Origin of the sequence: Fibrobacter sp. UWB10 (assembly GCF_900182935.1) — a bacterium.
Taxonomy (GTDB): Bacteria; Fibrobacterota; Fibrobacteria; order Fibrobacterales; family Fibrobacteraceae; genus Fibrobacter; species Fibrobacter succinogenes_O.
The window spans coordinates 807,402-865,072 of the sequence record NZ_FXUE01000001.1; the positions used below are offsets into that span (position 1 = coordinate 807,402).

45 protein-coding genes (1 of these 45 only partly in view) are annotated in these 57,671 nt (G+C 48.3%); 15 read left to right on the top strand and 30 right to left on the bottom strand.

Features of this window, described 5'->3' with window-relative positions; translation table 11 throughout:
• The 3 genes from QOL41_RS03360 to QOL41_RS03370 form a co-directional block, all read right to left on the bottom strand.
• Window positions 1–2,753: the 5' portion of a UvrD-helicase domain-containing protein gene (locus QOL41_RS03360; protein WP_283428646.1), read on the bottom strand. Its footprint begins 676 nt before the window's first position; only the first 2,753 of its 3,429 coding nucleotides appear in the window; the start codon lies at window positions 2,751–2,753; its stop codon lies beyond the left edge, outside the window.
• Window positions 2,743–6,132, bottom strand: coding sequence for an exodeoxyribonuclease V subunit gamma (locus tag QOL41_RS03365; protein ID WP_283428647.1), 3,390 nt, complete (start codon window positions 6,130–6,132; stop codon window positions 2,743–2,745). Before QOL41_RS03365 ends, QOL41_RS03360 begins: the two co-directional genes overlap by 11 nt.
• A gap of 80 nt (window positions 6,133–6,212) precedes the next feature.
• Complete coding sequence (locus QOL41_RS03370) at window positions 6,213–7,223, bottom strand: ORF6N domain-containing protein (RefSeq protein WP_283428648.1); 1,011 nt, start codon at window positions 7,221–7,223, stop codon at window positions 6,213–6,215.
• Window positions 7,224–7,687: 464 nt separating this feature from the next.
• Here QOL41_RS03370 and QOL41_RS03375 point away from each other — a divergent pair, with 464 nt between their 5' ends.
• The 3 genes from QOL41_RS03375 to QOL41_RS03385 are packed head-to-tail and all read left to right on the top strand — an operon-like array spanning window position 7,688 to window position 13,273.
• Window positions 7,688–10,453: a DEAD/DEAH box helicase family protein gene (locus tag QOL41_RS03375; protein ID WP_283428649.1), complete on the top strand. Its 2,766-nt coding sequence runs from the start codon at window positions 7,688–7,690 to the stop codon at window positions 10,451–10,453.
• A gap of 1 nt (window position 10,454) precedes the next feature.
• On the top strand, window positions 10,455–11,873 hold the full coding sequence (locus QOL41_RS03380; RefSeq protein ID WP_283428650.1) for a type I restriction-modification system subunit M: 1,419 nt from the start codon (window positions 10,455–10,457) through the stop codon (window positions 11,871–11,873).
• A complete protein-coding gene (locus QOL41_RS03385) occupies window positions 11,870–13,273 on the top strand; it encodes a restriction endonuclease subunit S (RefSeq protein WP_283428651.1) in 1,404 nt (467 codons plus the stop codon). The genes QOL41_RS03380 and QOL41_RS03385 overlap by 4 nt, the downstream gene beginning before the upstream one ends.
• A gap of 111 nt (window positions 13,274–13,384) precedes the next feature.
• Here QOL41_RS03385 and QOL41_RS03390 read toward each other — a convergent pair whose 3' ends face one another.
• From QOL41_RS03390 to QOL41_RS03435, 10 genes are all read right to left on the bottom strand, one after another.
• Entirely contained in the window at window positions 13,385–14,722 is a 1,338-nt protein-coding gene (locus tag QOL41_RS03390) for an ATP-binding protein (protein ID WP_283428652.1), read from the bottom strand.
• Window positions 14,723–15,052: 330 nt separating this feature from the next.
• The gene (locus tag QOL41_RS03395) at window positions 15,053–15,217 is read right to left on the bottom strand and encodes a hypothetical protein (RefSeq protein ID WP_173387921.1); all 165 of its coding nucleotides are present in this window, start codon (window positions 15,215–15,217) and stop codon (window positions 15,053–15,055) included.
• Window positions 15,218–15,229: 12 nt separating this feature from the next.
• The gene (locus QOL41_RS03400) at window positions 15,230–16,015 is read right to left on the bottom strand and encodes a hypothetical protein (protein WP_283428653.1); all 786 of its coding nucleotides are present in this window, start codon (window positions 16,013–16,015) and stop codon (window positions 15,230–15,232) included.
• 66 nt (window positions 16,016–16,081) lie between these two features.
• On the bottom strand, window positions 16,082–17,257 hold the full coding sequence (locus tag QOL41_RS03405; RefSeq protein WP_283428654.1) for a deoxyguanosinetriphosphate triphosphohydrolase family protein: 1,176 nt from the start codon (window positions 17,255–17,257) through the stop codon (window positions 16,082–16,084).
• 63 nt (window positions 17,258–17,320) lie between these two features.
• Window positions 17,321–18,475, bottom strand: coding sequence for a tetratricopeptide repeat protein (locus QOL41_RS03410; protein ID WP_283428655.1), 1,155 nt, complete (start codon window positions 18,473–18,475; stop codon window positions 17,321–17,323).
• An 81-nt stretch (window positions 18,476–18,556) separates the two neighbouring features.
• Window positions 18,557–19,180, bottom strand: coding sequence for an energy transducer TonB (locus QOL41_RS03415; RefSeq protein WP_283428656.1), 624 nt, complete (start codon window positions 19,178–19,180; stop codon window positions 18,557–18,559).
• An 89-nt stretch (window positions 19,181–19,269) separates the two neighbouring features.
• Entirely contained in the window at window positions 19,270–19,674 is a 405-nt protein-coding gene (locus QOL41_RS03420) for an ExbD/TolR family protein (protein ID WP_072798016.1), read from the bottom strand.
• A gap of 2 nt (window positions 19,675–19,676) precedes the next feature.
• Window positions 19,677–20,360 (bottom strand): MotA/TolQ/ExbB proton channel family protein, encoded by a 684-nt coding sequence (locus QOL41_RS03425; protein ID WP_163437544.1) that lies wholly within the window; start codon window positions 20,358–20,360, stop codon window positions 19,677–19,679.
• Window positions 20,361–20,366: 6 nt separating this feature from the next.
• Window positions 20,367–21,950, bottom strand: a complete 1,584-nt coding sequence (locus tag QOL41_RS03430; protein WP_283428657.1) for a MotA/TolQ/ExbB proton channel family protein — start codon at window positions 21,948–21,950, stop codon at window positions 20,367–20,369.
• Window positions 21,947–22,783 carry a DUF3450 family protein gene (locus QOL41_RS03435; RefSeq protein WP_283428658.1) on the bottom strand — a complete coding sequence of 279 codons (837 nt, stop codon included), beginning with the start codon at window positions 22,781–22,783 and terminating at the stop codon, window positions 21,947–21,949. Before QOL41_RS03435 ends, QOL41_RS03430 begins: the two co-directional genes overlap by 4 nt.
• A gap of 117 nt (window positions 22,784–22,900) precedes the next feature.
• On the opposite strand from QOL41_RS03435, the gene QOL41_RS03440 reads away from it, so the two are divergent.
• Complete coding sequence (locus QOL41_RS03440; RefSeq protein ID WP_283428659.1) at window positions 22,901–24,034, top strand: S66 peptidase family protein; 1,134 nt, start codon at window positions 22,901–22,903, stop codon at window positions 24,032–24,034.
• Window positions 24,035–24,055: 21 nt separating this feature from the next.
• Here QOL41_RS03440 and QOL41_RS03445 read toward each other — a convergent pair whose 3' ends face one another.
• From QOL41_RS03445 to QOL41_RS03475, 7 genes are all read right to left on the bottom strand, one after another.
• Window positions 24,056–25,702 carry a hypothetical protein gene (locus QOL41_RS03445; protein ID WP_283428660.1) on the bottom strand — a complete coding sequence of 549 codons (1,647 nt, stop codon included), beginning with the start codon at window positions 25,700–25,702 and terminating at the stop codon, window positions 24,056–24,058.
• 124 nt (window positions 25,703–25,826) lie between these two features.
• A complete protein-coding gene (locus tag QOL41_RS03450; protein WP_283428661.1) occupies window positions 25,827–27,236 on the bottom strand; it encodes a sodium-dependent transporter in 1,410 nt (469 codons plus the stop codon).
• A gap of 55 nt (window positions 27,237–27,291) precedes the next feature.
• On the bottom strand, window positions 27,292–29,802 hold the full coding sequence (locus QOL41_RS03455) for a TonB-dependent receptor plug domain-containing protein (RefSeq protein WP_283428662.1): 2,511 nt from the start codon (window positions 29,800–29,802) through the stop codon (window positions 27,292–27,294).
• Between the two features lie 90 nt (window positions 29,803–29,892).
• The gene (locus QOL41_RS03460; RefSeq protein ID WP_283428663.1) at window positions 29,893–32,304 is read right to left on the bottom strand and encodes a caspase family protein; all 2,412 of its coding nucleotides are present in this window, start codon (window positions 32,302–32,304) and stop codon (window positions 29,893–29,895) included.
• Window positions 32,305–32,314: 10 nt separating this feature from the next.
• Window positions 32,315–33,091: a hypothetical protein gene (locus QOL41_RS03465; protein ID WP_283428664.1), complete on the bottom strand. Its 777-nt coding sequence runs from the start codon at window positions 33,089–33,091 to the stop codon at window positions 32,315–32,317.
• Complete coding sequence (locus tag QOL41_RS03470; protein ID WP_283428665.1) at window positions 33,088–33,564, bottom strand: RNA polymerase sigma factor; 477 nt, start codon at window positions 33,562–33,564, stop codon at window positions 33,088–33,090. Before QOL41_RS03470 ends, QOL41_RS03465 begins: the two co-directional genes overlap by 4 nt.
• 194 nt (window positions 33,565–33,758) lie before the next feature.
• Complete coding sequence (locus QOL41_RS03475; protein ID WP_283428666.1) at window positions 33,759–34,661, bottom strand: FKBP-type peptidyl-prolyl cis-trans isomerase; 903 nt, start codon at window positions 34,659–34,661, stop codon at window positions 33,759–33,761.
• A gap of 297 nt (window positions 34,662–34,958) precedes the next feature.
• On the opposite strand from QOL41_RS03475, the gene QOL41_RS03480 reads away from it, so the two are divergent.
• Window positions 34,959–35,180, top strand: a complete 222-nt coding sequence (locus QOL41_RS03480; RefSeq protein ID WP_173654870.1) for a hypothetical protein — start codon at window positions 34,959–34,961, stop codon at window positions 35,178–35,180.
• 154 nt (window positions 35,181–35,334) lie between these two features.
• Complete coding sequence (gene folD, locus QOL41_RS03485) at window positions 35,335–36,174, top strand: bifunctional methylenetetrahydrofolate dehydrogenase/methenyltetrahydrofolate cyclohydrolase FolD (protein ID WP_283428667.1); 840 nt, start codon at window positions 35,335–35,337, stop codon at window positions 36,172–36,174.
• An 8-nt stretch (window positions 36,175–36,182) separates the two neighbouring features.
• Here the strand turns inward: folD and QOL41_RS03490 are convergent, their stop codons facing one another.
• From QOL41_RS03490 to metE, 4 genes are all read right to left on the bottom strand, one after another.
• A complete protein-coding gene (locus tag QOL41_RS03490) occupies window positions 36,183–36,506 on the bottom strand; it encodes a hypothetical protein (protein ID WP_283428668.1) in 324 nt (107 codons plus the stop codon).
• A 56-nt stretch (window positions 36,507–36,562) separates the two neighbouring features.
• A complete protein-coding gene (locus QOL41_RS03495) occupies window positions 36,563–37,546 on the bottom strand; it encodes an SIR2 family protein (RefSeq protein ID WP_283428669.1) in 984 nt (327 codons plus the stop codon).
• Between the two features lie 105 nt (window positions 37,547–37,651).
• Window positions 37,652–39,328: a family 8 glycosyl hydrolase gene (locus QOL41_RS03500; RefSeq protein WP_283428670.1), complete on the bottom strand. Its 1,677-nt coding sequence runs from the start codon at window positions 39,326–39,328 to the stop codon at window positions 37,652–37,654.
• Between the two features lie 172 nt (window positions 39,329–39,500).
• Window positions 39,501–41,765 carry a 5-methyltetrahydropteroyltriglutamate--homocysteine S-methyltransferase gene (gene metE, locus QOL41_RS03505; protein WP_283428671.1) on the bottom strand — a complete coding sequence of 755 codons (2,265 nt, stop codon included), beginning with the start codon at window positions 41,763–41,765 and terminating at the stop codon, window positions 39,501–39,503.
• 156 nt (window positions 41,766–41,921) lie between these two features.
• Between metE and QOL41_RS03510 the strand changes: the two genes are divergently transcribed.
• The gene (locus tag QOL41_RS03510) at window positions 41,922–42,827 is read left to right on the top strand and encodes a LysR family transcriptional regulator (RefSeq protein ID WP_088626798.1); all 906 of its coding nucleotides are present in this window, start codon (window positions 41,922–41,924) and stop codon (window positions 42,825–42,827) included.
• 1 nt (window position 42,828) lies between these two features.
• Here QOL41_RS03510 and mnmA read toward each other — a convergent pair whose 3' ends face one another.
• From mnmA to QOL41_RS03540, 6 genes are all read right to left on the bottom strand, one after another.
• Entirely contained in the window at window positions 42,829–43,917 is a 1,089-nt protein-coding gene (gene mnmA / locus QOL41_RS03515; RefSeq protein ID WP_283428672.1) for a tRNA 2-thiouridine(34) synthase MnmA, read from the bottom strand.
• A 70-nt stretch (window positions 43,918–43,987) separates the two neighbouring features.
• A complete protein-coding gene (locus QOL41_RS03520) occupies window positions 43,988–45,241 on the bottom strand; it encodes a hypothetical protein (RefSeq protein ID WP_283428673.1) in 1,254 nt (417 codons plus the stop codon).
• A 111-nt stretch (window positions 45,242–45,352) separates the two neighbouring features.
• Complete coding sequence (locus QOL41_RS03525; protein ID WP_283428674.1) at window positions 45,353–45,898, bottom strand: RBBP9/YdeN family alpha/beta hydrolase; 546 nt, start codon at window positions 45,896–45,898, stop codon at window positions 45,353–45,355.
• A 74-nt stretch (window positions 45,899–45,972) separates the two neighbouring features.
• On the bottom strand, window positions 45,973–46,815 hold the full coding sequence (locus tag QOL41_RS03530) for a class I SAM-dependent methyltransferase (protein WP_283428675.1): 843 nt from the start codon (window positions 46,813–46,815) through the stop codon (window positions 45,973–45,975).
• Between the two features lie 154 nt (window positions 46,816–46,969).
• Entirely contained in the window at window positions 46,970–47,380 is a 411-nt protein-coding gene (locus QOL41_RS03535; protein ID WP_072801406.1) for a NifB/NifX family molybdenum-iron cluster-binding protein, read from the bottom strand.
• Complete coding sequence (locus QOL41_RS03540; RefSeq protein WP_073056572.1) at window positions 47,373–48,245, bottom strand: radical SAM protein; 873 nt, start codon at window positions 48,243–48,245, stop codon at window positions 47,373–47,375. The genes QOL41_RS03535 and QOL41_RS03540 overlap by 8 nt, the downstream gene beginning before the upstream one ends.
• 449 nt (window positions 48,246–48,694) lie before the next feature.
• On the opposite strand from QOL41_RS03540, the gene nifH reads away from it, so the two are divergent.
• The 8 genes from nifH (at window position 48,695) to QOL41_RS03580 (ending at window position 57,387) form a co-directional block, all read left to right on the top strand.
• A complete protein-coding gene (gene nifH, locus QOL41_RS03545; RefSeq protein WP_072977618.1) occupies window positions 48,695–49,540 on the top strand; it encodes a nitrogenase iron protein in 846 nt (281 codons plus the stop codon).
• An 11-nt stretch (window positions 49,541–49,551) separates the two neighbouring features.
• Entirely contained in the window at window positions 49,552–51,156 is a 1,605-nt protein-coding gene (locus QOL41_RS03550) for a nitrogenase component 1 (RefSeq protein ID WP_072801409.1), read from the top strand.
• Between the two features lie 17 nt (window positions 51,157–51,173).
• On the top strand, window positions 51,174–52,520 hold the full coding sequence (locus QOL41_RS03555) for a nitrogenase component 1 (RefSeq protein WP_283428676.1): 1,347 nt from the start codon (window positions 51,174–51,176) through the stop codon (window positions 52,518–52,520).
• A gap of 382 nt (window positions 52,521–52,902) precedes the next feature.
• Complete coding sequence (locus QOL41_RS03560) at window positions 52,903–54,114, top strand: DcaP family trimeric outer membrane transporter (RefSeq protein ID WP_283428677.1); 1,212 nt, start codon at window positions 52,903–52,905, stop codon at window positions 54,112–54,114.
• A 17-nt stretch (window positions 54,115–54,131) separates the two neighbouring features.
• The gene (locus tag QOL41_RS03565) at window positions 54,132–55,172 is read left to right on the top strand and encodes an ABC transporter substrate-binding protein (RefSeq protein WP_283428678.1); all 1,041 of its coding nucleotides are present in this window, start codon (window positions 54,132–54,134) and stop codon (window positions 55,170–55,172) included.
• 7 nt (window positions 55,173–55,179) lie between these two features.
• Window positions 55,180–55,995, top strand: coding sequence for an ABC transporter ATP-binding protein (locus tag QOL41_RS03570; protein WP_073056567.1), 816 nt, complete (start codon window positions 55,180–55,182; stop codon window positions 55,993–55,995).
• Window positions 55,992–56,756 (top strand): ABC transporter permease, encoded by a 765-nt coding sequence (locus QOL41_RS03575; protein ID WP_283428679.1) that lies wholly within the window; start codon window positions 55,992–55,994, stop codon window positions 56,754–56,756. Before QOL41_RS03570 ends, QOL41_RS03575 begins: the two co-directional genes overlap by 4 nt.
• Window positions 56,757–56,814: 58 nt before the next feature.
• Window positions 56,815–57,387, top strand: a complete 573-nt coding sequence (locus tag QOL41_RS03580) for an HD domain-containing protein (protein ID WP_283428680.1) — start codon at window positions 56,815–56,817, stop codon at window positions 57,385–57,387.
• Window positions 57,388–57,671 lie beyond the last annotated feature (284 nt).

Consider the following 57,671-nt stretch of genomic DNA (forward strand, 5'->3'; position numbering starts at 1 on the left):
AGTTCTGCGCCGCGGGGGTAATTGTCCGCTACCGGTTGCGGAGCGCTCTCTTGTTTTGCGGGCGTATTGTCTACTTCATCTTTTTGCAGACGGCCTTCGTCCGTTTCTTGTTCCTGCGTTCCGTGGGCAATTTGCGAATACGAAGTGGAATGCGGGAACTTGCGCCAGACTTCGAAAGACTTGAGAATCTGCGCCGTAGATTCTACGCTCACCGCCGAGACTGCATTGCCATTTTCTTGCATCGTTTCGAGAATCGATTGCATGGTCTTTTTGCGGTCGGCAAAATGCTTGTCCTGAATATAATCGAAGAACGCCTTATTCTCTTTTTTAGCGCAAAAGCCCGCAAGAATATCGACATACCAATCCATGGCCTTGCAACGGGCACGCATTTTCCCGTTCTTGTCCATCTTTTCTTTCGGGAACCACGGCAAAATCATGAGGTACGACGCTCTGGTGAACGCGACATAGAAAAGCCTGCGCCACTCTTCTTCGGTTTCATGCTGGCAAATATCTTTTCCGTCTTGTTCAAAAGTCATTTCGCGGGAAAGGTCGCCCGACTGACTGTTATAAACATATGGTCCCGAAGACCCCACATGTCCGCGCTCGCTAGCCACCGAAATCACCACCGGGAATTCAAGGCCCTTGGACGCATGAATCGTCATGGTCTGCACCACGTCAAGGTCCGTACCCTTTGCGACAATATTCGAATTTTCGAGAGCGTCTTCACTACCGACTGCAAGGCCGTCTAAATGGCGAATCAATTCTTCGAGCGAGGCGTTGGCGGTATACAGGTATTCAATGGAGTAGTCGCCCACTTGGCGAATCTTGTTCAAGCTCTGAAGTTGCTCCGGGTCATTGAGGCTTACGATATTGTAGGCATCTCGATAAATCGATTCTTGCAATTCTGCCCAGCGACGCTGTTCAGCCAAGGCATGCCACTGCGTAAAAATGGAAATAAACTGCGCGCCGTCTTCGTCCGGTTTGAAGGCATTGATATAATCCATATCCTTGCCAAAGAAATCGGTCATGAGCGCCGCATAAAGCAAGCTTCTGTTTCGGTCGGAATAGTCGTCTGCATCGATCGCCCTGAAAAGGGCAGTCCACTCTGCACATTCGCGACTCCGGAACAAATTGTTGTCCATGTAACGCAGGAACGGGATACCGGCCTTTTTCATTCCGTATTCGATATTTTCCAGTTCTGCACGGGTTCTCGCTAGAACCGCAAAATCCGAGAACTTGACATTACGCAAGGCTCCCGTATTCTTATCGGGAATCTGAAGGTTAGTCTTATTGCCTTTAAACGTACACAGGTCTACAATATTATTGACAACCGTTTCGGCGTAATCCTTCGGTTCCGTATCGGGTTCGCTAATCCAAAACGGTTTAACTACTTTGTCCTTATAAGTCGCATCATTCTTTTCTTTTTCAGGACTTAGGGAAGGTTCAAAATCAAAACCAAATGGTGGGAAAAGCGCATTGCACGCTTCAATCATTGATCTAGAAGAGCGCCAGTTTGTCGAAAGAACCTTTCCATTCGCAATCTGCGAAACAGCATTTTCGTAGACCTTGACGTTTGCACCTTGGAAACTATAAATCGATTGCTTCGGGTCGCCCACCACCAAAATATGGTGCATTCCGTCATCCGCATCAAAGAACACGCGCTTGAAAATTTCCCACTGCAACAAGTTCGTATCTTGGAACTCATCGATAATCGCGAAAAGGTACTTTTGACGCAAGGACTGCACCAACTGCGAATCGTCTGTGATAACTGCCTTGTAGACATTTCGAATCATGTCATTAAAGGACTGAATCTTACTCACATTCTTGTGGAGCTGCCAAGCGTCAAAAAGCTTGGGAATGTATTCGTAAAGGCATCGATGCAGTAACAGTTGCTGGACTCCGCCCGATTTTTCATCCAGCAAAGCCTTCAGATCTTTGATAACACCAAGTGCAGAATCCAATTCTTCGCCGTTTCCCGACACCTTGAATCGGAATGAAACGCCGTTATACAAGGCGGAGCCTTTTTCCCATGATGACACCGCCTTAAGCAAATCGCCTGCCGTCTTGGATTTAGAAATAGGTTCATCCTGATGGATTTTGAGAATATCACAAGCAGCATCAATGCATAAAATTTTCCGAAGGTCTTTAAATGAGACCGCCTCAGCCAAGGCGCCTGCTTCGTCGAGGTCAAAGCCTTCTGCACCGAGATGGAATCCCGCATCGCCCGAGAGCGATATTGTTTCAGGAATATAGCCTGCAATGGCCGCCTTCAAAAGTTCCGTAAAGGTATCGACATCACCGTTGTACTTCACAAATGTCCGGAAGAGTTCATCATGAGCCCAGACATCGCGAATCATTTTTTGAATTCGTTCTTCAACCGCACTGTCGTCAATCAATTCCTGCTTAAGCGGGACATCGGTTTCATAAGCGAATTCCTGCGTAACCTTTTGGCAAAATGAATGAATCGTGCCAATAGGCGCCCCCTGCACATCATGCAAAGCCTGCTGCAGATAAATATTTCCGCTATCCTTCTTGAATTCTTCTTCAATCTTTTTGCGGATGCGATCTTTGAGTTCACCCGCAGCCTTTTCGGTGTAGGTCACAATCAGAATCTGGTTCAGGTTCATTCCCTGAGCCACAAGCTTACCCACGACCTGTTGAATCGTGTAGGTTTTGCCCGTACCTGCCGAAGCCGCGATAAAAAGATTTTCGCTTCCGTCAAACTTTTCTATGTCGAAAACTTCATTGCTCATCTTCTTCGCTCCAGATAGGATCCAGCAAGCGGATCTGTTCCGACACGGCATCATTCCAATCGTTCAAGAAATTATCGCGGGAGAAACCGGAAAATTTTTCGGGGTCAAAAAGATTCTTGCCGTCAAAATAAGACCAGGCGCCAAATTTGCCAGCCAGTTTTGTGCGGTAGCTGACAAAAGTCTGAACGTCGCGTTCGTCGTACATTTTTGCCGGAACACATTTGCGGTAGTTTTCGACAAAGCAGCGGTGATATATCTGTTTCAAGCGGAGAACAGCATCAGTCCAGCTAATGACAAACTCTTTTTTGACCTCCTCGTTCTTGCTCGAGAAAATTCTCAGTTCAAAGGGAGTCACACAATCAGGGTCTTGTTTAGCAGCGGCTATCAACAACGCATCCAAGAAAAGTTTGGTAAAATCGGTATTGGAAACACTGCCGGACTTTACGCTGAACAACCGGTGTGTTCCATCAACCATAACTTGATGCCAGTCCAGTTTAGAGCGCAGCGTCCAACTATGGGAACCTTCCGACAAAGAAACTTCCACTTTTTCTTGATAAGCTATAGATTTGCCCTTGAAACTATCGGAAATCAAGTTGAAAATCACCGATGATTCTGCATTGATATCATCGAGAGCGACCTCGCCGAACACTCCACGCGGAATTTTCTTCTTTAGAATCCATTCCTGCTCTGTCGTAGAATCCTTGATTTTTTCGCTATCTAAAATGGATTGCACAAAATCCTTGAGCAAGATAGACTTGTCGAGATTATTGAGCGATACCGGTTCGTAGAGTTCCTTTTCGGGGTCGTTTTCGACCGAGGGCAGCGTCACCTTTCGAGAAAGCTGGAACTGGAACGGATCATCAAAGAAACGCTTGAAATCTCGCACACTCACTGTATCAGGCAAGGCAATTTGCAACTCTTGCGGTTGAGCAACCTGATTTTCTGTCGGGCTTACAAAGACTCGGTTCAGCTTGTTACGAATCGAACGGAGCGTGAAAAGTTCGTCATCGGAGCGGGTTTCGTCCAGCGGAATCTTGCGTTCCTTAAAAGCAGCACTATTCGGGCAGGCGCTTTCGCCAATAAAGAATTGCAAGTCCCTAATCACCGAAGACGGGAAAAGTTCTTCATCTTTTTTCAGGTTCCTGTTGACATAGCTGATGTGGAAGCCTTCGGCAGCGCTCATCAGCTGGCACAAGAAGGTATAGCAATTCTTGTCAACCGGAGTATCGTCACCCGGCCAGCGAGTCGTTTGCGTGCGCAAATCCATCGTATTCGCTTTCTTTTGCCCAGGGAACACGCCCGCATTCGCCCCGATAAAGAAGATATGCCTTGCGGGAACAACCCTGTTGACCGCGAACCGCATAAATGTAAGGCCACTGCTAAAAAGCCGCGTATTGCCCGTACGAGAATCTTCGCAGGCACTCGAAAGCATCTGCCCGACAATTTTCCATGAAATGAGCGGAGCGCCCGCATCGAACTGGAATTCCATCAGGTCAATCGCATTTTGAACCTTCTGCCAAATTTTCTTTTCGACCGCAAAGCGGTCTTCTTTGGCATTCAGGCCCACCCAATGCGCCAAATGCGTTTTCAGTAACGCAAGCGAATTGGCCTGAACCTTTTCAATGCCCTCTGCCGCAAAACGAATCCAGCGATTGAGTTCATCGATGCAGTTGATAAACTTCAGCGTGAGATTACCATCAGACGATTCAATATCTTCGTAAGGCAAGTAACGCTCATGGGCCGAGGCAAACGGAGCATCGGTCACCTGCGAAAACAGCATCTGATTTATGCAGCGGCTCCAATCGTCTTCGCCGGCGTGGCGGTAAACGTTCATGTTCACCACCCACTTTTCCCAGGCGGCGACATCGCTGTCGGTAATTTGCAATGTAGACTGCACTACCGGATTCTTGACAAGGTCAAAAAACGCCGGTCTCGAAATAGAGCGCTGTTGATGGATATCCAGAAGGTTCGCAATCGCCTTGCCGACCAGGGAATCTTTTTCAGGGTAATCCGTAATCGCATACGGAATGTAGAACTCACTATCGCGCGGGGCCGCATTGAACACCTGTTCAATTGGAGTCCTGTAAGAATCGAGATCCGGAGCGATGACTACCATCTCGTCGAGGCGCACACCCTGTTTCAAAAGTAGGCATACCTGCGTATGCAAGTTTTCAACTTCGCGCAAAGAAGACGGGGCCGCCGCAAGCGTCAACGAGGCATCCGTTTCGCTCAATTTGAGCTCGCCCACCTCGGATTCATAAATGCGATTCAAACGGTGCGAAACAAGATACTGCACCTGATGCAAAAGCGAATCCGGCGTGAATTCGTAGCCAACAAAATCAAACGTGTAATCCGACGCCAGGCACCACAGACGAATATTTTCTCGGCCGGTACGCCCCCAGTTCTTGAGCAACATGTTTTCGTTTTCGGCAAGTCCTTCTTCCGTCAAGGAATCCTTGGGCGCCGGGAGCGCAATTCGAGAAGGTTCGTTCTTCTTGTTCCAACGGGTAACCGGTTTACTTCCGACATCTTCCCAGAATTCCATACACGGATTCTGGATAAAGGCAAAAATATCGTGCTCCGCGGCGAACTGCTGCAAAATAACACGGTAAAACTGGCCCATACCCGAAAGGCCGAAAATAAACACGGGCTTTGTCCACTGCGAAGTATCAACACGTTGCGAGAACAAGTAAGGAATCGTCAAGAAAGCCGTATTGCTGCCGGTACGCTTGCAAGTCGCCTCGAAAACCTGCGTCAACAGCGATTTACCCTCTGTGTTATGGAACAGGCGGGAATATATTTCGCGTTGCCATTTTTCTTTAGGCAAGGGTCGATTTTCTTCCGAGAAAAAGTCACGCAAGGCACCCTGTTTCCAATAGGCGAGCAAGCCCTCGTGATGCTTGTTCTGCAAAGGCGAAATGAATCCGCCCGGACGGCTGGTTTCGTATTCTAGGAAAAGCCCTGCCAAAGTGCGCGCAAAATCAAACAGTTTCGATTCGTCGATTTCGCCGGAAAATTTTTCACCGTTTTTTTTATAAAGATAATTCCGGATTTCTTTAGGAATAGACGTTCCTTTGCCGGAATACGCCTCGTTCAAATAGGCAATCAGCACATTGCACAGAATGTCTGCCGTCAACTTCTGCTTAGAAGTATCCCCTTGAGTCAAGTACTTGAACAGGAATTTATCAAGAGTGACTATATCTAAATTGGCAAGAACACCGCGCTTGGCAATATAACGCAACCTGAACCATTGCTCAATTTTGGGGTCCGGAAAAACGACAATGGGCGAATCAAAAGGATCCGTCCAATGCTTGCCGAGAGCGTCGATCATCTCGTCGGCAAGGTTTTCCAGATTCAATGCAAATTTCAGGTGCAGCATAGCGATAATATAGTCAAATAATCTGTCACTTGAGTGACAATTTCGCGACTTTGTTTATCCATGATATAGAGCAATCAACCTCACCCCAACATATCAATCAGTGTATGGTAAATCTCAGTACATTCAACCTGCATAATGGTGGTAATTTTGTTGCCCGCATCTTTGGAAGAAGCTCCACAATGGAACAATTTTTCATTTTTTGACCCATAATCCAAGAATATATAACGGTCGTGGAATTTTCCGTGTGTTTCTTTCATTTTGAGCGAAACATCAGGTCTAGACCTCAAAAAATCTTTCTGCATCTGTTCCGTCAGGGTTTCAAAACTGCAATTATCACTATAGATTTTCACGGAAACGCCCTTGGCGATTTCACGCAACAGGTCCAGCGTCTTGACGCCCACATAATCATCAATAATCATGATGGACTTTTTCGCCCTACCATAAATTTGTGCGTACGCGATATCAGCTTCTAGCTTGTGACCATTCAGGATCAAGAAATGCTTGTAAGTCGACGGATCGATGAAATTATCCATAACTTTCTGGAGATCCGCGTTCATCTTGCTGAATTCGCCCCGCATCTCGTGAACTTCACCAGAAAGTACTTTGACCTCCGTCGATACGGAGGCAATATCCCTTGTGTTCTGGGCCGTAGCCAAAGAAAGACCAACCAGCTCGTTAGAACCAAGAAGATTTCTATTTGACGCAAGGAAATGCCGCATTTCGACAAATGCTTTCATTATATCAATACTGACCCTTATAGCTTTTTCGCTATGCAATACGGCAGAAAGCATGGCAACACCTTGCTCAGAAAAAGCGAAAGGGAGCTTCCGTAAGCCCTTCTTGTCGGAATTGGAAGTCGCAAATTGCGACTTCCAATTGTCAAACTCATCCTTTTCCAGCTGAAAACAAAATTCTTCAGGGAAACGATCAATGTTGCGCTTCACCTGTTCATTAATACGCTTGGTCTCCACCCCATAAAGAAGGGCCAAGTCACGATCAAGTAATACTTGTTTTCCGCGAATGACACAAATCATCTTTTCTACGCCCGACTCCACTAACGGATTCAAGGCAACAGGCTCAATATTTTTCATCTTCAACTCCTTGAACGCTACAGGCATAAAAGCGTCCCGAACACATCGTCAAGCGTAAAACTACACACTTGAGCACCATAAAATATAAATCTACGAAATACAAGTGTCAAGAGGTTCCTAAAAATTTTTTTTCTCCTTGAATAATCTATATTGCAGTTGACATAGCCCCGTACCGAATGGTTCGGAGCGACCGGAATTTTTGAGATTCGTCTCTTATTCTCTCTACTGAAACTACCACTTTCATATTACGCGAGAATAAGACGAACACTCACGTCCCATCTGGGGCGTGGGTCGTTTGTGCTTATTGCGTAACAAGGGTGTGGTAGCCCGCAGTAGAGGTAAGCACGCAAAGCGACTCCACGCCTTTTTTGTTTCAGAAATTTTCGTGGACAATCCCTTAGGCAAGCAGAATGGAGAATGATTCTCGCAAATTCTCCGCATATGAAAAAAAGGATGTTCCGCCTATGCTACCCGAAGAACTAGCACGAGAAAAAATTGACAAACAGCTTATCAGTGCTGGTTGGGACATCGTGTCACGAAATGAGTACACCCCTAAATCAACATCAGCCGTAAAAGAGGCTCTAATGCAGGGGAATACCGAAAGCGATTATCTGCTTTTTATTGATGACAAAGCTATCGCCGTAGTTGAAGCAAAACGTGAAGAAAATCCGCTAGGATCTGAAGTTGAAAAGCAGGCTGAAGAATACGCAAGAAGCCCGCAAAGCTGGTATGGATTATGGTATCAGGATTTGATTCCGCTTGTATATATGGCAAACGGGAAGAAAATTTATTTCAAGAACCTGCTTACAGACCCAGATGGTGATTATGTAGAACTTTCAGAGATGCACTCTCCGAAAAAAATGTTATCGCTCATCAATAAGACATCTGATTATGGAGCACTCCCGCATCTTAAAAAGGACGGCTTGCGAGAGTGTCAATACAAAGCTGAAATTGGATTTGAAAAATCGTTAAAAGAAGGGCAAAAGAAGAATCTTGCCATTCTTGCAACAGGTAGCGGAAAAACCTATTTAGCCTGCTTAGCAAGTTATCGGCTTTTGAACTATACGCCAGTAAAGAGAATACTCTTTCTAGTAGATAGAAATAATCTTGCAAGACAGACCGAGGCAGAATTCTGCCAGTTTGACCGTACCGAAGACCAGACGGAAATGAGTGCCTTATATGAAATAAAACGCTTGAAAAAAGAGAACGATATAAAAGCAGATATCGTTATTTCTACCATTCAAAAACTCTTTGCGGTACTTACAGGTCAGTCACTTTCAGATGAAAGCGAAGATGTCGAAGATGAAAAAACGTCTATAGAAGAAGAAAAGAAAACAAAGGATGTCGTTTCACTTGGCAACGATCTAAAGCTTCCTCCGAATCACTTTCAGTTCATTATCGTTGACGAGTGCCATAGATCCATCTACGGCAAATGGAAAGCGGTTTTAGACTATTTTTCAGATGCAAAAATTCTTGGTCTTACAGCAACGCCAACACCGGAAGCGATAGCGTTTTTCAACAGCAACATCATTGAAAAATATACATATGACGATTCTGTTGTTGATGGAGTAAACGTACCATCACGTGTATATCGCATTACTACGGATGTGACAGAACACGGAGGCACAATAAATCCCGGTTCGAAAATTGGCGAATACAATCGCATGTCTCGCGAGTCTACATCTTACGTTGCAGATCAAAGAGTTGACTATGACAATATGCAACTTGATAGGTCTGTTGTAAACAAGGACCAAATTAGGAAAGTGCTAACAGCATACAAAAATGCGATTTACGAAGATTTGTATCCAGAGCGTGAAAAGAATTGGGCCTATATTCCCAAAACATTGATTTTCGCCAAAGACGACAATCATGCATCTGAAATTGTCGAAGCTGTGAAAGACGTTTTTGAAAAGGAATTTAAAAACAATAAGGTTCCAGAACATTTCGTTCAAAAAATCACGTATTCCTCAGAAGATTCAAACGGGCTGATTAGAGATTTGAGAACTGAAAAAGATTTCAGAATTGCTGTTACGGTGACGTTAGTCGCAACCGGTACTGATGTAAGACCCTTGGAAATCGTGTTATTCATGAAAGATGTCCGTTCAGATGTTCTCTATACGCAGATGAAAGGCCGAGGATGTCGTACTATCTGCGAAGATAAACTTCGCGAAGTAACTCCGAACGCGATTACAAAGGAGTGTTATTACATCATTGATGCGGTTGGCGTAACTGAACATGAGAAAATAATTCCGCACCCCGTCATTGATTCGAAGCCAGGAAAGAAAATTTTGTCTTTAGAGCTCCTGTTAGAGCACCTAGCGCATAATGAAGTAAGCGACGAGAATCTTTGGCTTTTAAGAGATTACTGTTCAACCATCAACAAACGATATGAAGACAATCCATTATTTGGCAGACACTTGGATTACTTCATTACAGCCTATGGTTTTGCTCCACGAACAATCGCCGAGAATATTCAGGCGGCTACAGACCAGAAGATACTAATGGAATATCCGTATATAGACTCTTCATGCGACAATAATGTACGTATGGCCACGATTTCAGAACTAATTAACAACGTTGCGGCTAGAAAGAAATTACTCGAAATGCAACGGGGATACATCCTAAGCACAGAAGAGGATCCTGATGAGATTATTTATGCAGGATTTTCTAAGGAATCGGCAAAAAAATTCATTGAAAACTTTGAAAAATATTTGAACGAAAATAAAGACAGCATAGAAGCTTTGAGAATTATTTACAATTCCGAGAATTCCGTCATTACGCACTCTATGCTGAGTGAACTTAGAGATAGGTTGCTGTCTGAAAATAGGCAATATGGGGTATTTCCAATATGGAAAAATTACAAGTTGTTGGACTCTGAAGGGAATGTCGACCAATTGGATGTAAAGACAAATGTCAACGCATTGACCAACCTGATTCAGATTGTCCGATATGCTTATAAAAAGAACCAAAAACTCACAAGCCTTATCAATGGATATGCGAAGCGTTTTGCTCTGTATTGCGGGCAACAGCAACGAGTGTTGACGGAAGATCAAATTAAGATTATGAAACAGATTGCAGATTTCGTCATCAATGACGGAGCTCTTTCTGTAAATGAACTAAACGAAATAGACACAGACCTTTGGAGAAAGGGCGTAACGAGTTTCGGAGGCAAAACGCTTGCAGAAGAAATGCAAGTTTTATCAAGATTTTTATTAAAGGTGGTAGCATAATATGGCTAATCAGAAATCGGAAGGTGCATTACTAAATAAAGTATGGAAAATCGCAAATGTCCTTTCTTCTGCGGGAGTGGGTTTTACAGACTACATCACGCAGCTAACATATATTCTCTTCTTGAAAATGGATGATGAGAAAGAAGAACTAGGTTTAGGAAGTTCTATTCCTGATGGCTGCAAATGGGCTAACCTTGTAACATATAATGGGACTGATTTAGTTGATAAATATGAGGACATTCTAGACGAACTGTCTAAAGATGAAGGCCTTATCGGTACAATTTTTACTAAAGCGACAAATAAGATTGACAAGCCTGTTATGCTGAAAAAAGTCATCGACATGGTATCAGAAGAAAACTGGTATATGATGGAAGGTGACTTCAAGGGTGCTATCTATGAAGGCATTCTAGAAAAGAACGGACAGGATAAGAAGAGTGGTGCCGGCCAGTATTTCACGCCAAGAGCACTTATCTCTGCAATTGTAGATGTAATCAATCCTAAAATTACGGAAACTGTGGCTGATCCGTGCTGTGGGACAGGCGGATTCTTACTTGCGGCTTATGAACACATGCGTAAGCAAAGTAAGAATGTTGAGAAGCAGAAGTTCTTAAAAAATAACGCTTTATACGGAGCTGACAATACTTCCTTGGTTGTAACACTTGCATCAATGAATCTGTATTTACATGATATCGGCATTAATAAGAGTCCTATTGCTTACAAGGACTCTTTGATTGAAACTACCGATGATATGTATCAAGTCGTTATGACAAATCCGCCTTTCGGAACTCGTCCGCAAGGGAGCATTGAGGTTTCCGCAAATAGGCCCGATTTTATAAAGACATCCGACAATCAAGTGAATTTTCTTCAGCACATCATGTCTATTGTTAAAACCGGTGGACGTGTCGGTGTTGTTTTACCTGATAGTGTTTTGACGGATGGAGACGCCACAAAGAAAGTAAGAGACAAGCTAATGAAAGAATACAACCTTCATACGATTTTGCGGCTTCCCACAGGAATCTTTTATGCCGGTGGTGTCAAGACTAACGTACTATTCTTTGATAAAGGCAAACCAACGAAAGATATATGGGTATATGACTACCGAACCGGCGTAAAGCATACGATGGTGACAAAACCGATGACAAGAGAACATTTACAGGATTTCGTGGACTGTTATTGTTCCGGTCATAAACAGGATCGTCGTGAAACTTATAATGCAGAAACCAACCCAGCCGGGAGATGGCGAAAGTTTTCCGAGGCAGAAATAAAAGCACGAGAAGACCTTAACCTCAAATGGATTGACGCTACAGAAGACGATGACCGATCCGTCAAAGAAATTATTGATGAGATGCAGAGCGAGTCTGACGGAATTGCGGCAGCAGTTTCTCAATTGAAGAAATTGCTGGGAGGGCTTGAAATTTGATAGATTTAAAAACGATAAAAGATAGAATTCTGACATTTGCTTATCAAGGGAAGCTGGCGGAACCAAACAAGTTACCAAACGATAACATCGAATCAATACATGAGTCCATAAAAGGATATATACCAGTTTCTGAAGAAGAGTACCTTATAGATATTCCGAATGAGTGGAAATGGACTCGGTTGGGGTATGTGACAAGTAATCATGGTCAGATTACTCCGAGTGATACCTTCTCATATATTGATGTTGGTACGTTGGACAATGTGAATCACCTCTTGTCATCCCGTGAGAATATTGTGGATGCAAAAGACGCTCCATCCAGAGCAAAGAAAATCGTTGAAACAGGCGATGTTATATATTCTACCGTGCGTCCATATCTTCATAATATCTGTATTATTGATAAAGATTTTTCTTTTACGCCGATAGCAAGCACTGCCTTTTGCGTCATGCACGCAAACGAAGAAGTGTTGGATAACAAATACCTTTTCTATTGGTTGCTTACTAAGGAGTTTGATAAGTATTCTAATGGAGACCCATCAAAGGGGGCATTATACCCAGCAATCGGAGAAAAGGATCTATTGAGAGGGGTTATACCGCTACCTGCTGTTAGTGAACAAAAGGCTATAGTTGAAAAGATTGAGGCCGTCTTTGAGATTCTTGATAAAATTAATGCTTTACAGAATCAGTATGCATCTAATCAGGAAGCCCTAAGGAGCAAGTTGATTGATGCCGCCATTCAGGGAAAATTGACGGAACAACAGCCAGACGACGGAGCTGCAAAAGATTTAATCCAATTAATAAATAAAGAGCGCGAAATTCAAGAAGCCAATGGAAAAATTAAGCATGTTGAATCGCAATCTTCGATTGATGATGACGAGATTCCTTTTGAAATTCCTACCAATTGGGAATGGGTGAGATTTGGCGACGTGTCGTATATAGTCAGAGGTGGATCTCCAAGACCCATAAAGCAGTATATTACAAGTGATAAAAATGGCATCAATTGGATAAAAATAGGTGATGTTGAAAAAGGCGGCAAATACATATTTGAAACAAAAGAAAAAATTATTCCTGAAGGTGAAAAAAAGAGCAGAAGAGTTTATCCAGGAGATTTTTTGCTCACAAATTCCATGAGCTTTGGCAGGCCTTATATATCAAAGATTGAGGGCTGTATTCACGATGGATGGTTACTGATACACGATTTGAAAGGGTTTGATCAAGATTATTTGTATTATTTACTCTCATCAAGATTCCTATATAATCAATTCACCCAAAAAGCGTCAGGATCAACAGTCGACAACTTAAATATTGACAAAGTCAGTTCTGCGATAATTCCTTTGCCTCCTTTAGCCGAACAAAAAAGGATTGCAAAAAAGATCGAAGAACTATTGCAATATTGCAAATGAAACTAGAAGCAAGCCCAAGCGTTGCGGGCGCGGCGATTGAGCGCCCGCTAGAAGGGGTAGCGAGCAACGTAGTGCGAGCGAGGGGAAGGCTTTCCCCTGCCAATTTATAAATCATTCCAAAAACATTGCCATGTAGTACGGCAGTGTAACCATCTTGCCAGCAACACCTATGTTGTTTTCGGAAAGCTTATAGCAAACCTTGGCTGCGTAGTTATCGTTATTCAAAACGGTCTTTGCCGACTTGGAGCGTCCCGTTGTCGCCTTGACTTCAATAATGGCGAGTTCGCCGCCGACATTTTCTACAAAGTCAATTTCTAGCCCAGTATCTTTGCGGAAGTAGAATAGTTTGCGACCTTGTTTAGAGAAACAATCTGCGATGATGTTCTCGTAGATGGCGCCTTTATAGAATCCCAGATCGCCGCTTAGAATCTTGGCCGCGGTGCCGCGTTCCAGCATGGCGACAAACAGGCCGGAATCCTGCACATAAATCTTAAACGTATTCTCGATCTTGTAGCCTTCAAGGGGTTCTGCGATGTTGGTCAGGTTGTGGCAAATGTTGATTATGCCGCAGTCGTAGAGCCATTGGATTGCGGTTTGGTAATTTTCGGAACGACCTTTCTTTTCTAGTTGCGAATAGACAAACTTGTTGTTTTCCTTCGCAAGTTGGGCGGGAATTGAATCAAAAACGCGATTGATGCGGCCAAGAAGCGTGCGGTCGATTTCCTCGTTTTCGTTCTCGTCAAGGTGCTTGCCAAAATCGTCCTTGTATTCTTCAAGAATGTCTTGCTGTTCCTGCCAAACGACGTTCATGTCGTTCGTCTCGACAAATCGAGAAACGACATAAGGGAGCCCGCCTACACAAAGGTATTCCTTGAAGTAGCGGAGCATGGCGTTGTGCGTCGCCTCGCTTACGGGTTCCTTTTTCGCGAAACATTCCTTCAGGTAACTGATGACATTTTCGTCGATTCCCTTCGCCCACAGGAATTCCTCGAAATCCATGGGTTTCATATAAATTATTCTTTCAAAACCGGTTGGGACGCCTTTTCCCTTTTTACGGTTATACCCCTTAATACCAAGCAGGGATCCAGTACAGATGACATCGTAGCGACCGTCTTCCATAAAGGGCTTGATGCTGGCGCGGGCGTTTGCACATTCCTGAATTTCATCGAAGATGATGACGGTCTTGTTCTCGACAAAATGCACATTAGGAAAAAGCGCGGAAAGGTCTATGGTAATCCGACTCACGTTCAGGTCGCTGTCAAAGACTCGCTTTGCGTTTTCGTTTTCCTTAAAGTTGATATAGACGACGTTCTCGTAGTGGCTACGGGCGAATTCCAAAACGCTGGACGTTTTGCCAATTTGGCGCATACCCTTGACTACCAGGGCCTTCTTTTTCCCCCCTGAAGCCTTCCAATTTTCGAATTCTTTAAGGATTTTTCTCTTGAACATATCCCAAAACTACACTTTTCCAACCGAATCGTCAACACTTTAATGCACTTTTTCAACCGAATTAGTGCGTAAAAGGCGCGCTTTTTCCACCGAAAAAAATGTAAAATTGCCGATTTTATGCAAATTTCGTCAATTTTAGTCAAATCTTCGGCTCCATCATAAAATCAATGACGTTCATGGTTAAGACGGTGTTAGGAATTATTTTTGCATATTTTGCACTTTTTCGTTCGTACAGCAACCTCTTTTGCTGATATACGAGAGTTTTCTGAATCCATTTCTATTACTTTATGCTCGTTTATACCGACATTTGCACCGACATTTTCTCCGACATTACAGCCCCTCAGCCTCTCTGGCCCACTGATCATCCAAATCGGGATGTTCCTTGCGGAATCGCCTTAAGGCCTTATGGATTTCCCAATTCAGGTTCAAGCCCTCGGCTTGGCACTTGGGCTTCAACTCGTTGTAGAGTTCCTTTACTTTTTCTTCGAGTGTCATAGTTTGCTCCTTTTAGTTGGTGCTGGATTCCTCGAATTCCTTCAGTCGCAATTCGTTGATCATCGTTTCGAGATTGCAGGGCGTGCCGTCGCCATGGAATTCGTCACCTGGCTTGGGATCTTTGTATTTCCCTTCGGCCACCTTCTTTTCGTGTTCCGTTTCGGCGAGAGTCCATTTGGCAATAAAATTCCTCGCGACGGCCTCAACATCTTCGGAAAGATTTTTCTGCAAGTACCAGTAATAATTGCCAAAGCTGCGGTTGCCGACACGAGTTTCTTGCTTGCATTCGGGGCAAAATGCAGTCGCATGGGAACTGCCCGAGAGCGGTGAACCGGTAAAGCTGCGGATAAGGGCTGTGCAGCCGCATTTGCAGTCTACGCGGAACTGGTCGGTCTCCCAAACGCGCAGGAGTGTCGCGAGCCTGAGATTGACTCTGACGATACAGCCTGCGATGTTAAACGCCCTTGAAGTGAGCAGGGGGCCTACGTAGAGTCCGCCGCCCTTGATAGCGTAATGAACATCAATATTTGCGTAACGCGGTGTCGCAAGAATTTCGTCCCGGTGACGCATGATGAGGTCCAAGTTGTCAAACAGAAGCTTTTTCTTACGTTCAAAACTCTTTTCCTGGAGCTTACGCAATTCCTCTTGCTCCCAGGCTTCTTGTTCCATTTCGTCGCTAATCAGTTTCAGGCCTGCCGCCTGTCGCTTGAAAAAATCCTGGGCCGATTCGTGCCTATTATCCGGCTGCTTAGGGATAATGGGAAACGGCTTGGTATCGTCAATTCTGATGGTTGCCATAGGCGCCTCCTTTCTAGAGTCACCTATAAATATAGACTTAATTTAATGTCATAAAACGACAAAAAACTAAACTTTTTCAGCAAAGCTAATCCCGAATGACTTGGGGATTACGATTTCCTTGTAGGCGTTCATCAGGTAGTCATCGGTCATGCCGGAGACATAGTCGGCGACAACGCGCGGCTTTGGGGTCATCCCTTTATATTCGGCGCTCATGGAATTGAACCAATGATTGATGCCGGTGACTTTTTTGTCGGAGCTGAGTTCTTCGAGGCATTCGGCCAGAACGGCCCGGAACATCGTCTTGATCTTTTCATCTTGCGTGGACTTTTTCGGGTTCAGATAGATGTTCTTGTAGTTCCAATCTTTTAGGCGGTTCAACGCATCAAAAACTGACGGCGAAAAACTGAGCGTTTCCTTGTCGATGCTATTATTGACAAGGTCCTTAATCAGCGTGTCGACGATTTCGCCATTTTTGTTGCCAAGAACTTCTGTGACTTCGCGGGGCAGGCTTTCGCGTTCCACCAGTTTCAAGATGATAGCATCTTCGATGTCGCGGCCAACGTATGCAATCACGTCCGAAATGCGCATAACGCAGCCTTCAAGCGTCATCGGGACCATGTCTTTCGATTTAAAAGTTCCCTTGAGGCTTTCGCGGTATTCCGTCAGCAATTTTTCGGGAGTCTTGTTGCGGTCGCAGCCGTAACTGTTCTGCAGGATTTCGCCGTTGTGGCAGATGATTCCGTCAAGCACTTGTGCGGTAAGGTTCAGGCCTTTTCCGTAGGCTTCGAGGTCATGAAAAAGTCTGAAACTTTGAACGTTATGTTCAAAAATGCCCGCGCCTTGTTCTTGCAGAAATGCCGAAATAATACGTTCGCCATCGTGGCCAAAAGGCGTGTGGCCAACATCGTGCCCTAACGAAATCGCTTCGATCAGGTCTTCGTTCAAATTCAAGAAACGCCCGATGGTTCTTGCGATTTTCGCCACCAGCTGCACGTGAAGCACACGGTGCGTAATATGGTCATTTTCGACTAGGTAAAAAACTTGCGTCTTGTCGATGTAGCGGCTATAACAATAGGAATGGATAATCTTGTCCGAATCGTGAAAAAAGTTCGGGCGGAGATCTGCAGGAGCCTCGTGAAAACGAATCGCTTGGGCAGACTTGCAAGCGTAAGGCGCAAGCAAACTTTCCTTTTCGTTCAAGCGAGATTCAATGTGATTCTTTACAGCGGTATTCCATTCCATAGGGCAACTCCAGTTAAGGAGAATATAACAAACTTTCTCCCAGCCCTTAAGGAATTAGAATTTTTAGTGTCCTTTCTCAAATTCCAGAATATCAGCCTGCAAGGTGACATCGTCTGGGAAGTAGCTCTGGGCAGCACGCAACAGGCGCAAGGCTTCGTCGTCGCGCTTTTGAGCATGGGCGTCGTAGGCCATGTTCTTGAAGCCGAAAACGGCTTCGGTGTTGCCCTGCTTTGCGGCAAGCTCGTAGGCGGATTCGGCGCGGTCGAGGAACTTAGCGTCGTAAGCTAGGTTCCCGAGGAAGATGGCTGCATCGCTAAAATCGGGTTTGATTTGCGTGAGGTTGTTGAGCACATCCATCGCGACAAAGGGCTTATTGTCTTCGGCGAGAACATCTGCGAGTTTGTACATGGTCGCCGGATCATCAGGGCGTACCCCCAGCGCTTCGCGGTAGGCGGCGGCGCTTTCTTCGTACTGTTTGTTCAGGCGGTAAACATCACCTAGGTAAACCAGGAAGTCGATTTCTTCGGGGTGGGCGGCATAGCCTTCGCGAATCACGGTCACAGCGCGTTCGAAATCGTTGAGCGAGATGTTCGCTTCGGAAAGCTGGTATACGATGCTAATGTCTTCTTTGTCGAGCTGGTATGCCTTTTCGATGGCACGCAGGGCGCCGACCGCGTCGCCGGTTTTACTGTAGGCTTCGCCTAAGTAAAGCCAACCGGAAACATTTTCCGGTTCCAGTTTCAACGCGCGGTGATACGCCGCCACGCATTCCGGATACTGCTTGAGTCGAAAATACACGCTCGCCATGTTGAAGAGCGCGGGCGAAAAAGCCCCATTCGAAAAGTCAATCGCCTTGCGGTAAGTGGCGGCGGCTTCGGGCAAGTTTTCCAGCTGGTAATAGCTATTCGCGATGTTGAAACTGGTGGCGACGGGGTCGGCGCCGCGAGATTCAGCCTTGCGGTAAAGCGTAATAGCCTGCTTGAATTTTCCGTCGCGATAAAGGGCGTTCGCGCGTTCCATCAAATCATAAGAAGACTGCGCAGCAAAACAAGAGGCAACGAGAAAAAGCAAAACAGACGAGATATACGATACTTGGCGCTTCAGCGCCTTAGTAGAGTTATCCTCTATGATGAGACGAAAGACGAGAGACGAGAGAGATGCAATACAAGAATCTCCCATCAAACTATTGTACTTACTTATCATTCCTTTCATCATCATTTTTAAACTCTTTGCGCAAAACGCCATTATAATTCTTTCGTCTCTAGTCTGTAGGACCGTAGGTCCGTTCTCTCGTCTAAATCAGTCCCTAAACTTCACTTCGAACGGTTGTTCCATACCACAGAAGGCCACAGGCTTGCCCGCTTTTTCGGCAGGAGTAAACGTCATGCGACCAAGAGCCTCACGACCCGCCTGCGCAAGGCCAGAACCGGCAGGAGATTCTTCAAGCACTTTGATATCGTAAGCCTTGCCGCTTACATCCACGCAAAAACTCAAGCGGAGCGTCGCATCAATTTCGTTATCACGAATCTTGGGCGGCACCTGGAAATTCGCCATGCTGCGGCTTTCGGGCTTCTTATCCACATCGCCCTTTTCCGTCGAGAGCGCACCGCCGCGGAAATCGGCCACCAGGTCGCGGCTTACGGCAGCGCCGCCGTTACCCGAAGCAGCACCCAAGTTCATTGCAAAACGCGGGCCAGCCTTGGGCGAGCGAGAATTCGACTTCATGCGATTCGGCTTGCGAGCGGGCTTTTTCTTTTCAACCTTTTTCTCGACTTCGTCAACCTTCTTGATTGCGATTTCGGTCTTGTTGTATTTCTTTTCGTGAAATACTTTGCCCGTCAGGAACAAGTTCGCCATCGTCACCGAGAACACGAGAAGCATACTCGCGAGAATCGCCGCAAGCAAAATGCTAAAACGCTTCACTATTTTTTTCAAATATCTAAACATACTATCAAAAAAATTCTTACCTAGATCCTTCGACGCGCTCCGCTTGCTCAGGATGACACTACGTGTCACTCCGCCTGAGCCGCAATCGAAACCTTTTTCACTCCGGCCAAGTTGCACATGTCAATCACCTGTACCAACACGCCCGTTTCAGCGCCCTTGTCGGCAATCACCACCGCTTCACGATCCGGCGCCTTTGCAAGCGACTGCTTCAAGATATCCTGCAAACTCGCCAAGTCCACCTGACGTTCGTTCATGTGAATCGTGCCTTCGCGCGTAATGGCAATCAGCAAGTTCTCTTTTTCGAGCTGGCTTGCAGACTGTGCCTGCGGCTTAGTCACATCCACACCCGTTTCACGCGTAAACGAAGACGTCACCACAAAGAAAATGAGCAAGATGAACACGATATCCATCAGCGGGCCCATTTCGATGCCCATGTCTTTCTGCTTTCTTCTCGGCAAATTGAATTCCATAACTAGCCTTCAGCCTTTTCCACAAAATAGTTTTCAATCACAGTCGCGCCGAGTTCCATCTTCTGGCGCAAAATTTCAACACGTTCATCCAGGCGCTGTTTCAAAAGCGTGAGCGGGAATGCCACAAGCAAGCCACTCTGCGTCGAGATCAACGCTTCGGAAATGCCATCAGCCATGAGCACCGGGTTCTGGTTTCCGTAAAGCGTAATCACTTCAAAGGTCGAGACCATGCCCGTCACGGTTCCAAGCAAACCCAGGAGCGGTGCGGCCGAGGCCATCACAGACACAATGTGGTTTCCTTGCTCCATGTAGCGCACCGTCTTGGCAAGGCGCACTTGCATGTAGTCGCGGAACCCTTCAGGATTGTTCTGCGCCACATTGATCGCTTCGCTCAGTTCGCGGCCCAAAAGTCCACCACGCTTGCGGAGCCTGCGCAACGCCTTTTCGACGCTCGGGGGTTCAGCATTCTTTTCGTATTCTTCGTTACCACCGTTCAAATCAAGACGCATGCGCTTGATGACCCTGTGAATGTCGGCGCGGAAGAAGTCACTCCCGATGCGGAACCAGCTCGAAAACAGGAAGTAGAATCCGATAACGCCTGCCAAGAGGATCGGGAGCATGACCACGCCGCCCGCCTGGTAAGTGTTCTGCAGAGACTCCAGGAATATGTAATGGGTGTTAGACATGCCCGCTTACGCTTCCTTCCCGAAAATTCTGTTCAACAGCGAGGTACTCTGCACATACATTTCACTCGTGACCTTTTCTATCTTTTCGCTCAAAAGGCCGTGCAAAATCATCACCGGAATGGCAATCACAAGGCCCGTTTCCGTCGTCACCAAGGCTTCGGAAATACCGCCAGCCAAAACGCGTGCGTCGTTCGTGCCGACTTCGGTAATCACGGTAAAGAGCGTAATGATACCGGTCACCGTACCGAGCAAGCCAAGCAGCGGAGCAATCGTACCCATGGCAGCCAACAGGCCCATGCGGCGTTCCAATTTCGGCTGTTCACGGAGCATCGCTTCTTGCAGCGAGCGTTCCGCATCTTCGCGCTTATCGCGGGCACGGTTCAGCACTGCAAACAGCACCAGCGAAAGACTCGTTTCCTTTTTCAGGCAAAGGTTTGCGGCGTCTTCGTAACGGGATTCCTTGACAAGCGCATTCAGCTTTTTCAGGAAGCGACGGCCCAAATGTCCGCGGAAAGTCAGCACCAAGAAGCGTTCCAAGCAAAGGAGTAAGGCAAAAATTGCCACCAGCATGAGCGGATACATCACGATACCGCCCTTCTTGAAGAACTCCTTGAACTGTTCAGTCATCGTGAGTTCCTTGGTATCGGTAATCGCATTCTTGATTGCCTTATTCTGGAGCACATCCAGCGGAATCACGACAGTCGGAGCAGCGCTTTCGCCTGCGGAACCCGCCTGCACCACGGCCTGCTTTACGTTACCAGCCATTTCAGGCGGGAGCGTAGCATTCCATTCAAACACCTTACCCTGCAAGGCGCCAGAGCGGAGCAATGCCTGCACATCGCCGTTGTCCTGCGCCACTTCGCCGAGGAACACGGTGCCCAAGCGCAAACGATTCACGTTCACATCGGGGCGACTCCCCACCTGTGAAGTTTCGCGGCCGTAAGACTGCGTGTACGTCAGTTCATGACGGATCAGCAAATCATCCATGTAGCTCTGCACCGCACCAATCGTATTCGGCGTTGCCTTTTCGGCTTCGTTAGAAGCTTGTTTCAGGCGAATCAAGCGACCATTCATGCCCACCGGGTAATCACCCATGGCATCGCCAAGCGTCTTGTCGATCGAAAGTTTCACCTGCGTATTCAATGCATCGTAGGCCGATTCTTCGGACTGAGCCTTTTCTTCAGCTTCTTCGGTCAAGCTCTTGCTTGCCGCGACTTCTTCACTCACGCGGCCAAGATCTGTCGAAAGCTTGGAATAGCGGGCATCCAGTTCGCGCGAGGCGGCCTGGTGTTCTTCGGTCAGCTGGGATTCGGCATAACGCTTGCGCCAGTGTTCGGCTTCAAGCTTTTCAAGCGAATCGGCCTTCTGCAGGCGAATGCGAGTCAAAGCCTCTACTTCGCGCTGCAAGTTGCGAACTTCTTCAGTCTGCAGGGAATCCTTGATTCGAGCCTGGTCTTCGGCAGAGGCCTTGCTTTCGCCCGAACCCGACCACGGCCACGCAAAAGCAGAAGAGGCACACAGCAACAGGGCGACAAAAAATCCCTTAAACACTCTCTCGTCTCTCGTCTCTCGTCTTTCGTCTAATCTCATTTTTCACCCCCCACCACAGAAAGGCTTACAGGCAGCTTCACGACCTGAGGCGGCTTTTTCGCCTGCTTCACGTCGAGCGCGAGCTTTACCGCAGCGCGTTCTTCCAAATTCAAATCTTCGTTCCATTCGTAAACAATCTTGCCGTCCACCATCTTGCGTACGAGCATTCCGAAAACGGTGCCGTTGTCGTCGCTGTAAACCATCCACTGGTTACCGATGCGCAGAATCGCCGCGTTAATGAGTTCGCCGTCTTTACGGGTCAGCGGGCTATTAATGATTGCCACTTCGTCACCGAACTTGGTTTCTTCGGCTACAAGCGACTTTAAGCGAGAAAAGGCTTCTTCTTCGCTGGCGTTACCGCTTTCGATATCGCGGGTGAGCGATTTGACGCGATCCAGTCTGCTTTCACGTTCCCACGGAAGCGTCTGCGCGACTTGAGCTTCTAAACGCTTGCTGATGCCGGCGAGTTCTTCGCGCAGAGCCTTACGCTTGGATGCCACATTGTCGCTCTTGTTCTTGGCGCGGGCCTGCTTGTTGCGCTCCGTCTGGAGTTCGGCAGCCACGTTCTTGATTTTGGCATTCAAGGTATCGATTTCGCTACGGCGACGTTCCGTGTCGGCCTTGTAACGGGCCTGCAACGTCTTGTAACGGGAATCGTCCGCCTTGAGCATCGAATCGGTCGAGGCAATCTGGCGGTTCAATTTCTGGATTTCGGAATTCAGCTTGTCTTTTTCAAGCTTCAAATCGCGAATTTCGGCATCGCGATCGGCAAATGCCACCCCCGAAAGGAGCATCACGACAAGCGTCAACGGTAATAATTTCAGTCGTTTCATAACTTTCCGCAATAAGTGAGACATCAAAATTTACATAAATAAAACACCCCACCTCGCGAAAAGTGTTACCGCAAAAGCAAATTTTTTTATTTTCCCCCACAAGAATTGGAGAAAATCATGGATATTAAAAAATTTGGCACATTCAGTGCTATCGCAGCCCTATGTATCTTTACCGCCTGTAGTGACGATGGCTCTAGCAGCCCTATCGATTGGCCCGGAGAATCAACTCCCCTTGCCGAATGCACAATGCCCGCATTCCTGAAAAAGGGCGACAAGGTTGCCTTAATTTCGCCTTCGTACACCACCCCCGATTCCAACATCCAAAAGACCGCCGACGTCATCAAGGAATGGGGATTCACGCCCGTTATCGGCAAGAACGTAGGCAAACTTGAAGCAGGCAAATACGCCGGCACCGCCGAAGAACGCGCCAAGGACTTTATTACCGCCCTCAAGGACACAAGCATCAAGGCAATCCTTGCCAACCGCGGCGGCTACGGCACCATCCAACTGGTGGACCTCATTGACCCGAAACTTGTGAAAAAGAACCCCAAGTGGCTTATTGGCTATAGCGACATCACCACGCTGCACGCCATGCAGACCAAGGCAGGCGTCATGAGCATTCACGGCACCATGAGTTCAAGCATTGCAAAGACCGCTGGCAAAGACGACAACAGCTCACTCCTGCGCGACTTGCTCAAGGGCGAAGTGCCGACTTACAAGGTTCCCAAGCACAAATACAACCAGAAGGGCAAAGCCGAGGGCATTCTCGTAGGCGGCAACATGACCACCTTCGTGCCGCTCATCGGCACAAGCGACATCGATATTTTCCAAAACGACGGAATCATCTTGTTCATGGAAGAAATCGGCGAAAACCTGCGCAACATCGACCGCATGTTCCATTCTATTGAACTGCACGGCGTCATGGAAAACGTGCGCGGCGTGATTCTCGGTGAATTTGTAGATTCCGGCACCGATCTCGATTATGAAAGCACCGAAGCTATGCTTTCAAGCTACCTCAAGAAATATGACATTCCTGTGATGTGCGGATTCCCTGCCGGTCACGACGACGTAAACTTACCGCTCGTCATGGGTGCTAAAGTCGAGATGAACGTAACCGACAAAGGCGCTACACTCGCCTTCGATATCGATGGCAAAACCAAAGATATCGATACAGACAAACTCACAAACAAGACCACCCTTTCGAAGGCAATTCGCCTGATGCTTTCGGGTAAGATTTTCAATATCAACTAAACTGCAGACTAAAGCAGATCGTTACTGGCATTTCATATGACCATCTTTCTTTTTATCACACCAGTTATCGCAAATAACGGGGTGGTAATGGTCACATATTTCCTGAACTTCGCGCTTGATGATGCTTGACTTTTGTTCCGTAAGATAGTAGCGACTCACCAAAGCGCTCTGGCATTGTTCTGTATTAGGCCAATCACGGTCAGCGCACCAAGCCCACAGATAATCCTTGCAGTAGTTTTCTTCTGGGCTCACAATGCACAGCTGGTACAAGTTGTAGCAATCGGCAATCTTATTGTTTTCGAAGTTGCTCGCCACGCAGTAGCGTTTAAGGCCATCGGCGTAGGCATTGGACTTGTCTTCATCATGAATGGTATCGGGCAGGAACAAGGACCACTTGGTGGTATCAAGCATCATGGCGGCCTTCACGTTCGAGGCAAAACATTCTTCATTATGCCGGCTATAGACAGTATCCCGATATTCTTCGTAAGCATGCTTGTTCAGGCTCACCAAATCATTCGACAACCATGAGCTAGGCTCAATTCCCGCGCAGTAAACATCTTGATAAAGCCTGCACCCCTTGGAATCCCAGCTGTCCGAAAGGTCACCCTCGGTATTATAGCAATTATGGTGCGCAATATGTTTCATATTCACGCCGTCGCCGTTGACATGCAATACAATCGTCGACTTTGCCATTCCGCTAAACACACCCATACCATTTTCAATATTCGATTCAGGCACAATTCGCGAGTCGCTTACTGATTGCTTCACCCTGTCGATATAGTCAATGTAGGCCGCATCGGTTGAATAGAAATCTACCGAAATATCCCCAAGCGGCATCATCATGTTCATCAGATAAAGCGTATCCAGCGCATAATAGTCGGCAACCCTGCGGTTCGAGGTATAGCCTAAATTTTCAGCATTTTCCAAAGGATCGTGAATCGCAATACCACGATAACCTTGATCGTCTTCGTCGGTAAAGCCCTTAAGCATTTCATTAATCGTGGTATTCTGCGACTCGGCATTTTCCATGCCATAGTTCATCACCGATATGACGCCCTTGACAGTTCTATCGTAATCCATGGCACACTTCACGAAGTCCATGTCCATGGGGTATTCTAAGAATTCTATTTCAAACCTAGGATTTTTTTCATCGTAGGGAATCCACTTGTAGCTACCATCTTGCTGGGGCGAATTCAGGCCCTTGACGCTTACCGGGTTCGGAATGGTCGCTTCTGCCTTGTAACGAGATTTTGCCTTGTGGCCCGAGCTGTCCCATTCAAAGTAGGCTTCTAGTTTGTAGGTTTCTCCAACAACGCCCTCGTAATTATTGCCATAAAAGCAATTCGGCTTGTCACTATAAGGGCGCAAGACAACAGTCGTATCCGCTTCGTCGACATTGCTGTAATGACTATCGAAATGGCCCGACACCGTTACGTAGGCGCTGTCATAAAACGCGAAACTTTCTGCAGCCGTTTCATCAAGTTCGTAAACCTTCGAAAAGCAGACATAAGGAGTTTCACCACTGATAACGTAGCCGTAGGTATAAATTCCCGTGTACACGTCGCGCTTTTCAGGATAGTAATCCCATGGGCCGTGAAAATCACTACAGGCCGCAAGGAACATTGCAGCCAAAAGCCATGAGCAACGAATTGCAAGTTTAGTCTTCATCGGGTCCTTCAAATTTACATAATTAAAACACCCGACAAGCACAAAAGTGTCACCCGCCGCAAAAATAATCCAAAAAAAAGAACCGCACCTTTTACAGTGCGGCTCGCAAACATATCTATCCGGCTTATCCGAAAATCTTGGCGCAGAGTTCCGGCGCAAACTTGGAAAGGTATCCCTGAATCAAGAGGATTGAAACGAGAGCCGGCAAAATCCACTTGAAGTAGATTCTGAAGGCGGCATTGTACGGGATCTTGTAACCCTTACCGGCGTTCATTTCGGTGAAAAACTTTTCCTGACCCCAACCGTAGCGACTGGAGCAGAAGATGGCGATGAACATACCGCCGGCCGGGAGCATGGTGTTGCTCACGATAAAGTCTTCGAGGTCCAGAACGCAGCTGCCAGGACCGAAGGGTTCAAAGCCCGAAAGCATGTTGAAGCCAAGGGCACAGGGGAGCGAAAGCAGGAACACAATCAGGATGTTCCAATAGGCGACCTTGCGGCGCTTGAATCCCTTGAGGTCCATCCAGAACGACACCAGGTTTTCGAAAACGGCAATCAAGGTAGACATGGCAGCAAACGACATGAACAGGAAGAATGCGGCACCGAAGAATCTACCGGCAGGCATCATGGCGAACACGTTAGAAAGCGTCACGAAGATAAGGCCCGGGCCCTGACCAGGAGACTGGTTGAAGGCAAAGCAGCTGGGAATCACGATAATGCCTGCGACCAAGGCAACGACTGTATCAAGAACGCAGACGCTTGTGGCTTCTTTTGCCAGGGAATGATTTTTTCCGATGTAGCTACCGAAAATAGCCATGCTACCGATACCGAGGCTCAAGGTAAAGAAGGCGTGTGCGAAGGCGGCAAAGATAGCCTCGCCCAGGCCCTTGCCCGATTGCGTAAGACGTTCTAGTGACGGCAACAGGTAGAATTCGAGACCGGCCGTAGAACCGGGGAGCGTCACGGCGCGAACCGCGAGGATCACCATAATGACAAGCAAGCAGATCATCATGGTCTTGGTGATGCGTTCCACACCCTTCTGGAGGCCAAGCGACACGATAAAGAGACCAATGACAATGGCAACCGTCATCCAGAAAATCATGAGGCCCGGATTTGAAAGCATTTCACCGAAGCCAGCAGCAATCTGATCCGGAGTACCCATGAGGAACTTGGGGTCGGTAACCATCTTGTAGAAGTAATAGAACATCCAGCCGGTCACCACCGAGTAGAAGGCCATCAAAATGTAGTTGGCCGAAATCAGCGGAAACTTGGCCCAATGCCACTTGGTACCCGGCTTTTCCAAGTTGTCGAAAGCGCGAGCGATACCGCTCTTACCTCCACGACCCAAAGCAAGTTCTGCCATCAAGATGGGCAGACCCAAGAAGAGCAAGAAGCCGAGGTACGGGAGCACAAAGGCCGCTCCACCATACTGGCCAGCAATGTAAGGGAAACGCCACACGTTGCCCAGGCCAATGGCGCAACCGGCGGCAATGAGGATAAATCCGAGTCTTGATTTAAAGGTTTCGCGTTCCATAGTAGCTAAACTATAGAAAAATCCTATCGTCCTTGCTACTATGTTATCCTAGTTTCTAGAAATAATATTCGAAATTGAGCATAACAGGCAGGAACGGGAACTGCGTAATCTCCGTTTTTTCAGGAGGATTCTTGCTCGTATCGTAGAATGTATAGAACATGTTTTCGTGATCGGTCAAGTTGATGATCGTCCAACTAAAGTTCCACTTGCCTTCGCGACCAATATCAATCGGCTTCACATCGATACGGAAGTAATCGGATTGGCGAGCACCATTGCGGCTACCCGGCAGCACAATCGTTTGGTCGGAATACTGCTGGCGACCCATTTCCTGCGACACATAATATCCCTTATATTCGCTAATTGGCATACCCGCAGAATACTTCATAATCACAGAAGAACGGAAGAATCGTCCCGGCACTTTATGCTTGCGGCGAGCGTCGTCTCCGCCAGACCAGTTAATGCCCAAATCCATCTTGAGAGCGTAAGGCTGATGCCAACTCGGATAATACGGCTTGGTACCATCGTCCGTTTTCATGACGCTAATGCTTTGGCTCCAGTTAATACCGCCAAACCACCAGCCTTTATCTTTACGGAGCGAAAGTTCATAACCGAAGGAATAACCTTCCGCCGTTCCGAATCCGTCGGCCACCACAAAGTCGTCCGAGGTCGTTTCTTCGTTACTGTCAAGCACGGCAACAAACGTGTTCAAGTTGCTTTGCGTCTTGTAGTAAACGCCGACAGTCGCATCGTAATCGTCAAAGATTCCACGCTGGCTATATTCCGCTGCGAACAGCCAAGAAGAAGCGGGATCAATATGCTTGCCCTTGGTAGTTGTCGTTGCCGGATAATAGAATTCATTCAGAGTTTCCTGGTCCGTGTAGACAATCGAATTCAAGTATTGCAGGTAATAGCCACCGTAGAATTCCAATGTTTTTTCGTCATCAATATTGATTGTCAAAGAGGCACGCGGTTCTACGCCAAAATGTTCCGCCGCGGTCTGGTAATTAAAGCGAAGGCCGTATTGCAACAGGTAATCGGGAGAAATCTTCCAGGCATCTTGCAGATAAGCCACATGGTGGAACGGTTTCTGAATGTCGGCCACGCTAATGGTAGACATCTGTTCTTGATAACGTTCATAGTCGTATTCCAGTTCGTATCCGGCAGTCAACGTATGATTCGGAATGCCACGATAATTGACCCACTGCTTGCCCGCGAAGGTGTAAAGGAACATCTCGATAGACATGAGGTCGCTAATTTTCATAGTCTGGTAGAATTCGCTGAAAGCAAACGTTGCGTTATAATCCCAGTCGCCATTAAAGCGGTGGTAGAATCCAAGCGGAACGGCAATGTTTCCCCAGTCCATATAAAGCGGGTCAAAACTTAAGCGGTCTTTACCGACATAGAAACTCAACTTCATGCGAGTGTCATCGGTAAAGTTGTACATGAAGGTTCCCTGCAAGTCGGTAAATTCGTAATCCAAATCCAGGTCAAGAACACCGAGCATGTTCATCAAGTCGAGCATGTAGCCAATGTAGGTCGTACGGCCTGCCACCACCCAGCGAGCGGGGCCCTTGTGGCCTTCGGTATGCAACTGCGCGGCAAAGGTACTGATTTTTGCACTCCACTTACTGAACCATTCTTCAACCGTATCTTGGCCACCGGCGCGGCCATCCATCTTGAGCACGGAACTCAAGCGGTTACCATACTGCGCCGGGAATCCACTCTTGTAGAACTGCACATCGTCAATGCCTTCGACCAAGAACGTACTGAAAAGCCCGAAGAAATGCACCGGCGAATAAACGACGGCGTTGTCGAACAAGAACAGGTTCTGGTCGGCGGCGCCACCGCGCACGTAAATCTTGGAGCTAAAATCGGAACTTGCCACCACACCCGGAAGCGCCTGGATGCTCTTGATTACGTCGGCTTCGGCAAGACTCGGCATGCGCTTGATAGATTTTGCAGACACCACAGATTCGCCGGGTTTGCGCTTGGGGCGACGGCGCAGTTGCACCACGACTTTCTTGAGTTCGGTAACCTTGGCGTTGTCGCCGCTAGCGAGGAGCGCATCGACATCGATGTCTTGCTTTGCAGAATCTTGCGCCAGCGTATCGGGGCGTTGCGGGGCGTCAGCCTCGCTAGAAGGGGTAGCGGATGCCGTGTCAGCGGCAGAAGCGAGGGGAAGGCTTGCCCCTTCCACTGTAGAATCGGGTTCAGCGAAAGCTTCGCCGAGAGTCTGCGAGAAACTGCGTTCGGCACCAATGTACTTGAGTTCGTAGCATTTTTCTTTTTCGGCGCCCGCGGTGTCGGAATTGGTGACGCACACGTTCCAGAGGGTGTCTTCGGGAAGCACGATGCTAAAAGGCGTGCCCACGGTCGTCTGCAAAGCTTCGCCCGATTCCAAAATTTCGACATTGAGTTTTTCACCCGCGGCAAAAGAAGAATCCTGAACGATTCCGTTAAAGGTGATCCCCTGGGGTGCAAGCGAATCGGGCACAGGTTCTTGTGCCACAGCGGCTACACACAGCATAGCCAGCAACAAAGCAAAAATTTGAATATAACGTTTCAAAAAAAATCTCGCGTTCAAATTAAAAATAGCAAATAGGAATCCCTATTTGCTATTGTAACACTATAAGGAGCAAAAAGTGTCACTTGTTTTTTAGAATTTTCCGACGGTAATGGCGGCATAGAATCCAGGCCACCAACGACCCCTGTGCTTTTTACTGCCGAAATCGTCGTGGTATTCAGCCAGCGGCTGCAGCCACAGTTTGTCAGCATAGCCGATGGTTGCCCAGTTGAGAGTCCCGCCAACCGAAAGGCCAAGGAAGGGAACAATCTGGCTCGTGTAGCCCAAGCGCAGACGATGGTGGAAGTTTGATTCACCCTCATCTGTGAATTCAACATCCCATTCATCACAGTCCCCATCGTACTTCACTTTCGAAGTTTGTGCCGTCAAGAACATGTATTCCAATTCAAAGTGGCTTCCGTATTTACCGAACTGGGTTCCAATACCTATACCCGATTCATATATATCGCTAAATTCCTTGAAGTCCGAATCTTTTTCAATCAAGCGTGCACCTTCGATTGCCGTGAACAGGTAAGGTGTACCCATGTGGAACGAAAGACCGAATGCGCCCATTTCATTCATAGAAGCGGTCACGCTCCACACGCCATTACCGACAATGTTGATCAAACCGATCGGAGATTTTTCGCAGTAACCGCAAAAGTTCACCACACCAACCTGACGTCCCTTCGCTTTTCCGGTAATGTTCAGAACACCCACCTGAGCGTCATCAACCTTGCCAGCGATATTCAAGACAGAGGCCTGCACATCAGATTCTCCGGCAATGTTCAACGCGGCAGTTGCCTGAACGTCGGACTTTTTCGCAATATTAATGGCACCCGATGCCTGCAGACTAGATTCGCCAGCAATGTTTATCGCGCCGCTAGCCTGCACATCGGATTTGCCGGCAATGTTCAGCGCAGCAGTTGCCTGCACCTTTGTTTGACGAGCCAAGTTGCCTGCAGCAGAAATCTGCATACCGGACAAGGAATCGCCTGCATAGTTAGCCGTTGCCGAAACCTGCACACCCGAAGACTTTTCCTTGGTTGCATTTACAACAGGAGAGATCTGGATGCCGTCAAAAGATTTGGCATAGTTCATCGTAGCCGAAATCTGTGCACCTTCAAAGTGTTCACGAGCGCCGTTGAAAACTGTCGTCAGCTGCATACCGTGCATTTCTTTGCGAGCAATATTGGCAAACAAGCTCACCTGAGAACCAAGCATATAGCTATCGCTCTTTGCTACGAACACACCCATTTGCAAGCCCTTGCGAGGTTCCCTTTCTCTGTCGACCAGGTTAAACGTCACACGGTGTTTTCCGTTTTTATCCAGAGAATCCAGAGAGTATTCCACTGAATCGGGGCGGGAGTCGTTCTTGATTTCGCCACGGAGAGCCGTCTTTTCGGCAGCCACCTTGGTGAACTGCTTTTGAGAAAGGCGAGCGTGGTTGTTGTCATACAAGGTCACCGAAGCTTCCTTGAATTCAGCAGGGCGTTCCAGGCGAACGTTATACTTACCGGCAGGGAAACCTAGGCTCATTGCGCGGCCCGGCTTCTTGAAAAGTTCGGCAACAAGTTCACCCTTGTCATCGCGAATGAACAAGTGACCGTCAAGATCTTCATCGAGTTCAAGGCCTGCGCTTGTGCTGCGCAAATCGGTCATGACCACATCACCCGTACCGGCCAAGTTCATATCGCGGCTCGGATGCTGAGCGCCACCCATCGTAGCTTCAGTCTTCTGCAAAGTTTCATTGAAGGCGAACTGGTAAGCTTCAGAAAGAGTCACCTTGCCATCGCCACTCACATCGCCTGCGCCACGAAGGCCGCTCACTAGCGAATGCGTAAAGAAAGAACCTCTGAGCTTATCGCTTTCTTGGCTAGATTCATCTTGCGTGCTGCTGGTAATGAAGGCATAACCCTTCATATCGCTGCTCTTGTCGACCATGAACGCAGGCACTGCGACACCGCCCTTCACGCGGGTAATGGCACCCGAGCCACAAGCATCAATCACAGCAATCTTCACGTCGGCATGCAAGGCGTCCACACGCTTGCGGAATTCCTTCCAACTGTAAATTTCTTCACCGAGGCGCAGTCCCTTTTCGTCGGCGTGGCCACTATAGTAAACAAGAACTTCTTCGCGGGTTTCGTTATTCTTGGAACCCTTCGCTGCAGCAAGCTTCTTGTCGAGTTCATCAAGTTGAGCTTGCAAACCAGACACGCTCGGTTCAGTCACGCGATAAACATTCTGTTTGGGCACGCCACCCATTTGCGAAAGCACGTTCGCAAAGGCGCGGGCATCGCTTTCAGCATAACGCAAGCGCGGGCGTTCCTTACCGCCGTTATTGGCGCTCACGGCAAACACGTAACGATTGATTGCAATTTCACCGGAATTAGTAGCAGCACGAGCATTAGTTGCAGCGGCCAAAATCGCTACCAGGCACACCAGGCAAAAAATAGCCGAGCCCGACAGAAAATCGCAGAATAAAATCTTTTCCAAAATCTTCTTCATGACATCCCCCTTATTTTCCCACCTTGCGAAGCGTGAACGAAACCGTTTCCACTCCGTTCTGCTTCAAACTCTTGTCGATATCGTTTCCGTCAACCGTAAAGGATTTTTCGGACGTAAGCAAGAAGAACTTTTCGAATTTCGGCGCATTGTCGAGCTTGTAGGCAAACGGAAGCGTCGTCATTTTGCCGGGTTCCAGTTCAATGGCACTATTGCCCTCGCCCATGTGCATGGTGATGGTTCCGTTGCCATCCATACTCAAGAGCATGCCAAAGCATTTTTGCGGAACGCGATAGCGCAGCTGGATTTCGTCGCCTTCGTAGGCGTTGCCCAGGTTCACCATTTGCACGGCGCTGTCGCCCATCTTTTTCCAAACTTCAAGCGAAGCCTGCATACCCTTGATGCGCGTGCCGTCATCGGTGTTAGCCATGGCCACTTCCATCGAAGCGGAATCGCGGTCATAAGTAGCAACGTCGCGGTTCAACACAACCACCGAGAATATGCCAAGAGCAATCACAAGCGCCGCGGCAACCTTAAGCCACAAGCCACTCACCTGATTGCGAGAAACGTCAGCGATACGACCATCTACGGCGTCCATACGGTCTGCAAGTGCTTCAAACGGATTTTCCGCCACAAAGCGCTTGCCCTGTTCACGCATTTCGGCCACGCGGGCAGCAAAAATTTGATCTTCGGCTTCGCGCTGTTGCAAAGCCTTCATTTCACTTTCCGGAAGTTCCCCGAGTAGGTAACGTTCCAGTTTGAAATCGGAAATTTTATTGACGGTAGTCATCTTTCAACCTCCAGATTCTTGATTTTGGCCTGCAGGGTACGTAAACGCTTGCGCACTCCGCTCACCGAAAGTCCAACGGTTTCAGCAGTTTCTTCCAAAGTCATGCCGTCTACATAATGCAGCGTCGCAATCGTTCGGGTCGATTCCTGCTCCTTCGAGAAAATCTTTGCCAAAATTCCGCTGGCTTCGTGGCTGTCATCTTCTTCGGCGCAGGCGATGGTGAGCAAAAGTTCGCTCGAATCGCAGTCCAATCCGCGGCGTTTCTTGTCGCGAATGCGGTTCAGGCAGAGCCTGGTCGCCGTATTCCACAGCAAGCTCGACGGCTGTGACAAATCCAGGGAATCCACGCGTTCATACACGCGCAAGAACACGTTCTGAACCATGTCCTTGGCTTCGGCATCGTCCTTGAGCAAAAAGACACAACGCCTGTACACCATCGGGGCGAACGCCTCGTACAGTTTCGAAAATGCCATGCGATCAAGGAGATTTTTCCCGTTCATACCATTGTAACACTAGAGGAAGTTAAAAGTGTCACCGCAAATTTAAAAAAATAGTAGGAAGTAGACAGTAGGCAGTAGGAAGTGGTTAGAGATTAGCCGAATGAGAAAAAAATGAGCCCCGCTTGCGCGGGGCAATATCCGTATAAATATTTAGCAAACGCCAGTTTTTACTTCTTGGGAGCGGGCTTTGCAGCTTCGGCAGGCTTGGCTTCCGGCTTTTTCTCTGCCGGCTTAGCTTCGGCCTTGGCCGGTTCAGCAGCAGGAGCGGCTGCAGGGGCTACGGGCACGGCAGTGCTGTCAACAGCAGGCACTTCAGCATAAACCTTCAAAAGCTCCACTTCGAACACGAGCATTGCATTCGCCGGAATCATCGGCGGCACGCCTGCTTCACCGTAGGCCAAGCCACTGGGAATCCAGGCCTTCACCTTCATGCCTTCCTTCATCATCTGGAGCAAATCTTGCCAGCCTTCAATCACGGCACTCACCGGGAATTCCAGCGGTTCACCGCGCTTCACGCTATTGTCGAATTCCGTGCCGTCAAGCAGCGCGCCAATATAGTGCACCTGAACCTTGTCGCTCACCTTGGGAACAAGGCCCGTACCTTCCTTAAGAATCTTGTACTGCACACCCTTCGGAGTCAGCTTGATGGTAGAATCCTTCGCGTTCTTGGCAAGGAATTCCTTCTGTTCATCAAGCGCCTTCTGGGCCTGAGCCTTTTCGTCGGATTCCTTCTTCTTCTGCATCTGCAGCAACAAATCCTGCAAGGCAGATTCAGCGGTAGAATCGGTCATTTGCACCGGGCGGTCTGCATCCACCTGGTCCTTGATTGCGCCCATGAGCACATCCATATTCAGCGGCACGTTCACATTGGCAATAGCCTTGCCCAAATCCATACCCAGCGCATAGCTGTAACGGTCTGTCGGGTTGTTCATGTCAGGCAATGCAGACTTAGATACGGCCGTGGTATCAGCCTGGGCTTCAGGATCCACAGCAGGCTTTTGACCACCACCACAAGCAACGAAAATACCCAAAATAGGCAGAACAGCATAAAAATTTGGCTTGAATTTCATTTTAACCTTTTGAAAATCAGTGATTTACGACACACTAAAAAGTAGAAAACGTAAGGAGGAACGGAGCGTGAACACTTTTTAGAACAATCTTTTTGACCTAAAAAGTACAAAATTCCGATTTCACAAAACAATTTTTAAACAAAAATTGCCGTTTTTAGCAAAATTTCACAGCTTTTATCCAAACAGACAACAACTTTATTTACACAAATGCAGTAAACAGGGGTTTACAAAGGGGTTGCACGAACAGCTTTTTGTTACTAAATTTACATATAAGAGTGAGAAAAATAAGGAAATTGTATGAACTACCGTTTCAAAAATTTCATCAACTCGGCCTCTGCCAACAAGCAAGCTTTCGACAATTCCATCGAAAGTGTTCGCAGCTCGTTGGATAACATGGTCAGCACGAGCAGCGCTCCTGTGGTGCCGAGCCCTGCCAAGACTGGTTGGCTTAAGGGTTCTCTTTCCTACCCGTGGGTGATCGTTTGCTCCTTGGTTCCGTCTCTCAAGGACATGTTCTAAGATTTTACGAAGAACTTACAGCTTTTCATTTTTTGCAGCCTCGCTTTTTTGCGGGGCTTTATTTTTTTCCATCAATTAAAAACTAATGACTAACAACCAAAACAATTCTATCTTTGCGCAATAACATCGCGCATTCCGCGCACCGGAGACACTTATGGCAGCACTCATCTTAGACGGCAAGGCACTCGCCAAGACCACAGAAGAAGAACTCAGCGCCCGCGTGGCAAAGCTCAAGGAAAAGACGGGAAAGACCCCGATCCTTGCAACGATTCTTGTGGGCGATGACCCGGCCAGCGCCACTTACGTGAAGATGAAGGGCAACGCCTGCGCCCGCGTGGGCATGGAAAGCATTCGCGTGGTGCTTCCGAAGAACACCACCACCGAAGAACTCCTCAACAAGATTCAGGAATTGAATGAAAACCGCGACGTGCACGGTATTCTGTTGCAGCACCCGGTTCCGCGCCACATTGACGAACGCGCCGCATTCGAAGCCATCGACGCCCGTAAAGACGTAGACGGCGTAACCTGCCTCGGCTTTGGCCGCATGGCTATGGGCGAACCCGCTTACGGTTGCGCAACGCCTGCTGGCATTATGCGTCTGCTGAAGGCTTACAACATTCCTCTCGCCGGCAAGCACGCCGTTGTGGTTGGCCGTAGCGCCATCCTCGGCAAGCCCATGGCCATGATGCTTTTGAACGCGGACTGCACGGTGACGATTTGCCACAGCAAGACTGAAAATCTCCCCGAATACGTGAAGCAAGCGGACATCCTGGTGGGTGCCGTCGGCAAGCCGGAATTTATCAAGAAGGAATGGATCAAGCAGGGCGCAGTCGTGGTCGATGCCGGTTACCATCCGGGTGGCGTCGGCGATATCGAAAAGGGCCTTGACGACGTGGCATCCGCTTACACTCCGGTTCCGGGCGGTGTGGGCCCCATGACCATCAACACGCTCATTTACCAGAGCGTGGAATCCGGCGAAAAATACTTGGGATAATTGTTGAGCTAACGGCGAGTCCGTTCAAGTTCGACGGCGTCGGTTTCAGCTGAATTGGGCGAAAGCATGCCTTTCATCATATCGCCCACGAATTCGGCTCCGACACCAATCAACGTTCCAACAGTAGAATCGTTTGAAATCTTGCGACTGTCCATTTCGACAGTCGCATCTTTCATAGCAGACTTTTCGTTTTCTTTAGGATCCGCATAGACAATCGGACCTTTCTTGTTGCCTAAATTAATAGAATCGGCAGCCGTAGGAGCCTTCTTTTGCACCAACTGGGCACATGTGATGCCCGCAAGCATAAATATGACCAATCCAAAGAATTTCATTTTTGCACCCTCTGTGCAAAATATAGCAAGACCTTAGCGGAGCGGATCAGGCCGTTCTAGAACTTGGTCAAGAATTCCTTGGCATCCATGGACTGCACCAAGGTATCGCCCAACAGCGCACGCAAGCGTTCCAAATCGGGGTGGCCTTCGCGTTCGAACACCACCACTTTCTTAAAGCGGTCACGATGCCTCAGCAAGAATTCCAGATTGTTCATGTCGGACTTCGGGAATCCATAACCCAAGAAGAAAATTTCCTGAGCATTCTTGAGGTAGTAATCGGCCTTGCTCCACAACAAATTAAACAAGCTCCCGCGCAAGAACGATTCCTTGGCATGTGCCATCGGAATATAAATCGGAGTGTCTTCGCGGTAAATCGGGAAACTGCGGTCGCAAGGTTCCACCTGGCACACATTCTTTAAATCGAGCGGGTCAGAGGCCCCCTTGACAGGGTACCAGTTCAAGGAGCCGTGCAACTTGATTAAGTCCACTGAATGCGTCCGCGGCGCACGAACTGCACTGCGGTCGGCAGGGTCAATACGCACACCGTAATCCACCGCCACAGTCGCGCCCATTTTGGGGTCGTCGGCAATGATATTTTCAATCAGCGTGTCGTAATTAAAGCTGAGCAGCAAGGTATCGCGCACGCCCTCGCTCGGGCAATTTACGCAGCCCGCCAAGAACTTGCGGAGAATAGTCGCCGATTCAGAATCTACCGCATGGTCGTGGCGAATCGCGCCCGCAATAAAGCGCAGCAGTTCAAAACGCAAGCTCGAATGATAAAGGCTTTCTCGCACACCCGGGAAAATCTGCGCCGACAAAATAGACGTCGAAAGCGTTTCGATATTCAGGTATTCCGCCTGATTATTGCAAAGTTCCAGAAAACGCCTGCAGTAGTCGCGCAGGTGCGGGAACTCGTCTGAAATTCCGAAAGGAATCAGTTCGTTCAGGTCGCGGAGCGTGGGCATTTGCGGGCAAAACGACTTGCTAAACCCGGAGCCCAGTACAAAAATCCGCCGGTATGTACTCGATGCGATATCCATACCTTTAATGTATAATAATTTGAGCGAAGTATATCAACAGCTCATAAAAAAACAGGGTGGTCGGAGGACCACCCTGCTCTTTGCATGGTATAAGATCAAAAAGGATTACTTTCTAATCTTATAGGTTTTGTTGCCAACGATTACAAACATCACGCCCCTGTTAGCCAAGCGGATTTCCTGGGTGGAAGAACTGGTTCTTGCTGCGCTCAGAACGCGGCCGTTGATGTCTGTAACAGTATACTTGGAGTTAGCCGGTGCATTTTCGATATAGATTGCACCATTCGTCGACCACACGCGAACATTGTTGTTCAGGGCGACATTTGCACCAATTGCGATGGTAGAAGTATCCGGAGTAGTAACGGAGGTATCCGGAGTGGTCTTTGCAGCAATGGTAGCCTTGTAAAGCTTGCAGCCCTCAAAGTAGTCGATCTTGTCGCCAGCGTTATAGGTCACGCCATTGATTTCAGTTTCGTTAATGGTCTTTTCTTCAGATTCAACAGTCGGCTTCGGCTTCCAAATCTTGAAATTGCCGCTCAAGTGGAGCATGGCGAGGTAATGTACCAAGCCATCGTAGTAGCGGTACTGACCGGTCATCAGCTTGGTGTCCCAAGCGTTCTGGAGATTCTTCTTGATCTTATCTTCGGAGCCCGAGGTGCTTCTCAAAGCGATAGCGGCAACAGCGTTTGCACCGGCTTCACCCTGCGTGTACTGTTCCTGCGGATTGGAACCATCCCAGTTAAAGCGAGCGTGCTGGTAGCCGTCCTTTTCAAAGAAATTGATGATTCTTGTAGCCATTTCAATTTCTCTGGTGGAGTCAGCACCGAACAGGTAGTAGTCCATACCGAAGTTCATAGCGCAACGCATGGCGTCGTACATGTACTTGGTCGAATTCGAGTTATAAGAATAGGACTGCGGCTGACCATTGAAGGAGCTGTAGTCTGCGAACAAACCGGAGCTCGTGTTAGAAGACTTGTAAAGGTGTTCACGAGCAGCGGACACAGCCTTTTTCCACTTGTCGGTATCCTTTTCTGCCCAGCGGGAGAAGAGTTCCAAGTAAGCGGGCAAGTCATAAGACGGGTCAGAGAAATCGTTTCCGTTGCCAAGCGGCTGGAACACGATAATGTAGTTGCCCTGGTTAAAAAGCTTGTGGCTCGGGTTGTTCCACATCTTGTCCATGATGTACAGAGCATCCTTTCTGTACTGATCGTTGTCCCAGCGGTTTGCTGCGAACAAGAGGGACATCATAAAGTACATTTCGCCATCGGGTGCGCAGTTGTCGTCACCGCCCATGCCGTTGTCGCCACGCTGCCAAGCAAAGTAACCGTCCCAGTCACCGCCCTTATGCCACATGTGGTTCTTGGCCCAGTTCCAGAGTTTGTCAAATTCTTCTTTGTGGCCAGTCTGCACGGCAATCATCATACCGTAAGACATACCTTCGGAGCGAACGTCGTTATTGTTGATGTCCTTGATGTAGCCTTCGTTACCGTTATCGTAGAACACCTTGGAATTGTTATCGCCCTTGAAGTAATGGTTCCACATTTCATCCATTTTTTCCTGGATTTCTGCGTCAGTCTTACCCAGGTAGGTCTTGAAGGGGCTGGTGTAATCACCGGTGTAATAAGAACCATTCAGCTGGGATCCGTCCTTTTCGCAATCCGGGCCGTAGTAGGCTCCGTTTTCATCAAAGAATGTTCCAGCGTAGGTTTTGTCGGCAGCGAAAGCAGCCGAAGAGCCCAACAACAAGGCTATAGAAGCCATAGCAAGCTTGGAATAGCTTTTCATATAATACTCCCTAATTAAAATACCCACTATAATATAGCTGTGCAGACAATGAAATGCACTAGACAGGGAGCAATTGGCGTTGTACACAAAAACAACGGGATTCTGTTTACAAAAGGAAACCCCGCCCTGTATACAGGCGAGGTCTTCTTGCATTTATAGCGTTTTTTACGGCTTATTCGGCGCGCAATTTCTTGGCAGCAGCCACAAGATTCTTGAGGCTTGCCGTCGTTTCGGTTTCGCCGCGGGTCTTGAGGCCGCAATCGGGATTCACCCACACATTCTGCTGCGGGACCTTTGCAATGATCTTGTGGAGAGCGTCCACAATTTCCTGTTCCGAGGGAACGCGCGGAGAGTGAATGTCATACACGCCCGGGCCCACCTGAGTTTCAAACTTGGCTTCGTTCAGGGCGTCAAGCAGCTTGAGGTCGGAACGGCTCGCTTCGAAGGTGATCACGTCGGCATCCATGTTGTCGATATCACGCACGATGTCGTTGAATTCGCTATAGCACATGTGCGTGTGAATCTGCGTTTCGGGCTTGACCTTGGCATGCACCAGGCGGAATGCCGGAATGGCCCAATCGAGGTATTCCTTGTGCCAGTCGCTCTTGCGGAGCGGCAACTTTTCGCGGAGGGCGGCTTCATCAATCTGGATAATGCGAATGCCGTTCTTTTCAAGATCAAGGACTTCATCGCGGATAGCAAAGCCGATTTCCTGAGCCTGCACCTTCAGCGAAACATCTTCGCGCGGGAAAGACCAGTTGAGAATCGTCACCGGGCCCGTGAGCATGCCCTTCACCGGCTTCTTGGTGCAGCTTTGGGCGTATACAGACCATTCAACGGTAATCGGAGCACTGCGGCTCACGTCGCCCCAAACTACAGGCGGCTTCACGCAACGAGTGCCATAGCTCTGCACCCAAGCGTTCTGCGTAAAGATAAAGCCGTCAATCTTCGTGCCGAAATATTCCACCATGTCATTGCGTTCGAATTCACCGTGGACAATCACGTCGAGGCCGATTTCTTCTTGCAGCTTGATGCATTCGGCAATCTTCTTCTTGTTGAATTCTACATACTGTTCCTTGGAGATTTCACCCTTGCGGAATGCGGCGCGGTTTGCGCGGACTTCAGCCGTCTGCGGGAAGGAGCCGATTGTGGTCGTCGGGAATGCGGGCAGCTTGAATTCAGCCTTCTGTACTTCGCGACGTTCAAGGCGGCTCGGCTTGCGTTCAAAGTCAGCGGCACTGAGGGCGGCAAGTTCAGCCTGCACCTTGGCGTTCGCCTGCACACGCGGAGTAGCAAACAAGGCCTTATTCTTTTCAAGGGCAGCGGCGTCACCGCTTGCAAGTTCAGCAAGTTCAACGAGCTTTTCTTCGGCGAAGGCGAAGTGACGGAGCGTTTCAGCAGGAAGCTTCTGTTCAGCAGCGACCGTATACGGCACATGCAACAGCGAGCAAGAGGTTCCGACCACTACGTTTTCTGCACCGACAGCCTTTTCGATTTCAGCGAGCAAGGCATTCTTCTGTGCGTAATCGGCACGCCAGATGTTCTTGCCGTTCACGACACCGGCGAGCAAGAGCGTATTCTTCGGGAAACCAGACTTGATCAGTTCCAGCGACTTGAGGCCTTCGACAAAATCAAGACCGAGGGCATCGAAACCGAGGGCAGCCACATCCTGATACACATCGCGGATATCGCCAAAGTAAGTCTGCAAGGCAATCTTGAGGCCTGCGGCACGCACCTTCTTGATGAGTTCCACATAAATAGACTTGAAGAGCTGCTTTTCTTCGGCGGTCACGTCGAACACCAAGGCGGGTTCGGCAAAGCTGATCCATTCGGCACCGGCAGCGGCGAGCAGTTCAGCGACCTTTGCGTAAGCGGCTACTGCAGAGGCGGCGAAATCCTTCGCCTGCTTCTTGCCGTTGTAGCGGGCCAAGCGGAGGAACGTGTATGCGCCAATCAAAGTCGGCACGGTCTGGATTCCGGCAGCCTTTGCTTCATTGAATTCCTGCACCGGCTTGGAACCGTCTACCTTGAATTCAGAAGCGTCATCGATTTCCGGAACAATATAGTGGTAGTTCGTGTTGAACCACTTCTTCATCGGGAGGGCCTTCACGTCGCCCTTTTCACCCTGGTAACCGTGAGCGGCTGCGAAATACTTTTCGAGCGTGCTCAAGTTCAGGCTCTTGTAACGTTCCGGAACAATGCCGAACAAGAATGCAGTGTCGAGAACGTTATCATAGAAAGAGAAGTCGTTCGACGGAATAAAGTCGATACCTGCGGCCTTCTGCTTCTGCCAACCATACTGACGGATTTCGGCGGCGACGTTCTGGAGTTCAGCTTCGGAGATTTCACCCTTAAAGAACTTTTCGCTTGCAAACTTGAGTTCACGGGCCTTACCGATACGCGGGAAACCGATTACAGATGTTTTTTTATTGCTCATAGTGTTTAACCTACCTTTTTTGTTTGTTTTTCGATTACGCCGCCAAATATATCTCCTTTTTCACCATCGGTAAAATACTATTTTTTACGCATTCACCATAGATTTTTCCTATGGAGCAAACAAAAACATTTGAATAACTAGCTATAAGAAAGCCCTATGACTTTACAACAACTTAAGTACGCCATCGCCATCGCCGATACGCGCAATATTACCGAAGCATCCAAGCGCGTATTCATCTCGCAACCGAGCCTTACGGCGGCCATTCACGACCTCGAAGAAGAAATGGGCGTCACCATCTTTAACCGCTCCAATAAAGGCGTCACGATCACTAACGAGGGTGATGAATTCCTTTCTTACGCAAGGCAAGTTTTGGAACAAGCGACCCTCATGGAAGACCGCTACAAGGGTGGCAAAAGTGGCAACACCATCTTCTCCGTGAGCTGTCAGCATTACTCTTTTGCGGTCAACGCATTCGTCGATGTCATCCGAAAATTCGGCGGTCCGAGCTACGATTTCACGCTCCGAGAGACCCAAACTAATGAAATTATTGACGATATTGCGAAGCTAAAAAGCGAAATTGGCGTACTTTATTTGAGCGACAAGAACGAAAAAGTCATAAAAAAACTTATTCAAAAGAACAATTTGGTCTTTGAAGAGCTCTTTGCGACCCCTTTGCACGTGTTTATGTCGTCTAAAAACCCGCTCGCCAAGAAAGAAAAAATCACGCTGGAAGACTTAAAGCCGTATCCGTACCTAACCTACGAACAGGGCGATTTCAACTCGTTCTACTTTGCCGAAGAGCCCCTAACCGCCATTGATTTCGATTGCCCGCGCAATATCAAGGTTCGCGACCGTGCCACCCTTTTCAACTTACTTATCGGTCTTGACGGCTATACCATTTGTTCCGGCGTGATTAGCCATAAGCTCAACGGCCGCAACATTATCGCAAGACAACTCGATGTTCACGACAAAATGACCATCGGTTACGTGATGCGAAAAGGCGTAACGCCATCGCGCTACGCCAAAGCATATATTGCCGCACTTATGCGACACTGCAAATAAATTACTTTTCAATCACGCCGGAGGCGACAACGCCATCGCCAGCATAAAGCACCAAAATCTGGCCCGGCGCCGATGCAAATTGTGGTTCATCGAAAGCGACCTTGATTCGGTTCGCATCGATATCTACAATGCGGGCATTGGCGCCCTTGTGGCCTAAACGGATATGCGCCGAAAGGTCGCCCTTTAAAAGCGGAGAACTTTCGCTGACCATCAAATTCAAATCGTTCGCAGAAACTTCCATGCAAGAAAGCGCTTCGCGCGGGCCGAGCACCACCTGATTCTTCGCCGCATCAATTGCCACAACATAAAGCGGCTCCTTTTGCCCACCAATGTTCAAGCCCTTGCGCTGGCCCACGGTGTAATTCACGATCCCCTTGTGCTTGCCCAGCACCTTGCCAGTTACATCTACAAAGTCGCCCGGCACCTGATCCGATTCTTCGAACAGCACCGAGTAATCGCCGCATTCAATAAAATCTTGGCTTTCGCGCTTTTCGGCAAAATCATTCCAGCCGATTTCAGCGGCAAGCGCCTTCACATCGTCCTTGTGCATTCCACCCAGCGGGAACAGCACGGTCGAAAGCTGCTCCGCCGAAAGTCGCGACAAAAAGTAGGTCTGATCTTTGCGGGTATCTTTAGCCTGATACAAGAACGGAACATCCGGATTCCGGAAATCGAGACGCGCGTAATGCCCCGTGGCAAAATGGTCAAATTCAATTCCCATTTTGCGGGCGGCCAGTTGCAACGCCCCGAATTTAATCGACTGATTGCAGCGCACGCATGGATTCGGTGTGCGACCATTCCGGTATTCGGCGCGGAAATAATCCAGCACCTTGCGGCGGTATTCGTCGGCAACGCCCACTACATAATGCGGGATTCCCAAGCGGTCCGCCACCAATTTTGCCTCGGCAATATTCTTGTCTTCGCTCGGGCCATAGCAACCTTCGCGGCCTTCTACGGCAGGCATATTCACCGAGCCGTCCCACGTTGCCATGGTGAGTCCCACCACATCATACCCCTGCTTTTGCAACAGGTACGCCGAAAGGGCGGAATCTACACCGCCCGATAAACCGACTGCTACTCTTTTTGCCATTTGGCCAAATGTAGAAGTCCCCAAAACAAATGTCTAATAAAGTTTTTCGATACCTAGATATCGTTAAAAATTATACCGGCAATTTCGAGCAGAGTTTTTCGACTGTGTCCGAAAGCAGCTTTTTCACGTCATCACGGTTGCAGGCATCCAGCTGTTCCAGGCATGCCGTCAAGGTCAATACAATGGTCTCCCTAAAAGCGTACTCTTCTTGCAGTTTGCGTTCCTTGCCGTATTCCCACAAGGCAAAGATCAGCGCAAATACCGCCATCGAAGACATGGTGACATTGATCACCACATCGGCCCATACAGAATCCGTATGCACGCCGAAACGGGTAAACACGCTATAGACCCACCAGGAGCCACCGCCGAACAGCACCAGACTCAGGAACAGCCAAGTACGCGCCTTTCGGCCAAGGTTTCGCTTTCTCTTGCTAAAGCTGCCACCCAGGGAACCGCCGCCCACAAAGTCCGTCATCTTCTTGATTTCTTCCACCTTCTCGTTAGACGTATTCAAACAAGCCTGAACATCCTTCAAGCTATTTTCCGTCATGCTATCGATTTCAGAAATCTTGGCGCAAGCCTGGTCAATCAAATTCTGAGCAGATTCAATTTTTTCGGCAAATTGCCTATCTTTATCTTCGGCATCAGTCATCCTGAGCATCAAAGATTCTTTCAGTTCTTCCAAGCCCTGCTTTCGGGCATCCAGTTGTTCTGTTAGCGACTGAATCTCGGCAACCTTTTCTGTCGCCTCCGCCGACTTGGCTTTCGCACTCTGCTCCGCTTCTGACACAGATACCATCTGGGCCTTCACCAGGTCTGTCATCTTCAGAATTCTTTCGAATTCTTCTGACGCCTTATCGAACAAAGCGCATGTCTTTTCTTCCGCTTCGGTAATGGCCGCCACACGTTCATCCAAATTATCTTTCTGCGGGGCATTCCAAAAGCCAAACATCATCTCGTATACAGCAAGGTTTCTCGTGCAAATAGAGAGAACCGTGACATTCTGCTTTTTGATAGACGCAGCAATCAACATGATTAACTGCGAAAGCGTCTTGGGCGGAAATCCGAAATAGGTCAACTCGGATTCTCTTACGCGGGCAGGTTCCGGCAAATCGAAAGGCAAATACAGCCAATCGCACGTTTTCATCTTTTCGCACAACTGCGCAAAAGGCCGCTTCACATTTTCGAGAGCCTTACGCAACTGCACCGACCTGACCGTGCGATCGTGAACACTCACGCCAGCATAGGAATGAAGATATTCATCTCGGCTATTTTCTAAAAGATTGATGCTATCAAGAAGCTCTTCGCGCTGCTGACGATTCATCCCTAACCCGCTTTTTAAAAAACCGCGCACAAGATAACTTTTTTTAACGCGCTTCAGGGATTATTTTTCGTACAACATTATTCCTTAATGCTTAACTAAACATTACAAACGCTATAGCGACAAGCCCTTTTCGAATTCGGCCAAAAATGCACGTCCCTGTTCCCATTCGCCCAAATTTGAATCGGAATTGATGTGCCCTAGCGCGCCTGCGTTAAACAACTTTGCGCCCCACGCCTCGGCAAAGAATTTCGTACGCTCGGGAGTCATGTACGGGTCGTTTTCGCTCCCCACAATGCAAACGGGCACCGGCAATTTTTCGGTAGGCATCGGAGCAAAGTTCTTGATGACATCGACCGCGTCGGCATCGGCAGGGGCCACAAGGAAGGCCCCCTTGATATTCGCCGGAAGATTCCCTTGCTGCTTCGCACGCAAAAGCCAAAGAGCCGTCGTTACGACGCCCAGACTATGTGAAACCAGAATCGTGTCGTCCTTCAGCTGGCGGACAGCTTCATCGAGTGTCGCAATCCAATCTTCTTTTTGCGGTTTATCCCAACAATGCTGAAAAACGCGACTTGCGCTAGGCAGGCTTTTGGTCCAGAAAGTTTGCCAATGGCTCGGGCCAGAATTATTTAAACCGGGAACAATCAAGTAGTGCATTCGAGAGGTCCTTTTCTTTCCTATAAAAATAGTATAAAAACAAAGACTCCGCAAAATCGTTAATGCCGTTTTGCCTACTTTACCGCTGCAATCAGGCGCACGGAATCGAACGCCTTCAGGTTTCCCATCAGAAAATACCGCTGCTGTAGCGCATTTTCGCCGAGAAATTCGTCGACCTTGAATCCGTAACGCTCAAGCACCTCGAAAACTTCGCGGTCCAAGTAGCCTTCGGCCATGGTTTCACCGCAATCAGCAACAATTTTTCGCAATTCCTGAACCGAATTCGAATACGCATCTTTTTGCAGGTAATCAAATACAATCGAAATGCCGGTTGATGCAATCTCTGAAAACTGGCACACGGTTTCTGCAAAAACAGGAAGCGGAAGGTAATATGAGACGCCCAGAATGCTAATAACTGTCGGCTTTTTGCAGTCAAAGCCATTTGCGACAAGTCTTTCGACAATGCTGTCCTTGCTGAAGTCGATCGCCACAAAATGGACATTCTCCGAAACGCTCCACTTGAGTTCGCGAATGCGATTTTTCTTGTAGCTTTGCGTCGGAAGCAAATCCAGTTCAAAAACTTCGACATTCGGGTCTTTGTTGCGGAACGAGAACGTGTCTACGCCCGCACCGCAAATTACATATTGAATCTTTCCCGAACGGGCAAGGAGCTTTACGCGATCTTCAGCGAAGCGACTCCTCGAAAGTACAATCGGGAGGAAGTATTTCCGGTTGAAATATTCGACCGAATTTTCTGATTCCTGCGGAAACCGCTTTAGAATCAAGCGCGATACATTTTCGTACTCCTCGCGGCCCATCAGGTCGAACGCCAAAAAGTCATTGAAAACGGTATGGTCCGATTGTAGAGAATGCCAGGCACGGGCAAATGCGCATAATTTTGCTGTTAAACTTTCCATTGTATTATCCTTTTAAAATTTTAGTTGAGGGCCTTAGCCCATAAGAAACGCCCGCGTAGGCTAACCATACACGGGCGACAAAATGAATACCGCAATAAACGCCCGTCAACATCGGCCGTTCTTACAACAAAATTCTACAATCAGAGGCAGCATTTTATTTATCCTGTAATCCCTTGAGTCTTTGGGTACGTTCCGCAATCTTTTTGCGGTATACGTTGATTTTGGCAATCGCTTCGGCGATGGGGAGCGCAATGTCGAAAGCGCGCACATTAAAGCGCGTTAAAGCCTGCACCGCCTGCGGGCCAAGCTGCGAGCAGAGAACATAATCCAGATCGGCTAGATTCTTTGCTGCCGAGAACATGGATGAACGTTCCACATCTCGCTGACCGCAAGCACCATCGCCGCATGTGCCGTCGCAATGCTCCGGCTTAACGCGGACCTCGACTTTTTCAAATTTTCCGCTTTCTTCATCGACTTCGTAGACGTCGAACGCCGCGGCATGCCCAAAGTGAACATTGACATTTTCGCCATCGTTTGTGGCGACTGCAACTCTATATTTAGCCATGAGAGAAAGTCTCCTTTACACGGATACGGTCCATGTAGATTTGCGCGCCGACATCGTAAACGCCTGGGACGCCAACGGCATCGGCACGGCAATGGGCGCAATGCTTGAATACGTTGATGAACACTCCCGCCTGCTCCTGCGCAATCGCAAGAGTTTTCGGTGTCGGAGCAGGAATATCCTTAAAGCCGTTTTGCGGAATCAACGGAATGATATTGTACATGATGGCGCCCGCTTCGCGCACGGTGGCCGCCACATCTTCGATGTGCTTGTCGTTAATGCCTGGGCAAAGAACCGTATTCACTTTGATAAGCGTTCCACTCTTTGCGACTTTGCGAATGCCTTCGAGCTGGTTGTGAATCAGAATTTCTGCGGCTTCTACGCCCGTATAGGTTTTACCGTGGTAGAAAATTCTTGCATTGATCATCGCCTCGATTTCAGGGTCCACGGCATTCACCGTAACCGTGAGCGAATCAATGCCCACATCAATGACTTCGTCTGCCTTGTCATTCAGCAAAAGCCCATTGGTGCTCATGCAGCGAATAAGCTGCGGGAATTCCTTTTTTACCAAGCGGAATGTATCTAGTGCAAAAGGAGTTGCCAAGGTGTCGCCTGGGCCTGCGATTCCCACTGTCGTAAGTTCCGGCACGAATTCCAATGCCTTGCGGATGTAACCACATGCCTCTTCGGGCTTAATCACCTTACTCGTGTTTCCCGGTACCTGAGCATCTTCGTTAATGCGCCTATCACAAAAACGGCACTCGATGTTGCAACCTGGGGCGACTGGCAAATGAATGCGCCCCTTTCGGTTTTTGCAAGCACCAAAACACGGGTGTTCTCTAAAAACTGTTTCTTGACTGGTTGCCATAAAACCTCGCAAGGTATGTAAACCTTGCACAAAAATGATCGGCAAAGAACCGATTTAGTTTGTATTAAATATTGTGAACGTTTTGCCTAGCGTTCTGTAGCGTGATTAATGCTTTAACTTCTTAGCCAAAGAAGTATGGCTATAAAGTTAAAAAACAGAATTGTCAAATTCAATATGAATCCAAGAGCGAAAATAAAAAAAGTTCATTTTTTTGAGAGAGCGATAGCTTTATGCTAACGCATGTTATAGGCGTTCGCTATCGCAAAATACTTTTTCGCATGCGCAATAGATTCACGCTAATAAGGGTTATAAGCGGAATTTATAACAACTTAAAAAAAGTGATTTTTTTTGACTAAACGGGTTCAAAAAGTATTGGAAAGAGTTGACTTTAATTCTAACTTGCCTTTGCCTAGTATTTTTGTAGGAAAACATCAAGGAGACACGATAACATGTCTAAGAAATTACGTCAAATCGCTATTTACGGAAAGGGTGGCATCGGTAAGTCCACCACGACTCAAAACCTGACCGCAGGCCTTGTAGAACAGGGGAAACACGTTCTTGTGGTCGGTTGCGACCCCAAAGCAGACTCTACTCGCCTTTTGCTCGGCGGCCTTCATCAAAAGACCGTGCTTGACACCATTCGTGACAACAAAACCGAAATTCAGCTTTCTGACCTTGAAAAGGTCGGCTTCAAGGGCGTGCGTTGTGTAGAATCCGGTGGCCCGGAACCGGGCGTGGGTTGCGCAGGCCGTGGCATTATTACCTCAATTAGCATGCTCGAACAGCTCGGTGCCTATACCGAAGACCTTGATTACGTTTTCTACGATGTGTTGGGCGACGTGGTGTGCGGCGGTTTCGCCATGCCGATTCGTGAAGGAAAGGCCAAGGAAATTTACATCGTGGCCTCCGGCGAAATGATGGCCCTTTATGCGGCAAACAATATTTGTAAGGGTATCGCCAAGTATGCCCAGCACGGCGAAGTGCGCTTGGGCGGTATCATCTGTAATAGCCGTAATGTGGATAACGAACTTGACCTACTCCGTGCATTCACCAAGGAACTCAATACGCAGCTCATTCAGTTCGTGCCGCGCAACAACATTGTGCAGCAGGCCGAAATCCGCAAGAAGACCGTGATTGAATTCGAACCTAAGTCCAGCCAGGCAAACGTCTACCGTGAACTCGCCAAGAATATCGACGAAAATGAACTCTTTACCATTCCGACCCCGATGACGCAGGATCGTTTGGAACAGATTCTCATCGATTACGGCATGATGGAAAAAGACTACCAGATTTAATGTGAGGGTTCATGGCCAAGACTAATATTAATTTGAACATGACCTCAGTCGAAAACCGCGAATATCGACTGGGTACGATTATCGGCTGGGACGGCAAGGCGAGCGATTTGATTAAGGAATCGGCCTACGACGAACGCAGTGCGAAAAAGCATGGCGGTTGCGCGGGCAAGGGCTCGGGCTGCAAACTTTGCGAATTGAATTCCCCGCTGAACCAAGAGACTATGTGCTCTAATGCGATTGTGCAGTGCCAGGTGGGAAACCTTACGGACTGCGCCCTGATTGACCATTCTCCTATCGGTTGCAGTGGCGAGAACTCCAAGTTTAACCTCTCTATGCATAACGGCCTTCGTCGTCGTGGAAAGCCCCTGCAGAATACGCTGAACATCAGCACGAACCTGAAAGAAAAGGACATGGTTTTCGGCGCTTCTGAAAAGCTCCGCCAAACCATCCTTGACGCAAAGGAACGCTTTAACCCTAAGGCGATTTTCATCGGTATGGCTTGCGCTACCGCTATTATTGGCGAAGACATCGATTCTATTGCCGAAGAAATGGAACCGGAAGTTGGCGTGCCTATTATTCCGCTGCATTGCGAAGGTTTCCGTTCCAAGCACTGGTCTACGGGTTTCGACGTCGCTTTCCATGGTGTGCTTCGCCAGATTGTGGAACGCCACCCGACCAAAAAGCAGAATGACTTGATCAACATCGTTGCCCTCTGGGGTTCGGACTATTTCTCCGAAATGCTTGCTCCGCTTGGACTGCGCGTAAACTACCTTTTGGATACCGCCTCTTTCGAAGAAATTCGCCAGGCCTCCGAAGCAGTCGCTACCGCTACCTTTTGCGATACGTTGGGCGGCTACATGGCGACGGCTCTCGAAGAATCTTTCGGTGTTCCGCAGATTGACGCTCCGCAGCCTTACGGCATCAAGGGTACCGATGCATGGCTTCGCGCTATCGCAAAGGTTGTCGGCAAAGAAAAAGAAGCCGAAGAATACATCGAAAGCGAACACAAGCGCATTGCCCCGAAGCTTGCCGAACTCCGCGAATTTTTCAAGGGCAAGAACGGCATCGTGATGACGGGTTCTGCATACGCACACGGCCTTATCAGCGTGCTTTCGGAACTGGGAATCGGCCACGACGCTGCACTCGTGTTCCACCACGACCCCGTTTACGACGGCGGTGGCGAACATCAGGATACCTTGAAGGAATTGGTCGAAACCTACGGCGACATTCCGCACTATACCGTCAGTAAGACTCGCGCCTTCCAGCTTCCGCAGCTTCTGAAACGCGCCAAGACAGACTTCTTGCTCATTCGCCATCCGGGTCTCGCCTCTGTCGCGGGCCATCTCGGATTCCCGACCCTTACCATGGGCGACGAACATATTCCGGTGGGCTATCAGGGCATTCTCCGTATCGGCGAAATGCTCAAGGGCGTGATTGCACGTACCAAGTTTAACCAGGTGCTTAAACGCAACGTGAAACTTCCGTATTCCGACTGGTGGCTTGCTCAGGACGATCCGTTCTACCTGACACACCATCCGGAAGCACTTGAAGATTTGCCGGAACCGAGAAATCTCAAACTGAAAATTGGCACAGAATCCAATTCGACCAGCGCATAACAAGGGGATTTTTAACAATGGCTACAATTCAAAAGAAAAAAAGTAATTCTATTTCGGACCCCCGATACGCTTGCGCAGTTGGTGCATCTCATACTGTTGTCGCTATTAAGGGTGCAGTTCCTATTGCCAACTGCTCTCCGGGCTGCCAGCTTAAGCAAACCGCATTCCTCACGTTCGAAAACGGTTTCCAGGGCAGCATTTATGCCGGTGCCGGCAACATGCCGAGTGCAAACTCTACCGAAAACGACATCGTTTTTGGCGGCATCAAGACTTTGGATCAGTTGATCAAGTCGACGCTCAAGGTTTTCAACGGTGACCTCTACGTTGTGCTTACCGGTTGCGTGGGCGGCCTTATCGGTGATGACGTTTCCACGTTGGTGCGCAATTACCGCGATTTGGGTTACCCGATTGTGTCTGTCGATACTGCCGGCTTCAAGGGTAACAACCTTTTCGGTCACGAAGAAGTCGTAAACGCTATCGTCGACCAGTTCGTGGGCGATTACAGCGGCGAACGCAAAAAGGGCCTGGTAAACCTTTGGTTCGAAACGCCCTACTACAACCAGAACTGGCGCGGAGACTATCAGGAAATTGCCCGTATTCTCCGTGGTGCCGGTTTTGAAGTCAATGTTCCCTTCGGACCCGAAAATAACGGTGTCGCGGACTGGTTGCGCATTCCTGAGGCCCAATTCAACTTGGTGATTTCTCCGTGGGTGGGCGTTCGAAACGCAGAACACCTCCAGGAAAAATACGGTCAGCCGTTCCTGCACATTCCTGAAATTCCTCTCGGCGCCGAAGCGACAAGCGAATTTATCCGTAAAGTTGTCGAATTTGCCGGAATTGACAAGGAACAGAGCGAAAAGTTCATCAAGGAAGAAAACAGAATCTATTACTACTATCTGGAACACTTCTCTGAATTCTTCGCCGAATACTGGTTCGGTATGCCCAGCGAATTTGCCATTACCGCAGATTCCGCCTACACGCTTGCCTACACCAAGTTCCTCGTGGACCAAATCGGCCTTATTCCGCGCAAGGCAATCATCAGTGACGATCCTCCGCAGAAATTCCGCGAACAAATCGAAAACGCCTTCCACAACATTAGCGAAGGTGTCGATGTCGACGTGGAATTCGAAGAAGATGGCTACCTGATTGAAAAGTCTATTAAGGAAGTGAATTTCTCTTCTGGAAAGCCTTTGATTCTTGCCTCTTCGTGGGAAATCAATATCGCCAACGAAAAGAATGCACTGCTTTTTGAAATTACTCCGCCGTCCAGCGAAACGTTGATTATTAATCGCAGCTTCGTTGGTTACAAGGGTGCGCTTAATTTGCTCGAAAAGATTTATAGCACTTCTGTCGGTGGCAAATAATTTCAAGACAAATTAAACAATTCTTTTTACTCTCCAAATAAATGTCGCTTGATTATTCAGGCGGCATTTTCTTAAAAACATCAAAGTCACTTTTTGTCACGACATCTGTTCAAGCCTAACCCTATATTAAGCTATAAAGAAAAAGTATTTTACAAACTCATTTTTATTTCTACTTTTGTCGTACAAAAATTCGAGAACGTCATGTTCCGAAGAGCAAACAAATCAGAACGAGGATACCTATATGTGTAGACTTTATAATTTTGCTCAAGGCATTCGCCAGTAAGCACTCAACCCCACCAAACAAAATTTAATCAAGTCGTGCAAAAAAGGTTTTTTGCATGGTTGCTCAACTCATAAAAATTTTCAATCAGGAGATTTATAAATGAATATCAATTCGAAAAATATTGCTGCCAAGATTATCCTTTTATCTGCAATCACCTCTTTCGCTGCCGAACCGATTTCGGTCACCACAAAAACCGGCGTAACCGCAACACTCTACGGTTTTGCTTCTCTCAACGCCGCTTACGAAGATTCCAAGAGCAATAACGGTAACTTCGCCAATTTTGTTGCCGCTTCTGACATCACCAATGAAAACGATGGTGGCTGGCACTTGACTCCGAACCTGACTCGAATTGGTTTCAATCTTTCGAGCGGTAGCGACACGACCTATTTCAAGGCCAACGGTAAAGTCGAAGTAGACTTTTACGGCGGCGGCTCCGCCAACAATCCCAATCCGCGTCTCCGCCACGGCTACGGTGAAATTTCTTTCGGCAAGACTGGCTTCTCTATTTTGGGCGGTCAAACTTGGGACGTGATTTCTCCGTTGGTAACCCCCACGCTTAACGCAGGCGTTCTCAATAACTCCGGCGACGCAGGCCTTCGTAGAGCTCAGCTAAGACTCACCGAGAAAATTCCTGTTGGTGAAGGCTCCGTGGATATTGCCGCCGCTGTTGTCCGCACCATTGGTGAAAACCAACCGTACAACTCCTCCTCTGCCTCGGAAACCGGTACCGACGCCGACATTCCTACTTTCCAGGGCCGCATCGGCATTGCGCTTCCGCTGTGGGTTGAAAACAAGAAGGCTGGTTTGGGCGTTTCTGGCCATTACGGACAAGAAGAAATCGACTTGGACGCAACGGGCGACACCAAGAATATTCCTACTTGGTCTGCTAACGTCGACTTGACTCTCCCCATCACAAGCGCAATCACCTTCCTTGGCGAAGGATTCGTCGGTGAAAACCTGGATACATACGCTGCCGGCATCGGTCGTGGATTTGTCGCCAACACCGAAGACCCCGAAAGCGTCAAGAGCATCAAGGCATACGGTGGTTGGTTTGCCCTGCAAGCTAAACTGATCCAAAAACTGGCAATTAACGCAGGTGCGGGCATTGATAAGCTGGACCGCGATGACATCGAAACCGTGGGCGGCCGCGAACAGAATATTTCCGTTTTCGCAAACGCCACCTACAGCCTGACCGATGCATTCTCGCTCGGATTTGAATACTTGCACATTCAAACCGATTATCTAACGGCCGGCACCGTGAAAGAAGCCGACTTGAACCGCTATCAACTTTCTGCAACTTATGGCTTCTAACGAAGGAGGCTTGAATAATGAATCAGAAACAAATTTTCGATAAAATCCGCAATCGAATCGCTTTCACAATCCTCTTTAGCCTCGCCTGCGCTACTTCTGCAATCGCCGCAGACAAGATTTCCATCGGTTACCTGTCTTCTACAGGTCAAGGAAAATTCTTTATCGCTAAAGATGCTGGTATTTTCGAGAAAAATGGCCTTGACGTAACGCTCGTTGAATTTTCGAATTCCGGCGACGGCATTGCTGCCGTTCGCGCAGGTAAACTTGATGCAGGCGCATTCGGTTCGCTCGCTCCGCTTATTCACATTTCGCAGGGTGCCGACATCCGCGTGATTGGTGGCATCATGGGTGGTGACCAGGCCGTGATTACCCGCAAAGAAAATGCTGCCTCCGTCAAAAAGCTGAGTGACCTCAAGGGCAAGAAAATCGCTACCATTCGCCTGGGTACTGCCGACGCCATCGTTCGCGGCGGCCTCAAGAAAGAAGGCGTTGACTGGCGCAAAGACGTCACCATTGTTGAACTCAAGAATCCGCCTGCCGTGATCGAAGCCGTCAAGAACGGAAGCGTATTTGCCGGCGTTACCTGGGGCCCGCACGACCTCCGCGCCGAAGAAGCAGGCCTTTCTGTGGTGCTCCGCAGTAAGGACATCAACCCTGGCCATATTTGCTGCCGTCTCATTGCTTCGCTCCGCAAAATCGAAGGCCGCGACGATGTTTACAAGCGCCTAGTCAAGTCGCTGATCGAAGCTGAAGAACTGGTGCAAAACGACCACAAGAAGAGTGTGGAAATTATTGCCAAGTGGATCAAGCTTGATACCGCTCTTGTCAACAAGGCGTTCTACAGCGGGCACGTCACGCAGGATACCGACCCGAACGTGAAGGGTGTTGAATTCTTCTGGGATTTCTTGAAAGACGCCGAATTCATCAAATCTGACAGGAAAGTCTCCGAATACGTTCGCACCGATTTCTACAAGGCCGCCATCGCGGAACTGCGCAAAGAAAAACCCAAGTCCGAATTTTACGCCAAGGCCGAAAACATTTTCAAGTCCAGGAACTAAGAATAGTATGACAATAAAGCAAAATGGTTTTGAAGCAACGAATCTCGGTTTTTCGTACGATGGCAGAGCCATCCTGAAAGACATCAACTTGAAAATCAATCAAGGAGAATTCGTATGCCTGCTGGGCGAAAGCGGTAGTGGCAAGACCACCTTGCTTAACCTTCTCGCCGGGCTGACCAAGCCGAGCGAGGGACATGTCTACTGGAAAGGAAAAGAAATCGAAAAGCCTTCTGCCGAAAGGAGTGTAGTCTTTCAGGACTACACCCTTTTCCCTTGGCTTACCCTTCTCCAAAATGTAACGCTCGCCATTAAAAAGACAAAAAAACTGAAGACGAGCTACGCCAAAAATTTAGCCGAAGAATACCTGAACCTAGTAGGACTTTCAGGAAGCCTGCATAAATACCCCTTTGAACTTTCGGGCGGAATGCGCCAGCGCGGAGCCATAGCGCGTGCCTTAAGTGTCAGCGCTGACGCCCTACTTTTAGATGAACCCTTTGGCGCTCTTGATCCGGTTAACCGCGCAAGCCTCCAAGATTTGGTGCTGGAACTTTGCCGCGGCGTCAAGGACCGTCCTATTACCACATTGTTTGTCACGCACGACATTCGTGAAGCCGTTTATCTCGGGAGCCGCATTATCGTTTTAGGGTCAACTCCCGGTCGCATTATTGCGGACATCCCGCTTGATTTCCCGGTAAAGAAGAATCGTGGCGAATGGTTCCGCAACGAAAAAGTCCAACAAACCATTGCAACCATTGAAGACGCCTACCACAAGGACATCCTTGAAAAACTAGGCCACATTGTACAAGGAGGTGCCAGCATATGAGAACCTTTACAAAATACTTATCCAAGTTTTCAGGAATCCTTTTTCTTCTCTTTTTACTTGGAATTTGGGTGCTGATCAGCTGCGGCCCGGAATGGGACAGTCAGTATCTATTTCCGTCTCCCAAGGCGATAGTGAAAGCCCTCTTTGATTCTCGCGAAGAACTTTTGCGCAGTGCCGGGGCATCTCTTTTAAAACTGGTGCCCGCCTACTTGGTGGCCTCGGTTGTTGGAATATCTATCGGAATTGTTTCCGGTTCCATTCCGTGGGTCTCCAATATGCTAAAACCCATTTCCAGGTTTGCGGCCCCCATTCCCCCCAACGTTTATATTCCTTACGCGATAGCGATTCTTCCGACGTTCTATTTGTCTTCGACATTCATCATTTTTATTGCCGCCTTTTGGCCCATCTACTTGAATACAGCTGCCGGTGCCGCCGAAATCCCCGAAAAATACAGGCGTAACGCAGCCATTATCGGAATCGGAAAGTTTGAATACTTGTGGAGAATCGCCCTTGTGGCAAGCCTTCCCTCAATATTCTCGGGACTGTCCGTAGGCATGGGGCTTTCGTTCATCATGCTCACCGTGGCTGAACTTTTCGGCGAAAATACGGGACTTGGTCACTTCGTGCAATTTTACGCGGACTATTCCGATTACCCCAACATGGTTGCCGGAATCCTTTGGACAGGCATTGTGGTGCTTGCGATTATGGAACTGTTTGAACTTGTTAAACGCAAGCTCCTGTTCTGGACAAAAGCGAATTAGTCATGATTAGTAACACTTCAAAAATATTTATATTGGCGGTGAAAATTGGAGATTTAAAATGAGTCTGACCGTCGAACGCGCAAAAGAAATCAGCAAGGGCCACGTAACCGAAGAATCGCTGGTCATCCATTCCCTCAACGTATGCTACGCCATGGGCGCCATGGCCAAACACTTCGGCGAAGACGTTGAACACTGGCAAGCCGTGGGCTATCTGCACGATTACGACTACCAGGAATTCCCCGAAGAACACCTGCAGCACACCGAAAAGGAACTGCTTGCGCAGGGCGTCTCCGAAGAAGACGTGCGCGCCATTTTGGCACACGGCTTTGAAATCGTGAACCAGGTGGAACCCAAGACCAACATGGAAAAGAGCCTGTTCACCGTCGACGAACTCACCGGCATCATCCAGGCCTGCGCGAGAATGCGCCCCAACGGAATTTTGGACCTCGAAGTGAAAAGTTTCATGAAGAAGTTCAAGGACAAGAAATTCGCCGCCAAGTGCAACCGCGACTACATCCTGAAAGGCTGCGCCCTGCTCGGCATGGACGTGAAAGACGTCGCCGCCATCTGCATCGAGGGCATGCGCGAACACGCCGCCGAAATCGGATTGGCAGGGAACGCCGTGGCATAATGTCATATTATTTGTCATGACAAATGTCATGATAAAAACATGTTTGTCGGGGTATTTGTCGGTGTAAATGTCGTGTCTCTTGTTTGCCATATAAAATGGGCCTCCTTGATATTTTAAGATTTTATCATAGAAGGCCCATCAATAAATGTCTTATATTAAATTTACAGAGATTTTTTCAAAGGCTCGCGAACTCCATATTCACCCTGATTGGCTTCTGTGCTATAGGAAAATTTGGTCTTTGCCTTGAGCGTTTTCCCGAAAAATTTAGTTTCCTGTTGAATTCG

Coding starts and splice junctions, on each gene's coding strand:
- QOL41_RS03365 (WP_283428647.1), bottom strand. CDS start 6,132: ATGCTGCACCTGAAATTTGCATTGAATCTGGAAAACCTTGCCGACGAG.
- QOL41_RS03370 (WP_283428648.1), bottom strand. CDS start 7,223: ATGAAAAATATTGAGCCTGTTGCCTTGAATCCGTTAGTGGAGTCGGGC.
- QOL41_RS03375 (WP_283428649.1), top strand. CDS start 7,688: ATGCTACCCGAAGAACTAGCACGAGAAAAAATTGACAAACAGCTTATC.
- QOL41_RS03380 (WP_283428650.1), top strand. CDS start 10,455: ATGGCTAATCAGAAATCGGAAGGTGCATTACTAAATAAAGTATGGAAA.
- QOL41_RS03390 (WP_283428652.1), bottom strand. CDS start 14,722: ATGTTCAAGAGAAAAATCCTTAAAGAATTCGAAAATTGGAAGGCTTCA.
- QOL41_RS03395 (WP_173387921.1), bottom strand. CDS start 15,217: ATGACACTCGAAGAAAAAGTAAAGGAACTCTACAACGAGTTGAAGCCC.
- QOL41_RS03400 (WP_283428653.1), bottom strand. CDS start 16,015: ATGGCAACCATCAGAATTGACGATACCAAGCCGTTTCCCATTATCCCT.
- QOL41_RS03405 (WP_283428654.1), bottom strand. CDS start 17,257: ATGGAATGGAATACCGCTGTAAAGAATCACATTGAATCTCGCTTGAAC.
- QOL41_RS03410 (WP_283428655.1), bottom strand. CDS start 18,475: ATGATGATGAAAGGAATGATAAGTAAGTACAATAGTTTGATGGGAGAT.
- QOL41_RS03420 (WP_072798016.1), bottom strand. CDS start 19,674: ATGGAATTCAATTTGCCGAGAAGAAAGCAGAAAGACATGGGCATCGAA.
- QOL41_RS03425 (WP_163437544.1), bottom strand. CDS start 20,360: ATGTCTAACACCCATTACATATTCCTGGAGTCTCTGCAGAACACTTAC.
- QOL41_RS03430 (WP_283428657.1), bottom strand. CDS start 21,950: ATGAGATTAGACGAAAGACGAGAGACGAGAGACGAGAGAGTGTTTAAG.
- QOL41_RS03435 (WP_283428658.1), bottom strand. CDS start 22,783: ATGAAACGACTGAAATTATTACCGTTGACGCTTGTCGTGATGCTCCTT.
- QOL41_RS03440 (WP_283428659.1), top strand. CDS start 22,901: ATGGATATTAAAAAATTTGGCACATTCAGTGCTATCGCAGCCCTATGT.
- QOL41_RS03445 (WP_283428660.1), bottom strand. CDS start 25,702: ATGAAGACTAAACTTGCAATTCGTTGCTCATGGCTTTTGGCTGCAATG.
- QOL41_RS03450 (WP_283428661.1), bottom strand. CDS start 27,236: ATGGAACGCGAAACCTTTAAATCAAGACTCGGATTTATCCTCATTGCC.
- QOL41_RS03460 (WP_283428663.1), bottom strand. CDS start 32,304: ATGAAGAAGATTTTGGAAAAGATTTTATTCTGCGATTTTCTGTCGGGC.
- QOL41_RS03465 (WP_283428664.1), bottom strand. CDS start 33,091: ATGACTACCGTCAATAAAATTTCCGATTTCAAACTGGAACGTTACCTA.
- QOL41_RS03470 (WP_283428665.1), bottom strand. CDS start 33,564: ATGGCATTTTCGAAACTGTACGAGGCGTTCGCCCCGATGGTGTACAGG.
- QOL41_RS03475 (WP_283428666.1), bottom strand. CDS start 34,661: ATGAAATTCAAGCCAAATTTTTATGCTGTTCTGCCTATTTTGGGTATT.
- QOL41_RS03480 (WP_173654870.1), top strand. CDS start 34,959: ATGAACTACCGTTTCAAAAATTTCATCAACTCGGCCTCTGCCAACAAG.
- folD (WP_283428667.1), top strand. CDS start 35,335: ATGGCAGCACTCATCTTAGACGGCAAGGCACTCGCCAAGACCACAGAA.
- QOL41_RS03490 (WP_283428668.1), bottom strand. CDS start 36,506: ATGAAATTCTTTGGATTGGTCATATTTATGCTTGCGGGCATCACATGT.
- QOL41_RS03495 (WP_283428669.1), bottom strand. CDS start 37,546: ATGGATATCGCATCGAGTACATACCGGCGGATTTTTGTACTGGGCTCC.
- QOL41_RS03500 (WP_283428670.1), bottom strand. CDS start 39,328: ATGAAAAGCTATTCCAAGCTTGCTATGGCTTCTATAGCCTTGTTGTTG.
- metE (WP_283428671.1), bottom strand. CDS start 41,765: ATGAGCAATAAAAAAACATCTGTAATCGGTTTCCCGCGTATCGGTAAG.
- QOL41_RS03510 (WP_088626798.1), top strand. CDS start 41,922: ATGACTTTACAACAACTTAAGTACGCCATCGCCATCGCCGATACGCGC.
- mnmA (WP_283428672.1), bottom strand. CDS start 43,917: ATGGCAAAAAGAGTAGCAGTCGGTTTATCGGGCGGTGTAGATTCCGCC.
- QOL41_RS03520 (WP_283428673.1), bottom strand. CDS start 45,241: ATGAATCGTCAGCAGCGCGAAGAGCTTCTTGATAGCATCAATCTTTTA.
- QOL41_RS03525 (WP_283428674.1), bottom strand. CDS start 45,898: ATGCACTACTTGATTGTTCCCGGTTTAAATAATTCTGGCCCGAGCCAT.
- QOL41_RS03530 (WP_283428675.1), bottom strand. CDS start 46,815: ATGGAAAGTTTAACAGCAAAATTATGCGCATTTGCCCGTGCCTGGCAT.
- QOL41_RS03535 (WP_072801406.1), bottom strand. CDS start 47,380: ATGGCTAAATATAGAGTTGCAGTCGCCACAAACGATGGCGAAAATGTC.
- QOL41_RS03540 (WP_073056572.1), bottom strand. CDS start 48,245: ATGGCAACCAGTCAAGAAACAGTTTTTAGAGAACACCCGTGTTTTGGT.
- nifH (WP_072977618.1), top strand. CDS start 48,695: ATGTCTAAGAAATTACGTCAAATCGCTATTTACGGAAAGGGTGGCATC.
- QOL41_RS03550 (WP_072801409.1), top strand. CDS start 49,552: ATGGCCAAGACTAATATTAATTTGAACATGACCTCAGTCGAAAACCGC.
- QOL41_RS03555 (WP_283428676.1), top strand. CDS start 51,174: ATGGCTACAATTCAAAAGAAAAAAAGTAATTCTATTTCGGACCCCCGA.
- QOL41_RS03560 (WP_283428677.1), top strand. CDS start 52,903: ATGAATATCAATTCGAAAAATATTGCTGCCAAGATTATCCTTTTATCT.
- QOL41_RS03565 (WP_283428678.1), top strand. CDS start 54,132: ATGAATCAGAAACAAATTTTCGATAAAATCCGCAATCGAATCGCTTTC.
- QOL41_RS03570 (WP_073056567.1), top strand. CDS start 55,180: ATGACAATAAAGCAAAATGGTTTTGAAGCAACGAATCTCGGTTTTTCG.
- QOL41_RS03575 (WP_283428679.1), top strand. CDS start 55,992: ATGAGAACCTTTACAAAATACTTATCCAAGTTTTCAGGAATCCTTTTT.
- QOL41_RS03580 (WP_283428680.1), top strand. CDS start 56,815: ATGAGTCTGACCGTCGAACGCGCAAAAGAAATCAGCAAGGGCCACGTA.